The 54,832-nt window shown below is 64.1% G+C and carries 61 protein-coding genes and 1 pseudogene (2 of these 62 only partly in view); 46 read left to right on the top strand and 16 right to left on the bottom strand.

Annotated elements, in window-relative coordinates:
• From C1A13_RS09755 to C1A13_RS09745, 3 genes are all read left to right on the top strand, one after another.
• Positions 1-397, top strand: the 3' portion of a protein-coding gene (locus C1A13_RS09755; protein ID WP_101551510.1) for an HAD family hydrolase. It extends 275 nt beyond the left edge of the window; only the last 397 of its 672 coding nucleotides appear in the window; the start codon falls outside the window, past its left edge; it ends in the stop codon at positions 395-397.
• Positions 398-465: 68 nt separating this feature from the next.
• Positions 466-1,065: a GNAT family N-acetyltransferase gene (locus C1A13_RS09750; protein WP_101551508.1), complete on the top strand. Its 600-nt coding sequence runs from the start codon at positions 466-468 to the stop codon at positions 1,063-1,065.
• Between the two features lie 251 nt (positions 1,066-1,316).
• Complete coding sequence (locus tag C1A13_RS09745) at positions 1,317-3,179, top strand: putative bifunctional diguanylate cyclase/phosphodiesterase (protein ID WP_242970849.1); 1,863 nt, start codon at positions 1,317-1,319, stop codon at positions 3,177-3,179.
• 76 nt (positions 3,180-3,255) lie between these two features.
• Here C1A13_RS09745 and C1A13_RS14905 read toward each other — a convergent pair whose 3' ends face one another.
• Complete coding sequence (locus C1A13_RS14905) at positions 3,256-3,408, bottom strand: hypothetical protein (protein ID WP_172439239.1); 153 nt, start codon at positions 3,406-3,408, stop codon at positions 3,256-3,258.
• Between the two features lie 59 nt (positions 3,409-3,467).
• Positions 3,468-3,671 (bottom strand): hypothetical protein, encoded by a 204-nt coding sequence (locus tag C1A13_RS09740; RefSeq protein ID WP_101551506.1) that lies wholly within the window; start codon positions 3,669-3,671, stop codon positions 3,468-3,470.
• A gap of 64 nt (positions 3,672-3,735) precedes the next feature.
• Here C1A13_RS09740 and C1A13_RS09735 point away from each other — a divergent pair, with 64 nt between their 5' ends.
• Positions 3,736-3,948, top strand: coding sequence for a hypothetical protein (locus tag C1A13_RS09735; RefSeq protein WP_101551504.1), 213 nt, complete (start codon positions 3,736-3,738; stop codon positions 3,946-3,948).
• A gap of 34 nt (positions 3,949-3,982) precedes the next feature.
• Here the strand turns inward: C1A13_RS09735 and C1A13_RS09730 are convergent, their stop codons facing one another.
• The 3 genes from C1A13_RS09730 to C1A13_RS09720 form a co-directional block, all read right to left on the bottom strand.
• The gene (locus C1A13_RS09730; protein WP_101551502.1) at positions 3,983-4,165 is read right to left on the bottom strand and encodes a hypothetical protein; all 183 of its coding nucleotides are present in this window, start codon (positions 4,163-4,165) and stop codon (positions 3,983-3,985) included.
• A 17-nt stretch (positions 4,166-4,182) separates the two neighbouring features.
• Positions 4,183-4,566 carry a desulfoferrodoxin family protein gene (locus C1A13_RS09725; protein ID WP_101551500.1) on the bottom strand — a complete coding sequence of 128 codons (384 nt, stop codon included), beginning with the start codon at positions 4,564-4,566 and terminating at the stop codon, positions 4,183-4,185.
• A 104-nt stretch (positions 4,567-4,670) separates the two neighbouring features.
• Positions 4,671-5,579, bottom strand: a complete 909-nt coding sequence (locus C1A13_RS09720; protein ID WP_101551498.1) for an SDR family oxidoreductase — start codon at positions 5,577-5,579, stop codon at positions 4,671-4,673.
• Between the two features lie 160 nt (positions 5,580-5,739).
• Here C1A13_RS09720 and trxA point away from each other — a divergent pair.
• The 8 genes and pseudogenes from trxA to C1A13_RS09680 all read left to right on the top strand — a co-directional run.
• Positions 5,740-6,054, top strand: a pseudogene (gene trxA / locus C1A13_RS09715) (thioredoxin); the annotation flags it as partial.
• 20 nt (positions 6,055-6,074) lie between these two features.
• Positions 6,075-7,778, top strand: a complete 1,704-nt coding sequence (locus tag C1A13_RS09710) for an FAD-dependent oxidoreductase (protein ID WP_101551494.1) — start codon at positions 6,075-6,077, stop codon at positions 7,776-7,778.
• A gap of 136 nt (positions 7,779-7,914) precedes the next feature.
• Positions 7,915-8,592 (top strand): peroxiredoxin, encoded by a 678-nt coding sequence (locus C1A13_RS09705; protein ID WP_101551492.1) that lies wholly within the window; start codon positions 7,915-7,917, stop codon positions 8,590-8,592.
• 185 nt (positions 8,593-8,777) lie between these two features.
• Positions 8,778-9,461 (top strand): Crp/Fnr family transcriptional regulator, encoded by a 684-nt coding sequence (locus C1A13_RS09700; protein ID WP_242970848.1) that lies wholly within the window; start codon positions 8,778-8,780, stop codon positions 9,459-9,461.
• Positions 9,462-9,637: 176 nt separating this feature from the next.
• Positions 9,638-10,384, top strand: a complete 747-nt coding sequence (locus C1A13_RS09695; RefSeq protein ID WP_101551490.1) for an RICIN domain-containing protein — start codon at positions 9,638-9,640, stop codon at positions 10,382-10,384.
• 219 nt (positions 10,385-10,603) lie between these two features.
• A complete protein-coding gene (glf, locus tag C1A13_RS09690) occupies positions 10,604-11,776 on the top strand; it encodes a UDP-galactopyranose mutase (protein ID WP_101551489.1) in 1,173 nt (390 codons plus the stop codon).
• Complete coding sequence (locus C1A13_RS09685; protein ID WP_101551487.1) at positions 11,773-12,795, top strand: glycosyltransferase family 2 protein; 1,023 nt, start codon at positions 11,773-11,775, stop codon at positions 12,793-12,795. Before glf ends, C1A13_RS09685 begins: the two co-directional genes overlap by 4 nt.
• A gap of 40 nt (positions 12,796-12,835) precedes the next feature.
• Positions 12,836-13,522 (top strand): phosphatase PAP2 family protein, encoded by a 687-nt coding sequence (locus C1A13_RS09680; RefSeq protein ID WP_101551484.1) that lies wholly within the window; start codon positions 12,836-12,838, stop codon positions 13,520-13,522.
• A 145-nt stretch (positions 13,523-13,667) separates the two neighbouring features.
• On the opposite strand, the gene C1A13_RS09675 is transcribed toward C1A13_RS09680, so the two are convergent.
• Positions 13,668-13,964 carry a Dabb family protein gene (locus C1A13_RS09675; RefSeq protein WP_101551481.1) on the bottom strand — a complete coding sequence of 99 codons (297 nt, stop codon included), beginning with the start codon at positions 13,962-13,964 and terminating at the stop codon, positions 13,668-13,670.
• A gap of 233 nt (positions 13,965-14,197) precedes the next feature.
• Between C1A13_RS09675 and C1A13_RS09670 the strand changes: the two genes are divergently transcribed.
• The 18 genes from C1A13_RS09670 to C1A13_RS09585 all read left to right on the top strand — a co-directional run bounded on the left by C1A13_RS09670 (position 14,198) and on the right by C1A13_RS09585 (position 34,931).
• A complete protein-coding gene (locus C1A13_RS09670) occupies positions 14,198-15,280 on the top strand; it encodes a hypothetical protein (protein ID WP_101551479.1) in 1,083 nt (360 codons plus the stop codon).
• Positions 15,281-16,046: 766 nt separating this feature from the next.
• Positions 16,047-16,325 carry an acylphosphatase gene (locus tag C1A13_RS09665; protein ID WP_242970847.1) on the top strand — a complete coding sequence of 93 codons (279 nt, stop codon included), beginning with the start codon at positions 16,047-16,049 and terminating at the stop codon, positions 16,323-16,325.
• A gap of 11 nt (positions 16,326-16,336) precedes the next feature.
• Entirely contained in the window at positions 16,337-16,873 is a 537-nt protein-coding gene (locus C1A13_RS09660) for a M48 family metallopeptidase (protein ID WP_101551475.1), read from the top strand.
• Positions 16,874-17,052: 179 nt separating this feature from the next.
• Positions 17,053-17,304 (top strand): (2Fe-2S) ferredoxin domain-containing protein, encoded by a 252-nt coding sequence (locus C1A13_RS09655; protein WP_101551473.1) that lies wholly within the window; start codon positions 17,053-17,055, stop codon positions 17,302-17,304.
• On the top strand, positions 17,301-18,995 hold the full coding sequence (locus C1A13_RS09650) for a [Fe-Fe] hydrogenase large subunit C-terminal domain-containing protein (RefSeq protein WP_101551471.1): 1,695 nt from the start codon (positions 17,301-17,303) through the stop codon (positions 18,993-18,995). Before C1A13_RS09655 ends, C1A13_RS09650 begins: the two co-directional genes overlap by 4 nt.
• A gap of 2 nt (positions 18,996-18,997) precedes the next feature.
• Complete coding sequence (locus tag C1A13_RS09645) at positions 18,998-20,167, top strand: SpoIIE family protein phosphatase (protein ID WP_101551470.1); 1,170 nt, start codon at positions 18,998-19,000, stop codon at positions 20,165-20,167.
• 42 nt (positions 20,168-20,209) lie between these two features.
• Complete coding sequence (locus tag C1A13_RS09640; protein WP_101551467.1) at positions 20,210-21,655, top strand: 4Fe-4S dicluster domain-containing protein; 1,446 nt, start codon at positions 20,210-20,212, stop codon at positions 21,653-21,655.
• Positions 21,656-21,808: 153 nt separating this feature from the next.
• Positions 21,809-22,684, top strand: a complete 876-nt coding sequence (locus tag C1A13_RS09635; protein ID WP_101551465.1) for a MurR/RpiR family transcriptional regulator — start codon at positions 21,809-21,811, stop codon at positions 22,682-22,684.
• Entirely contained in the window at positions 22,677-23,912 is a 1,236-nt protein-coding gene (locus C1A13_RS09630; RefSeq protein WP_101551463.1) for an NAD(P)/FAD-dependent oxidoreductase, read from the top strand. Before C1A13_RS09635 ends, C1A13_RS09630 begins: the two co-directional genes overlap by 8 nt.
• Positions 23,913-23,926: 14 nt before the next feature.
• Positions 23,927-24,601 (top strand): (d)CMP kinase, encoded by a 675-nt coding sequence (gene cmk / locus C1A13_RS09625; RefSeq protein ID WP_101551461.1) that lies wholly within the window; start codon positions 23,927-23,929, stop codon positions 24,599-24,601.
• Entirely contained in the window at positions 24,591-25,193 is a 603-nt protein-coding gene (locus tag C1A13_RS09620) for a lysophospholipid acyltransferase family protein (protein ID WP_101551459.1), read from the top strand. The genes cmk and C1A13_RS09620 overlap by 11 nt, the downstream gene beginning before the upstream one ends.
• A complete protein-coding gene (locus C1A13_RS09615; RefSeq protein ID WP_101551457.1) occupies positions 25,190-27,217 on the top strand; it encodes a bifunctional 4-hydroxy-3-methylbut-2-enyl diphosphate reductase/30S ribosomal protein S1 in 2,028 nt (675 codons plus the stop codon). Before C1A13_RS09620 ends, C1A13_RS09615 begins: the two co-directional genes overlap by 4 nt.
• A gap of 274 nt (positions 27,218-27,491) precedes the next feature.
• Positions 27,492-29,546: a single-stranded-DNA-specific exonuclease RecJ gene (gene recJ / locus C1A13_RS09610; protein WP_172439238.1), complete on the top strand. Its 2,055-nt coding sequence runs from the start codon at positions 27,492-27,494 to the stop codon at positions 29,544-29,546.
• A 45-nt stretch (positions 29,547-29,591) separates the two neighbouring features.
• The gene (locus C1A13_RS09605; RefSeq protein ID WP_101551454.1) at positions 29,592-31,781 is read left to right on the top strand and encodes a RelA/SpoT family protein; all 2,190 of its coding nucleotides are present in this window, start codon (positions 29,592-29,594) and stop codon (positions 31,779-31,781) included.
• Positions 31,782-31,812: 31 nt separating this feature from the next.
• Positions 31,813-32,271: a D-aminoacyl-tRNA deacylase gene (dtd, locus tag C1A13_RS09600; RefSeq protein WP_101551452.1), complete on the top strand. Its 459-nt coding sequence runs from the start codon at positions 31,813-31,815 to the stop codon at positions 32,269-32,271.
• Positions 32,272-32,337: 66 nt separating this feature from the next.
• Complete coding sequence (locus tag C1A13_RS09595) at positions 32,338-32,979, top strand: MBL fold metallo-hydrolase (protein WP_101551450.1); 642 nt, start codon at positions 32,338-32,340, stop codon at positions 32,977-32,979.
• Positions 32,963-34,411 carry a coproporphyrinogen dehydrogenase HemZ gene (hemZ, locus tag C1A13_RS09590; RefSeq protein ID WP_101551448.1) on the top strand — a complete coding sequence of 483 codons (1,449 nt, stop codon included), beginning with the start codon at positions 32,963-32,965 and terminating at the stop codon, positions 34,409-34,411. Before C1A13_RS09595 ends, hemZ begins: the two co-directional genes overlap by 17 nt.
• Before the next feature lie 82 nt (positions 34,412-34,493).
• Complete coding sequence (locus C1A13_RS09585; RefSeq protein WP_101551446.1) at positions 34,494-34,931, top strand: hypothetical protein; 438 nt, start codon at positions 34,494-34,496, stop codon at positions 34,929-34,931.
• Positions 34,932-35,213: 282 nt separating this feature from the next.
• Here the strand turns inward: C1A13_RS09585 and C1A13_RS09580 are convergent, their stop codons facing one another.
• A complete protein-coding gene (locus C1A13_RS09580) occupies positions 35,214-35,450 on the bottom strand; it encodes a helix-turn-helix domain-containing protein (protein ID WP_101551444.1) in 237 nt (78 codons plus the stop codon).
• 120 nt (positions 35,451-35,570) lie between these two features.
• On the opposite strand from C1A13_RS09580, the gene C1A13_RS09575 reads away from it, so the two are divergent.
• Both C1A13_RS09575 and C1A13_RS09570 read left to right on the top strand, forming a co-directional pair.
• Complete coding sequence (locus tag C1A13_RS09575) at positions 35,571-35,750, top strand: hypothetical protein (RefSeq protein WP_101551441.1); 180 nt, start codon at positions 35,571-35,573, stop codon at positions 35,748-35,750.
• Positions 35,751-35,885: 135 nt separating this feature from the next.
• Complete coding sequence (locus tag C1A13_RS09570) at positions 35,886-37,250, top strand: MATE family efflux transporter (RefSeq protein WP_101551439.1); 1,365 nt, start codon at positions 35,886-35,888, stop codon at positions 37,248-37,250.
• A 186-nt stretch (positions 37,251-37,436) separates the two neighbouring features.
• On the opposite strand, the gene C1A13_RS09565 is transcribed toward C1A13_RS09570, so the two are convergent.
• Positions 37,437-38,114, bottom strand: coding sequence for a 5'-methylthioadenosine/adenosylhomocysteine nucleosidase (locus tag C1A13_RS09565; protein ID WP_101551437.1), 678 nt, complete (start codon positions 38,112-38,114; stop codon positions 37,437-37,439).
• 132 nt (positions 38,115-38,246) lie between these two features.
• On the opposite strand from C1A13_RS09565, the gene C1A13_RS09560 reads away from it, so the two are divergent.
• The 14 genes from C1A13_RS09560 (at position 38,247) to C1A13_RS09495 (ending at position 48,612) form a co-directional block, all read left to right on the top strand.
• Positions 38,247-39,989 (top strand): putative polysaccharide biosynthesis protein, encoded by a 1,743-nt coding sequence (locus C1A13_RS09560; protein ID WP_101551435.1) that lies wholly within the window; start codon positions 38,247-38,249, stop codon positions 39,987-39,989.
• 48 nt (positions 39,990-40,037) lie between these two features.
• On the top strand, positions 40,038-40,856 hold the full coding sequence (gene mazG / locus C1A13_RS09555; protein WP_172439237.1) for a nucleoside triphosphate pyrophosphohydrolase: 819 nt from the start codon (positions 40,038-40,040) through the stop codon (positions 40,854-40,856).
• Positions 40,857-40,922: 66 nt separating this feature from the next.
• Positions 40,923-41,201 (top strand): HU family DNA-binding protein, encoded by a 279-nt coding sequence (locus tag C1A13_RS09550; protein ID WP_101551433.1) that lies wholly within the window; start codon positions 40,923-40,925, stop codon positions 41,199-41,201.
• 66 nt (positions 41,202-41,267) lie between these two features.
• Positions 41,268-41,510 carry an RNA-binding S4 domain-containing protein gene (locus C1A13_RS09545; protein ID WP_101551431.1) on the top strand — a complete coding sequence of 81 codons (243 nt, stop codon included), beginning with the start codon at positions 41,268-41,270 and terminating at the stop codon, positions 41,508-41,510.
• A 106-nt stretch (positions 41,511-41,616) separates the two neighbouring features.
• Complete coding sequence (locus C1A13_RS09540; protein WP_101551428.1) at positions 41,617-41,898, top strand: YabP/YqfC family sporulation protein; 282 nt, start codon at positions 41,617-41,619, stop codon at positions 41,896-41,898.
• Positions 41,899-41,931: 33 nt separating this feature from the next.
• Positions 41,932-42,483 carry a spore cortex biosynthesis protein YabQ gene (gene yabQ / locus C1A13_RS09535; protein WP_101551426.1) on the top strand — a complete coding sequence of 184 codons (552 nt, stop codon included), beginning with the start codon at positions 41,932-41,934 and terminating at the stop codon, positions 42,481-42,483.
• Positions 42,480-42,770: a hypothetical protein gene (locus tag C1A13_RS09530; RefSeq protein ID WP_101551424.1), complete on the top strand. Its 291-nt coding sequence runs from the start codon at positions 42,480-42,482 to the stop codon at positions 42,768-42,770. Before yabQ ends, C1A13_RS09530 begins: the two co-directional genes overlap by 4 nt.
• Positions 42,771-42,848: 78 nt before the next feature.
• Complete coding sequence (locus tag C1A13_RS09525; protein WP_101551421.1) at positions 42,849-43,361, top strand: S1 RNA-binding domain-containing protein; 513 nt, start codon at positions 42,849-42,851, stop codon at positions 43,359-43,361.
• 65 nt (positions 43,362-43,426) lie between these two features.
• Positions 43,427-44,578 (top strand): amidohydrolase, encoded by a 1,152-nt coding sequence (locus C1A13_RS09520; protein WP_101551419.1) that lies wholly within the window; start codon positions 43,427-43,429, stop codon positions 44,576-44,578.
• Complete coding sequence (locus C1A13_RS09515; RefSeq protein WP_101551417.1) at positions 44,578-45,414, top strand: fumarate hydratase; 837 nt, start codon at positions 44,578-44,580, stop codon at positions 45,412-45,414. Before C1A13_RS09520 ends, C1A13_RS09515 begins: the two co-directional genes overlap by 1 nt.
• A 141-nt stretch (positions 45,415-45,555) precedes the next feature.
• Positions 45,556-46,092, top strand: coding sequence for a ribosome hibernation-promoting factor, HPF/YfiA family (hpf, locus tag C1A13_RS09510; RefSeq protein ID WP_101551415.1), 537 nt, complete (start codon positions 45,556-45,558; stop codon positions 46,090-46,092).
• 130 nt (positions 46,093-46,222) lie between these two features.
• Positions 46,223-46,933: a zinc-ribbon domain-containing protein gene (locus C1A13_RS09505; RefSeq protein WP_101551413.1), complete on the top strand. Its 711-nt coding sequence runs from the start codon at positions 46,223-46,225 to the stop codon at positions 46,931-46,933.
• Positions 46,934-47,125: 192 nt separating this feature from the next.
• A complete protein-coding gene (mnmA, locus tag C1A13_RS09500) occupies positions 47,126-48,184 on the top strand; it encodes a tRNA 2-thiouridine(34) synthase MnmA (protein ID WP_101551411.1) in 1,059 nt (352 codons plus the stop codon).
• Positions 48,185-48,189: 5 nt separating this feature from the next.
• Positions 48,190-48,612: an EamA family transporter gene (locus C1A13_RS09495; RefSeq protein ID WP_101551408.1), complete on the top strand. Its 423-nt coding sequence runs from the start codon at positions 48,190-48,192 to the stop codon at positions 48,610-48,612.
• A 755-nt stretch (positions 48,613-49,367) separates the two neighbouring features.
• Here the strand turns inward: C1A13_RS09495 and C1A13_RS09490 are convergent.
• From C1A13_RS09490 to C1A13_RS09455, 8 genes are all read right to left on the bottom strand, one after another.
• A complete protein-coding gene (locus C1A13_RS09490) occupies positions 49,368-49,892 on the bottom strand; it encodes a hypothetical protein (protein ID WP_101551406.1) in 525 nt (174 codons plus the stop codon).
• 50 nt (positions 49,893-49,942) lie between these two features.
• Entirely contained in the window at positions 49,943-50,479 is a 537-nt protein-coding gene (locus C1A13_RS09485) for a hypothetical protein (RefSeq protein ID WP_101551403.1), read from the bottom strand.
• 69 nt (positions 50,480-50,548) lie between these two features.
• Entirely contained in the window at positions 50,549-51,160 is a 612-nt protein-coding gene (locus tag C1A13_RS09480) for a J domain-containing protein (RefSeq protein WP_101551401.1), read from the bottom strand.
• Positions 51,157-52,032, bottom strand: coding sequence for a DUF5685 family protein (locus C1A13_RS09475; RefSeq protein ID WP_101551399.1), 876 nt, complete (start codon positions 52,030-52,032; stop codon positions 51,157-51,159). The genes C1A13_RS09480 and C1A13_RS09475 overlap by 4 nt, the downstream gene beginning before the upstream one ends.
• 447 nt (positions 52,033-52,479) lie before the next feature.
• Positions 52,480-53,013, bottom strand: coding sequence for a peptidoglycan-binding domain-containing protein (locus tag C1A13_RS09470; protein ID WP_101551397.1), 534 nt, complete (start codon positions 53,011-53,013; stop codon positions 52,480-52,482).
• Positions 53,013-54,239, bottom strand: coding sequence for a peptidoglycan-binding protein (locus C1A13_RS09465; protein ID WP_101551395.1), 1,227 nt, complete (start codon positions 54,237-54,239; stop codon positions 53,013-53,015). The genes C1A13_RS09470 and C1A13_RS09465 overlap by 1 nt, the downstream gene beginning before the upstream one ends.
• A 14-nt stretch (positions 54,240-54,253) precedes the next feature.
• Positions 54,254-54,646, bottom strand: a complete 393-nt coding sequence (locus tag C1A13_RS09460) for a spore cortex-lytic protein (RefSeq protein ID WP_101551393.1) — start codon at positions 54,644-54,646, stop codon at positions 54,254-54,256.
• 104 nt (positions 54,647-54,750) lie between these two features.
• A protein-coding gene (locus C1A13_RS09455) for an FAD-dependent oxidoreductase (protein ID WP_101551392.1) crosses the window boundary here: on the bottom strand, positions 54,751-54,832 show its 3' portion. It continues 1,361 nt past the right edge of the window; the window shows 82 of its 1,443 coding nt (coding positions 1,362-1,443); its start codon lies off the right edge, out of view — the gene reads right to left on this strand; its stop codon occupies positions 54,751-54,753.

The following is a 54,832-nucleotide window of genomic DNA, read 5'->3' as shown; positions in this document are numbered from 1 at the left end:
GGGCGCGGAGGAGCTTCTGGACGAGCTCCGCGAGCGCGGGATCCCCCGGACGATCGCGACCGCGTCCCGCAGGGGCAACGTGGATTTTTATATCGAGAGCTTCCGCCTGGAGCGGTGGTTCGACGTTGAAAAGCTCGTCTACGACGACGGCACCATTCTCGGGAAGCCGGCGCCGGACTTCTACCTGCGGGCCGCCGAGACGCTCGGGCTCGAGCCGAAGAACTGCATCGTCTTCGAGGACGCGGTCTCGGGGCTTCGCGCGGCAGCGGCGGCGGGCGCGGGGAAGGTGATCGCGGTCGCCCCGGAGGAGCGGCGGGAGGCGTTTGAGCGGATGCCGGAGGTGTATGAGGTCATCCCGAACTTCCACGAATTCGACCGTCTCCTGCTGCGGGAATAAAGAGACGTCCGTCCGCGCTGGACGGATGAGGCGCGGGCCGAGAAATTGAAAATCCGAGGTGATGTGGTTTGCGTACTGTAAACACCCCCGCGTTGGAGACAGAGCGACTGACCTTGAGAAGATTTGCGGAAGACGACTTGCCCGCTTTGTTTGCCATTTTCAGCGACGGGGAGGTAAACCGTTTTCTGCCGTGGTTTCCATTACGGTCCATGGATGAAGCACGGGCCTTCTGGCAGGAGCGGTACGCGGAACGCTACAGGCAGGAGCGGGCCTATCAATACGCCGTTTGTCTGAAAAGTGACAACATTCCGATCGGTTATGTGAACGTCAGCATGGAAGAACACCATGATTTGGGTTATGGGCTGCGCAAAGAGTTCTGGCACGGGGGTATTGTGACCGAGGCGTGCGGGGCTGTCATCGAGCGTGTAAAGGCGGACGGGCTTCCATACGTTACCGCTACGCACGACCGGAACAATCCGCGCAGCGGCGCGGTCATGGTCCGGTTGGGGATGCGCTATCAATATTCCTACGAGGAGCAGTGGCAGCCGAAAAATATTCCGGTGACATTCCGGATGTACCAGTTGAATTTTCATGGAAAACAAGATGAAGTCGTTTACCGAAAGTATTGGGATCATTCCGCCGTGCATTTTGTAGAAACGGCCGTATGACCGGGCTCACGGGATTAAAACAGCCGCCCGGACGGGCGGCTGTTTTATCGTATTGTTTGCGCGTGGGTGCCGTTTTCCCACAGGATCCATGATGTTGTCACAAAAAACTTGCTTATTCCCGTCGATTACAGTATAATGTTGCTTAACTGTAACAACGATAGCCGGATCGGCAGCGATCTGTTCTGGGCGGCCGGCGGAAGCGGTGGGGGATGAGCGTCGTGAGGCGATACGCAAAGGGCGGCCTTATTTCTTTGTTCATTTCTTTGCTGCTGCTGGGCGGCATAACGGTCCACGCGGTCACACAGGTGCAGTGCTACGGCAGGCTGATCAACTATGTGGGCATTGTGCGGGGCGCCACGCAGCGGCTGGTGAAGCTGGAGCTGATGGACCAACCAAGCGACGGCCTTGTGGAATATCTGGACGGCATCCTGGCGGACCTGTCCGGAGAGGGCGGGAAATACGGCCTGCCGTACCCCAAGGACGCGGCGTACCGGCGGGAGCTGGAGGAACTCAAGGGCATGTGGGTCCAGGTGAAGGACCACATCGACGCGTACCGGGCGGGAGCGGAGGACAGCGGGCCGCTGCTCACGCTGAGCGAACGCTATTTCGAGCAGGCCAACGACACGGTCTTTGCCGCCGAGGCCTATACCACCCGCCAGTCGAAAACCCTGCTGGCGGCGTGCGCCGTCATGCTGGGCATCATGCTGGCGACCTGGTTGTTCATCTTCTGGGCGGCCTCGAAAAAGCTGCTCCTGCTGGAGAGCACCAACCAGCGGCTGAGCGATCTGGCGCAGCGGGATCCGCTGACCGGGGCCTACCAGATCGACGCCTTCAAGGAGAAGGCCCAGACCCTGCTGGACCGGGCGGGGAATGAGCGGTACGCCGTGATCTGTACGGATTTCGTGGATTTCAAGTATATCAACGACATGTTCGGGTACGCCTACGGCGACGAGGTGCTGGCCCGGTATGGGGAGATCCTTCGCGCCGGGCTGCGGGAGCGGGAATTGTGCGGCCGGGTCTCGGCCGACAATTTCGTGCTGCTGCTGCGGTATGACCGGAAGGAGGAGGCGGCCGCGCGCCAGCGGGAGGCCGACCGGAAGATTACCGCGTATATGCGCAGCTCGCCCGGACGGCAGAGCCTGTCCACCTGTTGCGGAATCTGCTGCGTGGGGGACGTGGTCGAAAAGCTCGGCGTCGGGGGGCTCATGGACCGGGCGGGCTTTGCGCGCAAGATGGTCAAAACCAAAACCAGCCCCAACTATGTCTATTACGACGACAGCATCCGCCGCAAGCTGTGGGAGGAGAAGGACATCGAGAGCCGGATGGCTTCCGCCCTCGAGCGCCGGGAGTTCGTCGTCTATTACCAGCCGAAGGTGGACCTGCGCACGGGGAGGATCGCCTCCTCCGAGGCGCTGGTCCGCTGGAAGCTCAGCGGGGGGCGGGTCATCCCGCCCGATCAGTTCATCCCGGTCTTTGAGCGGAAGTTCATGATCGGGCAATTGGACCAGTACGTCATGGAGGAGGTCTGCCGCTGGCTGCGCGGCCGGCTGGACGCGGGAGAGTCCGCGCTGCCGGTATCCGTCAACGTGTCCCGGCTGCAGTTCTATGACGAGGGGTTCGTGGACCGCTATGTGGAGATCCGGGACAGGTTCCAAATCCCTCCGGAGCTGTTGGAGATCGAGTTCACCGAGTCCATCGTCCTCGACAACGCCGGCCTGCTCCTCCGGACGGTCAACGCGCTGAAGCAGGCGGGATTTGCCTGCTCGATCGACGATTTTGGCAAGGGCTACTCCTCCCTGAGCCTGCTGAAGGACCTGCCGGCGGACACGCTGAAGATCGACCGCTTTTTCTTCGAGGACGGGACGGACGAGGAGCGGGAGTGGGCCATCATCCAGGGCGTCGTCGATTTGGTGCACAGGTTTCACATCCACACGGTGGCGGAGGGGATCGAGACGCCGGAGCAGGTGCGGCGGCTGCGGGAAGTGGGCTGCGACTATGTCCAGGGCTTCGTCTTCTACCACCCCATGACACAGGAGGACTATGAACGGGAGCTGCGGCGCCAGGAGGAGGCCCCCGCGCCCTCCCGCTGCGGAAAAGAGCAAGCCCCGGGTTGACGGCACGCGTTATTCGGCGTGCCGGCCGGCCCGGAAAAAGCGAAGGCCCCCCGCTTCAGCGGGGGGCCTTCGGGCTTTATCCGTTGCTCTGCATCAGGTTTTCCGCGAACTTGCGGAGCTCGTCCTCGTTGGTAATCTTGGGCGCGCTCTGCTTGATCGTCTCCTGAACATAGACGGGCAGGGAGGAAAAATACTGCTGCATCTGCGGATTTTCAAAACATTCGGGCATGTTTGCCACCTCCGGTAATAGTATGGACGGGGGAAAGCCCCCTAAACTGGAAAGTTCTCCTAATAAAAGGAGGGCGGCTGCTCCACAAGGCTGCGGACGTAGGCCTGCATCTCCTTTTTGGAGCGGATCTGGTGGGTGTGCGCGATGACGGCCTGCTGCTGCTCGTGGCTCAGCGAGGCGAAATACTCCATGGCGGGCATGTTTTCGGCGAGCGCCATGCCGAACCCCATGGGGATCTCGGGACCGTTGGCATAGTTTTGCATGGTGGGAACTCCTTTCCGCCGCGCGGCATACAATGGGCTATCCCCCAAACGGGGAGGTGAAGCAATGGATTTGAGAAACGGGCGCATCACGATCGGCGAGATCCTCGCCAATCCGAACGCGCGCGCGATGATACAGCGCGCCTACCCAAAGGTGCTCGCCAGCCCGATGGCGGCGCGGTTCCGCGGCATGCAGCTGGGCACGGCGATGCAGTACGCGGGGCGCTTCGTCCCGCGGGCGCAGCTCGACCGGGTGGTCGCGCGGCTCAAAGAACTGTAGCTTTTTCGGCGGAGGGCGCACCCTCCGCCGTTTTTTATTTGTCGCCGGCCATGAGGTTTTCGGCGTAGCGGTGCAGCTCGTCGATGCTGTGGACGTTGCCGCAGCGCTGCTGGATCATCCCCTGCACGTAGTCGGGCAGGGACATGAAATAGGATTTGGCGGTATCGTCGCAGCTGAGCATTTCGTTCAGCCCGCCGGGATAGTTGGATCTGGGCATACTCTCACCTCGCAGATTTAATGGATGTCGGCCTTCCACAGGCCGTGCAGGTTGCACCAGGCGTAGGCCGCCTCGGGCGCGTCGCCTTCGGAGAGGGCGAACTTTGCGACCGGGTCGCGGTCGACGGGCAGCTTTTTGAGCTGCCAGCCCTCCTTCGTGACGAGGCAGACCCAGCCGATGCTGTGCTCCCTGCTCATCGGATGCGGCACGTCGCCGACGCAGACTTCAACGGTGCTTCCCTGCTTTTTGACGACGGGGACATGCTTTTCGGCGGCGCCGTCCGACGTGTTGGCGCGCAGCGCCTTCATCGGGTCGCCGCAGCAGGCGAGCGTCGGGCTGCCCTCGATGACGGTGGCGATTTTTTTACAGTCCTCACAGTAGAGGAAGGTTGGATGTTCCATAGCGTGACCTCCCGGATTTTTGATGGGATTATTGTTTGCGCGCGGCAGGAAAATATGCAAAAAAACGCCCGTTGTCAAACGGGCGTTTTCGATTTTGCGCGTCTTCAGGACCCGACGATCTTCCCGCCGTTGGGGTGCAGGACCTGGCCGCTCATATAGCTCGCGTCGTCCGACGCGAGGAAGACGTAGCTGGAGGCAACCTCGAACGGCTGTCCGGCGCGCAGCATGGGCACGCGGGAGGTATCGGTGCCGAAGGTCTGGACCTCCCGCGCGGAGTAGGAGGCGGGGATGAGCGGGGTCCAGATGGGGCCGGGGGCGACGGCGTTGACGCGCACGCCCTGTCCCTCGAGCGAGAGGGAGAGGGAACGGGTGAGCGCCATGACCGCGCCCTTGGTGGCGCTGTAATCGATGAGCAGCGGCTCGCCCGCGTAGGCGGTGACGGAGGTGGTGTTGATGATCGAGCTGCCGCGGCCGAGATGGGGGAGCGCGGCCTGGATGAGATAGAAATAGGAGAGGATATTCGTTTCAAAGGTGGCGAGAAGCTGCTCTCGGGTGATGTCCAGGATGCTCCGGCGGATGAATTGGACGGCGTGGTTGTTGACGAGAACGTTCAGCTTGCCGTAGCACCCCACCGTCCGCTCGACGGCGGCGCGGCAGCAGGCGGGGTCGCGCAGGTCGCCGGGCAGCAGCAGGCACCGCCGCCCGAGCTCCTCGACATGGGCTTTCGTCTCGGCGGCGTCCTGCTCCTCGCAGAGGTAGGCGACCGCCACGTCCGCGCCCTCCTTCGCGAAGGCGTAGGCGACGGCGCGCCCGATGCCGCTGTCGCCCCCGGTGATGAGCGCGACCCGGTCGCACAGGCGGCCGCCCCCGGCGGCGCAGGCGTTCTCCGAGATCGGCCGGGGCTGCATGACGGCCTCCATGCCCGGCTGGCGGTCCTGCTGCTGGGGCGGGAAGGCGACGGGCACCTCCTCGCATTTCGTTTCGGTTTTGAGATAGTCGTAGACGGGATACATCTTGCCACCCCTTGTGATAAAGTTGGGTACCATGCTGAATCATATGCCGCGGGCCCGCTTTCCATGCGCCCCCGGGGGAAGTGTGACCTAGTCACCGTAACAACACCAAAAAGGTATATAATAGAGCCATACCAAACAACCGCAAAACAAGGAGGCAGATGATATGTCAGTCAAAACTTTGACCAAGGATAATTTCACCACAGAGGTTTTACAGTCCGACCAGGCGGTGCTCCTGGACTTCTGGGCGCCCTGGTGCGGGCCCTGCCGCATGGTTTCCCCGATCGTGGACCAGGTGGCGGCGGAGGTCGACGGGCGCGCGAAGGTCGGCAAGGTGAACGTCGACGAGCAACCCGAGCTCGCGGCGCAGTTCGGCGTCATGAGCATCCCGACCCTCGTCGTGATGAAGCAGGGCAAGGCGGTCGCCACCCGCGTGGGCGTGCAGAGCAAACAGGCGATCCTGAACATGCTCGGCTGATCGGAAAGGAGGGGAGCGAAATGAAGGTACTGATCGTCGGCGGCGTCGCGGGCGGCGCGTCGGCCGCGGCGCGGCTGCGCCGGCTGGACGAAGAGGCGCAGATCGTCGTTTTTGAGCGCGGCGAGTATATCTCCTATGCGAACTGCGGGCTGCCCTATTATATCGGCGGCGAGATCACCGACAAGAAATCGCTGACTCTCCAGACCCCGCAGAACTTTAAGGAGCGCTTCAACATCGACGTGCGCACCGGCTGCGAGGTCGTCTCGATCGACCGCGCGAAGAGGACGGTGACCGTCCGCGTCGCCGCGACCGGCGAAAGCTACACCGAAGCCTACGACAAGCTCCTGCTCTCGCCGGGCGCGGAACCGCTGCGGCCCCCCATCCCCGGCATCGAACACGAGCGGATCTTCACCCTGCGCACCGTTCCCGACACCTACCGCATCCGCGCCTTCGTCGAGGAGGCGCGCCCCAGGACGGCGGTGGTGGTCGGCGGCGGGTACATCGGCGTCGAGATGGCGGAGAATCTCACGCGGGCGGGGCTTTCGGTCACCGTCGTCGAGCTGGCGGACCATGTGATCGGCCCGCTCGACTACGACATGGCCAGCTTCGTCGAGCGCTACCTCGCCTCCAAGGGGGTGCGCCTGCTGCTGCAAAACGGCGTGAAGGCCTTTTCCCCCGCGCCGGACGGCGGCGTGACCGTCTCCCTCGAGCGGGGCGTCCTGAACGCCGACCTCGTGCTGCTGTCGATCGGGGTGCGCCCCGACGGCCGTCTTGCGAAGGAGGCGGGGCTTACGGTCAACCCGCGCGGCGCGATTGTCGTCGATCCCCACATGCGCACCTCCGATCCCGACATTTACGCGGTGGGGGACGCGGTGGAGATCACCGACTTCGTGACGGGCGCGCCTGGCTACATCCCGCTCGCGGGCCCGGCGAACAAGCAGGGCCGCATCGCGGCCGACAACCTTGCGGGCATCCCCAGCGTATACCGCGGCACCCAGGGCTCGTCGGTGCTCAAGCTCTTCGACATGGCCGTCGCGACGACCGGCCTCAACGAGCGCGCGGCGAAGGCCGCGGGGCTCGACTGTGACAAGGTGCACATCCACGGGACCTCCCACGCGGCCTATTACCCCGGCGCGCGGAACCTCGAGATGAAGGTGGTCTTCGAGCGGGGGACGGGGAAGATCCTCGGCGCCCAGCTCGTGGGCTTCGACGGCGTCGACAAGCGCTGCGACGTGCTGGCGACCGCTATCCGCGCGGGCATGACCGCCGCCGACCTGGCGGAGCTCGAGCTCTGCTACGCTCCGCCCTTCTCCTCCGCGAAGGACCCCGTCAACATCGCGGGCTTCGTGATCGAAAATCTCCTTGCCGGCAGGGTGCGGCAGTTCCACTGGGACGAGGTCGCGGCCCTCCCGCGCGACGGAAGCGTCACCCTCGTCGACACCCGTTCGCCGGAGGAATACGCGCAGGGCCGCATCGACGGCTTCAAAAACGTGCCGATCGACGGGCTGCGCGATCATCTCGACGAGTTCCCGCGGGGCAAGCCGGTCTATCTCACCTGCGGCACCGCGCTGCGCAGCTACCTCGCCTGCCGCATCCTCATGCAGCACGGCTATGAGTGCCACAACCTCTCGGGGGGCTGGACGGTCTACGAATCGGTCATGGGCAAGGTGGGATACGACTTTTCGCCGGCCCATCCCTGCGGCGTTAAAATCAAAACGGAATAAAGTGACTTTGTCACGGAAAGGATGCCGCGGATGCGGTATTCTTTAGACACAAAAACGGTAATAATTACTGTTATCAATCACTTCACTACCACTGCCCGAACATCAACAATCCGACCCGAAAAAAGGAGAATGCAATATGGAAGAAAACAGAAGCTACACCATGCCCCTCATCGGAGACAAGGCCCCCTCCTTCTCCGCCGTCACCACCCAGGGTCCCATCAACTTCCCCGAGGACTACAAGGGCAAATGGGTGATCCTCTTCTCCCACCCGGCGGACTTCACCCCCGTCTGCACGACCGAGTTTATGACCTTCGCGACGATGGCGGACGAGTTCAAGGCGCTGAACACCGAGCTGATCGGCCTGTCGGTCGACTCCCTCTACGCCCACATCGCCTGGCTGCGCAAGATCCAGGACCTCGAGTGGAACGGCATGAAGGGCGTCGAGGTCAAGTTCCCGCTCATCGAGGACATCAAGATGGAGGTCGCCAACAAGTTCGGCATGATCCAGCCCTCCTCCTCGACCACCCAGGCGGTGCGCGCGGTCTTCGTCATCGACCCCGAGGCGGTCATCCGCACGATCCTCTACTACCCGGCCTCCACCGGGCGCAACTTTGACGAGATCAAACGGATCGTCGTCGCGCTCCAGAAGGCGGACGCCGAGCAGGTTGCGACCCCGGCCAACTGGCGCCCCGGACAGGACGTCATCATCCCGACCGCCGGCTCCTGCGGCGTGGCCAAGGAGCGGATGGAGTCGCAGGACGAGGAAAAATACTGCCTCGACTGGTTCCTCTGCTTCAGGCGCGAAAAAAAGTGACCCTCCAAACACGCTGACATCTTTTATTTCTTTTACCTCCCCTGGAGGCCGGCCCCGCGCACTGCGCGGGGCCGGCCCGTTTTTGCGGGGAAGGGGCGGAAGGCCTTTCCAAAACCATACGATTATGGTATTATATCGTCTATAGGATCATATCGTCAGAAGGAACCGGAAAGGGGGCGGCGGGATTGCTGCAGGCGGATTACGAGGCGTTCCTCGAGGGGGGACTGCCCTTTTGGAAGAAGCTGGACGACATCCAGCGCGCGCGGCTGCGGGAGACGGTGACGGCGCGCAGGTACGGGAAGGGCGAGACGATGCACGCGGGTTCGGAGGACTGCGCGGGGCTCTTCCTCGTGAAGGAGGGGCAGGTGCGGGTGTACATCCTCTCGGAGGGGGGCAAGGAGATCACCCTCTACCGGCTTTTCCCGTGGGATATCTGCATCTTTTCGGCCTCCTGCATGCTGCGCAACATCAGCTTCGACGTCTACGTCGAGGCGGAGAAGGAGACAGACGCGCTGCTGATCCCCACGACCGTCTACTCCACGCTGTCAAAGGAGTCTCTCGCGGTGTCCGACTACACCAACCAGCTCATGTCCTCGCGGTTCTCCGACGTGATGTGGGTGATGGAGCAGGTGCTCTTCATGAGCTTCGACAAGCGCCTCGCGCTTTTCCTGCTCGAGCAGGCGGAGATCGAGGGGACGGACCGGCTCTCCATGACCCAGGAGGTGATCGCCCGCAACCTCGGCTCGGCGCGGGAGGTCGTGACGCGGATGCTCAAGTATTTCCAGTCGGAGGGGCTGGTTTCCCTCTTCCGCGGCGGGGTGGAGATCACCGACCGGGAGGGGATGGAAGCCCTTTCCAAGCGGGTTTAGCGGAAAAATCAGTCCGACAATCGGTGAAATGGTTTGCACGGCGGGGATGGAAAAAATCTTTTTTATGCACAATCACTATTTTTGCTTCCAGAAAATTGACAATATGACGGTGCGTGCTATAATATCAGCAGGAAACGTGGATGAATGGCGAATGATATTGCGAAAGGGCGTTACAAATGGCGAAAAAGACTGCACAGCACACGAAAATTACGAGCGGCGTTTATTACCGCATCCTCTCCGCGCGCAGCGGCAAGGCGATGGAGGCGGACGCCAACAACCGCATCCAGATGTACGACGTCACCAACGCGGCCAACCAGTTCTGGGCGTTTGAGCCGGCTGACGGCGGCAGCTACCGCATCGTGAACCGCCAGTCGGGCGAGGTCGTGGACGTCATCCTGGCGGGCACCGAAAACGGCGCGCAGATCCACCAGTGGGAGGACGTCGGCGCGGAGAACCAGAAATGGCTCCTCGTCCCCGCCGCGAACGGCTGCTACAAGATCCAGTCGAAGCTCTCCGGCCGCTGCCTGGATATCGTCGGCCTCTCGGACGAGAACGGCGCGCCGATCCAGATCTGGGACGACATGGACGGGGACAACCAGCTCTGGAAGGTCGAGGACCCCAACGCGCCCAAGGAGGAGCCGGTGAAGAAGGCCGCCCCCAAGGCCCCCGCCAAAAAGCCTGCGGCAAAGAAACCGGCCGTCAAGAAGGAAACCAAGACCGCGCCGAAAGCGGAAGCCAAAGCCGCGCCGAAGGCGGAAACCAAGACCGCTCCGAAGGCGGAAACCAAGGCCGCGCCGAAGGCGGAAACCAAGGCCGCGCCGAAGGCGGAAACCAAGGCCGCCCCGAAGGCGGAGGCCAAGGCCGCGCCGAAGGCGAAGACCGCGGCAAAACCCGCCGCGAAGAAGGCCGCGGAGAAAAAATAAACTGGACAAAATCCCTCAAAATGCAACCCCGTCCATAGCGGGGTTGCATTTTTATGACAAGGTTCACAGGAAATTCACAGAAAACTGTCCCGGAATCCCTCCGGATATGGTATACTTTGTGGGGATTTTCAAAGGGTTTGGCTCTTTAGAGGAAACTTGGAGATTTCCGCGGTATACTCTCGTTATGTCAGCAGAAGACGAAACGCAAAGGAGCGGGCTATGGAACACAACTACGACGCGGTCATTGTCGGCAGCGGGTTTGCCGGGGCGGTCACGGCGCGACGGCTGGCCGAGGCGGGCAAGCGGGTGCTCGTGCTGGAAAAGCGGTCCCACATCGGCGGCAACGCCTACGACAGCCTCGACGGCGCGGGCGTCCTCGTCCACCGCTACGGGCCGCACATCTTCCATACGAACAGCGAGGCCGCCTGGCGGTTCCTCAGCCGGTTCACCGAGTGGCACCCCTACCGGCATGAGGTGGTCGGCAGCATCCGCGGGAAATTCGTGCCCATCCCCTTCAACCTCCATTCGGTCGACCTCTGCTTCGCGCCCGTCAAGGCGGCGCGCCTGCGGGAGCGGCTGATCGCCGGCTACGGGCCGGGCAGCCGGGTCCCGATCGCGGAGCTGCGCCGCCAGAGCGATCCCGAGCTCCGGGAGCTCGCGGAATACATCTTTGAAAACGTCTTCTGCCACTATACCGAAAAGCAGTGGGGCACCCCGCCCGACGCGGTGGATCCCTCGGTGCTGAAACGGGTGCCGGTGCTCGTCTCGGAGGACGACCGCTATTTCCAGGACACCTGGCAGGGCATCCCGGCAAAGGGCTATACCGCCCTCTTCGAGCGGATGCTCGATTATCCGGGCGTCGAGGTGCGGCTGGGGACCGAGGCGTCGGAGCGGCTGCGCGTGGGGGAGGACCGGGTCTATCTGGACGGGGAGCCGTTCGGCGGCGTGACCGTCTACACGGGCGCGCTCGACGAGCTCTGCGGCTGTTCGCTCGGGCGGCTGCCCTACCGCACCCTCGATTTCCAGTTCGAGACGCTGCCGGTCACCTGGTTTCAGCCGAAGGGCACCGTCAACTATACGGTCGACATGCCCTTTACGCGGATCACCGAGTTCAAATACTTTCTCGGGCAGGACCTGCCGGGCCGGACGACGATCGTCAGGGAGTTCGCGCGGGACTACGCCGGCAAGGCGGGGGAGATCCCCTACTACGCGGTGAAAAACCCCGGGAGCGACCGGCTCTACGCGGCCTATCTCGAAAAAATCTCCGCGGTGCCCCGGTTTTACCTGTTGGGGCGGCTCGCAGAGTACCAATACTACAATATGGACGCGATCGTCGCGCGGGCGCTCGAACGCGCCGACGAGATCCTCGCGGGATGGGAGGCGACGGCATGAAGCTGATGACCTATGTGGTGCCCTGCTACAATTCCGAGGCGTACATGCGCAACTGCATCTCGACGCTGCTGGCGAGCGGCGGGGAGGAGCTGGAGATCATTCTGGTGGACGACGGCTCGATGGACGGGACCGGCCGCATCGCGGACGAGTACGCGGCGCGGTATCCGGAGATCGTTCGCGCGGTCCATCAGGAGAACGGCGGCCACGGCGAGGGGGTCAACCAGGGCATCCGCAACGCGCGGGGACTCTATTTCAAGGTGGTCGATTCGGACGACTGGCTCGACGTGCCGAGCGCGAAGGAGCTGCTGGCGACCATCCGCCGCCATCTGGAAAACGGCAGCCCCGCCGACCTCTATATCTGCAACTACGTCTACGAGCACGAGACGCAGGGCAGCCGCGTGATGCGCTACCGCAGCACCCTGCCGGTGGGGCGCATCTTCGGCTGGAGCGAGATCAGATCCTTCAAGCCCTGGCAGTACCTGCTCATGCACTCGCTCGTCTACCGCACCGCCCTGCTGCGGGAATGCGGGCTCGAGCTGCCCAAGCACACCTTCTACGTCGACAACCTCTTCGCCTACATCCCGCTGCCCTATGTGAAGACCCTCTGCTATCTCGACCTCGACCTCTACCGCTACTACATCGGCCGGGAGGACCAGTCGGTGAACGAGGCGGTGATGATCCGGCGGATCGACCAGCAGCTCCGGGTGACCCGGCTCATGGCGCAGGCCTACCGGGGAGAGCGGCTCGCGGCGATGGACCGCAAGCTGGTGAAATACCTGCTCAACTATGTGACGATGATGATGACGATCTCCTCCGTCCTGCTGACGGTGGACGGAAGCCCCGAGGCGCTGGAAAAGCGCGCGGCGCTCTGGAGCTGGCTGAAGGCGGAGAACCCCGGATGGTATTCGGCCATCCGCTACCGGTCGATCGCGACGTTCGTCAACCTGCCCGGCGCGTTCGGGCGGCGGCTGAGCGTCCAGAACTACCGCCTCGCCCGGCGGATCTATAAATTCAACTAGGTCCGGCGCCCGGACCCCGTGAGGAAACAGGTGATCTGATATGATAAGGAACTGGAAGACAACCCTCTACAATTACCGGCATGCGGCGCTCCTGCTCTATTTTGTGCCCTATATGCTCTGGTTCGGCTGGCTGCAGGGCAACGCCCGCCCCGAACACTGGGCGGGTTCGTGGATCGACACGCTGATCCCCTTCCAGGAGATCTTCGTCATCCCCTACCTGCTGTGGTTTTTCTACGTCGCGGCGGCGGTGGGCTATTTCCTCGTTCGCTCCAAGCCCGACTATTTCCGGCTGTGCGCCTTCCTCTTCGGCGGCATGACCGTCTGCCTCGCGATCTATACGGTATTCCCCAACGGCCAGATCCTGCGGCCGCTCGTCTTCCCGCGCGACAACCTGCTCACCGACGCGGTGCGCACGATCTACCTGGCGGACCCGCCGATCAACGTCTGCCCGAGCATCCACTGCTTCAATTCGATCGGCGTGAACATCGCGATCCGCCGCAGCGAGCTCGGCCGGCGGCATAAGGCCGTCCGCTGGGGCTCGGAGGTCCTGATGGTGCTCATCTGCATGTCCACCGTCTTTATCAAGCAGCATTCGATCGCGGACGTCTTCGCGGCGATCCTGCTGGCGGTGCCCTTCTACTTCGTGGTCTACCGCGGCGCCGAGCTCGCGAGAGCCTTCCGTCCCGCGCCCATCCGGACCCGCAAGGTCAAATTTGAAAATCCGTGACGGCGCTGCCGCACACGCATCACCGCCCCGGCCCGCAGAAGCGGGCCGGGGCGGTTTTTCGCGCGGCGGGCCGGGATTTCGGCGTTGTCCGCCGGAGGCGGACAAAAAAACGGCCGCAGCGCGGCCGTTTTTGAAATCCCGGGGGTTATGCCTCGTAGTCCGCGACGACCCGCTCGGTGATGACCTTGCGGATGAATTCGCGCATTTTGAGGTGTTCAGGATGCTGGTCGTAGGCCTTGAGGGCCTCCTGCGAAACGAATTCGGAGTAGAGGACGAGATCGAAGCCCTTGGGGTTGATGTTTTTCCCCACCTCAAGGGTCAGGATGCCGTCGATGACGCCGTTCAGTGCTTCGAGCCCCTGCTTGATGAGCCGGGCGTTGTCCTCGCGGGTGTTGCCTTCTGCGACCTCTTCCAGTTTCCACATGACGATGTGCTTGACCATGATGTGTTGGACTCCTTTGTCCGGCGCGCGGCCGGTTTGTTGATGCCATTATCCTAGCATAAATGCGTTCCAGGTACAATCATTTTTATGCTTCTTTATACAATCTTAATATACTCCCGCGCGCCCCGCGGCTATGCGTGCCAAAAACTTCCGGGAGGGCGGCGCGCGGAATTTGGCATACTAAGGAAAACAAAAATTCTGCCGGCCGACAGAGGCCGCAAGGAGGAAGAAGTATGAAACGATTGACCGCATGGACGCTCTGCGCCCTGCTTTTGACAGGCCTGCTGGCGGGCTGCCGGGCGGCGGGACAGGACGGGGGCGAAAGCCGGGGCAGCCAGCCGTCCGCCTCGCTCGAGCCGAACACCGCCTCCCGGGAGAGCGCCCCGCAGGCGGACGTGCTGAAGACGGGGCTCGCGGTGATCACCTCGGCCGCCGACTCCACGTCCGCGGCCGGCGAAGAGGGGCTGGCGGACATCGGTTCGACGGCGGTCGCCCTGCTGGTGGACGGCGACGGACGGATTGCGGCCTGCGCGATCGACGCGGTGCAGAGCAGGATTCCCTTTACGGCGGACGGCGCGCTCGCGCTCAACGCGGGCACGGTGTTCCCCTCCAAGCGGGAGCTCGGGAAGGACTACGGGCTCGCGGAGGCGTCGGGCATCGGCAGGGAGTGGTATGAGCAGACGGCGGCGTTTGCCTCCTATGTCACCGGCAAGACGGTCGCGGAGGTAAAGGGCATGGCGCTTGACGAGCGTACCGCCCCCACGGAGGCGGAGCTCTCCTCCTCGGTGACGATCGCGGTGGGCGGCTTTATCGACGGCATCGAGAAGGCGGCGCGGAACGCGCAGGCGCTCGGCGCGCGCGAGGGGGATTCCCTCGGGCTCGGGATCGCCACCAACATGCGGAACTCCAAGGGCGCGGGGGAATCGGAGGGGACCGCGCAGGCGGATTCCACCTACGCGGCCGTTTCCTTCGCACCGGACGGCACGATCACGAGCTGCGTGCTCGACGGCTCGCAGGGCGCCGTGCGCTTTGACGGTTCGGGCGCCATCACCTCCGACCTGAACGGCCCCTTCCGCACAAAGAACGAGCTGGGCGACAGCTACGGCATGCGCGAGGCGTCGGGCATCGGCAAGGAGTGGTACGAGCAGGCCGCGGCCTACGCGCGGTACGCCGCGGGCCGCACGGTCGGCGAGCTGGAGGAGCTCTCCGTCACCGAGAAGGGCGCGCCGGCGGGCGGGGAACTGGCCTCGTCCGTCACGATCTCGGTCGGCCCCTTCAACGAGGCGCTGCGCAAGGCCGCCGCCTACGCGGAGTAGGAAGAGAAACGGAAAAAAGCGAAAGCCCGGCGCAAGCCGGGCTTTTGTTTTTGCGCTTCGCGCCTGTTCCGCGCTTTCTGAAGAAAGCGCCCAAAGACTTTAATCAGGCCCGCCGCCGTCCGGCCTGTCTTTTGCGGCCCATGCCCAAGGCGAACATCCGCTGAGGCCCCCCCGACACTGGGCCCGCGGGTCGCCGCAGTAATGCGCATGCGCCTCACGGCAGTCGCTCTGCACTCTCTGTTCCCGCCCGTTGGGAGCGCCCGCAACCTGAATTGAGCCCTCAGCTGGTGTACCCGTGGGGAGCGGCTGTAACCTGCGGGTCATGGCAAGGTGCTCCCGGGGGATACCGCTTAAAGTTCCGGCCCGCAGGGCCGGGTCCGCGTAGCGGACTCAAGCCGGGGTCGCGGGGCGGAGCGCCCGCGACTGCGGTCCGCAGACCGCGTTTCGGAGGCCAACCGCCGAAGGCGGCTCTTAGGCCGGAGATCGGCCGTCGCGCGTAGCGCGCTCCGGGCGCAGCCCGGGCAGGCCGCCCAAGGCGGAAGTCCCTTAGGCGGACTTTTGGTTCCTTTTCGTCCGTCCGAAAAGGAACCCGAGGCGCGCGGCGGAACGCGCTCGTGATTCTTGCCGCCCACGGGCGGCAATTCCCGTAAAGCGCCCGCCGCCCGCAGGGCAAAAAATCCAAAGCCGCCGGCGGCCGCCAGACTCTCGACAATATCGTCCGTTTGCGGTAAAATCGATGGAGATCACCGGAAAGGGGGAGACGCCCGTGGCGAAAAAGATGAGGCTTTACCTGCTGGCAGAGGGCTATGTGCAGGGGGTGGGCTTCCGCTACTATGTCAGCTATACGGCGCGGGGGCTGGGGCTCACCGGCTGGGTGCGCAACCGGGAGGACGGCGCGGTGGACATGGAGGTGCAGGGCGCGCCCGACGCGGTGGAGGCGTTTACGGCGGCGGTGCGGCGCGGCAGCCACTACAGCGAGGTGCAAAACCTGACGGTGCAAAAGCTCGATCCGATCGAGGAGTACGGCTTCCGCACGCTGAATTAGGAGGGGAAGGGATGACGCGGACGGCGGGCGGCGTGGAATACGAGCTGACCCGGAAGGCGGTCAAAAACCTCAATCTGCGGGTGCGCGCCGACGGGACGGTGCATGTTTCCGCGCCCCGGCGCACGCCGCTTTCCGAGGTGGACGGGTTTGTCGCGGGCCGCGCGGCGTGGATCGCGCGGGCGCGGGAACGCCTGGCGGCGCATGCGGGGGAGGCCGAGGCGGCGCGGGAGGCGTACACCGACGCGGAATGTCTCGAGGCGTTCACGGAGGTGAGCGACCGGATCTATCCGCTCTTCGCGCGCCTGCTGCCGGAAAAGCCCGAGCTGCGGGTGCGGTGGATGAAGAGCCGCTGGGGGGTGTGCTGCCCGGCGAAGAACCGCATCACCCTCAACAAGCAGCTGATGGGAAAGCCGCGTGCGGCGGTGGAATACGTGGTGCTGCACGAATACGTGCACTTTCTGCACCCCGACCACCAGGCGGGGTTCCACGCGGAGATGGCAAAATGGATGCCTGACTACAGGGAACGGCGTAAACTGCTGAAAACGTGAGGATTTGGATGAAATGACAAAAAGAGCGGAGGATTTTACATATTGTTAAAGAATTAACACATTGAAAAAGAAACCGAAATGTAGTATCCTTATAGAAAGAAAACGGATGGGGCCGTCGCGCGGGAAAAGGGGAACGAAACAGCGGCCCCTCCGGGAAAACAAGAACCGGAGGAAACGACATGGAAATTTACGTCTGCATCGGAAGCTCGTGCCATCTCAAAGGCTCTTACAACATCATCAACGCGTTCAAGGAGCTGATCGCGGAATACAAGCTGGAGGACCGGGTGAGCCTGAACGCGTCCTTCTGCCTCGGCCACTGCCAGCACGGCGTGACGATCAAGGTGAACGACGAAATCGTCACCGGGCTCAACACCGACAACGCCCGGGAAATTTTCATTGATAAGGTCGTGAAGGAGCTGCAGCCGCAATGACCGACGTACTGAGCCTCAAGAAGGCCAACTGTAAAAACTGCCACAAGTGCATCCGCTCCTGCCCGGTCAAATCGATCCGTTTCGCCGACAACCAGGCGAAGATCATCCCGGAGGAGTGCATCCTGTGCGGGCGGTGCGTCGTCGTCTGCCCGCAGAACGCGAAGCGCGTGCGCAGCGACCTGACCGAGGTGATCGGGGCGGTGGGCTCCGGCAAGCGGGTCATCGCGACGCTCGCCCCCTCGTTTATCAGCGAGTTCCCCGTCTCGGGGATCGGGGAGATGGAGGGATACCTCAAAAAGCTCGGGCTGTTCGCCGCGCGGGAGACCGCCGAGGGCGCCTATATCGTCAAGAGCGAATATGAAAACCTCATCCGCGATCACAAACAGGAGGTCATCATCTCCTCCTGCTGCCACACGGTCGTCACCCTCATCCAGAAGTATTTCCCGGCGGTCATCCCCTGTATCGCGCCGGTGATCTCCCCGATGATGGCCAGCGCGAAGCTCATCAAGGAGGAATACCCCGACGCCTACGTCGTCTTCATCGGCCCCTGCATCTCCAAAAAGGACGAGATGCAGAAGGTCCCCGGCTACATAGACTGCGTGCTCACCTTCGACGAGCTCGTGCAGTGGTTCCAGATGCGGCATATCGAGGTCGCGCCCGCCCCGGTGGCGGAGAGCGAGGGACGCGCCTCCCGCTTCTTCCCGCGCACGGGCGGCATCATCGAGTGCATGCACACGCGCGGCACCGGCTACAAGTACATCGCGGTCGACGGGGTGGAAAACTGCGTGCGCGCGATCGAGGCGATCGAGCGCGGCGGCCTCAAGGGGTACTTCGTCGAGATGAGCGCCTGCGAGGGCAGCTGCATCAACGGGCCCGCGGCGCGCGCCTACCAGGAGAACCTGCTCGGCAGCCGGGTGCGGGTGGACGAGTTCGCCCAGCCGGACGAGGACAAAAAGCCCGACTTCGACATCGCCTGCGGTTTCGGCCTCGCGCGCCACATCCCCAACGAGTTCGTGCACGAGCCCGACCCGCCCGCGGCGGCAATCACCGACATCCTCGCGCGCATGGGCAAAACCAAGCCGGAGGACGAGCTCAACTGCGGCTCCTGCGGCTACCCGACCTGCCGCGACAAGGCCAAGGCGGTCTACAACGGCAAGGCGGACATCACGATGTGCCTGCCCTACCTGCTGGAGAACGCGGAGAGCTTCTCGAACAACGTGTTCGCGGTGTCTCCCAACGCGATCCTGGTGCTCGACGACCGGCTGACCGTCCAGCGGATGAACATGTCCGCCTGCCACCTTTTCAACATCCCCAAGTCGAAGGACGCGATCGGCAGGGACGTGATCGACCTGATCGACCCGACCGATTTCCAGGATGTGCTTGAGACGGGCAACGATGTGATCGACAAGAAGATGTACCTGGCGGACCTCGACAAGCACGTCGAGCTGACGGTGGTACGCGACGCGGACCACCACTGCCTGTTCGGCATCTTCAAGGACATCACGGCGGAGCAGGCGCGCAGGGAGAAGTACATCGAGCGCCGCGCCCAGACGATCGACATCACCGACAAGGTGATCGAAAAGCAGATGCGCATCGTCCAGGACATCGCGTCGCTGCTGGGCGAAACGACCGCCGAGACGAAGATCGCGCTGACCAAGATCAAGAACACCGTGCTCTCGGAGGACGAGTAGCCATGGAAAAACTGTTTATGGAGAACGGCTACATCAGCCTCAACAAGTACGGCGAGCAGCTGTGCGGCGACCGCGTCGAGGTGAAGAACAACCCGAGCGGCGACTTCACGATGGTGCTGGCCGACGGGCTGGGCAGCGGCGTCAAGGCGAACATCCTCTCGACCCTCACCTCCAAGATCATCGCGACGATGATGGACAGCGACATGACCGTGGAGGACTGCGTGACGACGATCGCGCAGACGCTGCCCGTCTGCTCGGTGCGCCAGGTGGCCTACGCGACCTTCACGGTGATCAAGGTGCACGGGGACGAGGTCTCCCTCATCCAGTACGACAACCCCGACGTGATCATGCTGCGGGACGGCAGAAGCGTCGACTACGAGCGGACCGAGAAGACGATCGCGGGCAAGAAGATCTACGAATCCCGCTTCCCCGCGCGCCTGGGGGACGTGTTCGTCGCGATGAGCGACGGCGTCATCCACGCGGGGGTGGGCCAGTCGCTCAACTTCGGCTGGGAGCGGCCGAACGTCGTCGAATACCTCGAGGCCCACTACAACGCGGCCATGTCGGCCAAGGCGGTGGCGGGGCTCGTGAGCGACGCCTGCCGCGATCTCTACATGGGAAAGCCGGGCGACGACACGACGGTGGCCGCGCTGCGCATCCGCGAGCGCCAGCTCGTCAATCTGATGATCGGCCCGCCGGTCAACCCGGAGGACGACGAAAAGATCATGCGGCTCTTCTTCGGGCAGGGGGGCAAGACGATCGTCTGCGGGGGCACGACCTCCACGATCGTGGCCAAATACCTGCACACCTCCGTCAGGACCTGCCTCGACTACCTCGACCCCGAGATCCCGCCGATCGGCTTTATCGAGGGCGTGGACCTGTGCACCGAGGGGGTGCTCACGATGAAGCACGTCGTCGAGCTCGCGCGGCGGTATTCGTCGGGCACCGACACCTACAGCGAATGGATCGGCAAGAAGGACGGCGCCTCGCTGATCGCGCAGATGCTCTTTGAGAGCGCGACCGACGTGAACCTCTTCGTGGGGCGGGCGATGAACCCGGCCCACCAGAACCCGGATATGCCGATCGATCTTTCGATCAAGCTGCGGCTGATCGAAGACCTCGCCAAATACCTCGAGCTGATGGGCAAGACGGTAAGGGTGAGCTACTACTAGATGACCAAACCCGCGGCCAGCCGCGTCAATGGAGGGTAACAGATGCAAATTACCGAACGCAATTTCGACACCAACGTCCAGATGCTGAAATACAAGGTCCTCAAGGGGGTTGTCGAGCACTTCGACCAGGGGACGCTCGAGAGCGCCTACCGGGACATCCCGATGGACATCGCCCCCGGCCCCAAGCCGACGACGCGCTGCTGCGTCTACAAGGAGCGCGCGATCATCACCGAGCGGGTCCGCATGGCGATGGGCGGCGACAAGGAGAACGCCAACGTCATCGAGGTGCTGCGCATCGCCTGCGACGAGTGCACGGTCAACCGCTACCACGTGGGCTCGGCCTGCCGCGGGTGCATCGCGCACCGCTGCGAGCACGCCTGCCCGACGGGCGCGATCGAGGTGCGCGACGGCAAGGCGCGCATCAACCAGGAGAAGTGCATTGAGTGCGGCAAGTGCGCGACCGCCTGCCCCTACACCGCGATCATGAAGTACACCCGCCCGTGCGAGAACGCCTGCAAAATCGGCGCGATCAGCATGCACCGGGACAACTCCGCGAAGATCGACAACGACAAGTGCATCTCCTGCGGCGCCTGCGTCTACCAGTGTCCGTTCGGCGCGATCGTCGACAAGTCGTTTCTGCTCGACGCGCTGACGATCATGCGGGAGAGCGAGAACAACACGAAATACAAGGTCTACGCGGTCGTGGCGCCGTCGATCTCCTCCCAGTTCAGCTATGCCAAGACCGGGCAGGTCGTGACGGGGCTTCGGAAGATCGGCTTCCACAGCGTCATCGAGGCGGCGCTCGGCGCGGACATGGTGGCCTACGCGGAGGCCGCGGAGCTCGTTGAGAAGGGCTTTTTGACCAGCTCCTGCTGTCCGGCGTTCGTCGCCTACATCAAGAGCGCCTTCCCGGGGCTTGTGGACAAGATCTCCCACAACCCCTCCCCGATGGAGGCGGTCGCGCGGTTCATCAAGCGGACCGACCCCACCGCGAAGTGCGTCTTCGTCGGCCCCTGCACCGCCAAGAAGATGGAGTTCCAGCAGGAGCATATCACCGGCATCGACTGCGTCATCACCTTTGAGGAGCTCCAGGCCCTCTTCGACGCGCGCGAGGTGAACGTCGAGAACCTCGAGGAGAGCCTGCTCGACAACGCCTCCTACTACGGGCGCATCTTCGCGCGCAGCGGCGGCCTCTCCGACGCGGTGGCCGAGGCGCTCAAGGAGCACGGCATCCCGGAGGACCAGTTCAAGGCGAATCCGATCGCCTGCGACGGCATCGAGGAGTGCAGGATCGCGCTGCTCAAGGCGAACAAAAACCTGCTGCCCAACAACTTCATCGAGGGCATGGCCTGCGTGGGCGGCTGCATCGGCGGCGCGGCCTGCGTGACCCATGGCCCCAAGGACAAGACCGAGGTCAACAAGTACGGCCAGCTCGCCAAGGAAAAAACGATCCTCGACGCCATCGCCGTTACACAAATTGCCAAATAATCCGCCCCGAAATGCAGGACTTTGCAAAAAGTCCTGCATTTTTTCTGCCATTTTATCCGAACGCGCTTGATTTTCCGGCGGAATTCCGCTATGATAGAAAGCTGAAAGAGGATCACCTTGCGTTTTGCAGGATGCAGAAGGAAAGGATCGGATATGGGCCAGGATTTATTGGCGCTCATCGGCAAAATGACCCCGCAGTTTTCCAAGGGGCAGCGGCTGATCGCCAACTACATGATCAACCATTTTGACAAGGCGGCGTTCATGACCGCCAGCAAGCTGGGCAGCACGGTGGGGGTGAGCGAATCGACCGTCGTGCGCTTCGCGTCGGAGGTGGGCTTCGCGGGCTACCCCGAGCTGCAGAGGGCGCTCCAGGAGCTCATCCGCAACAAGCTGACCACCGTGCAGCGGATGGACGTGACGAGCGACCAGCTCGAAAACGCCGACGTGCTCGCCAAGGTGCTCGGCAAGGACATCGAAAAGATCCGCCGCACCCTCGAGGAGACGAGCCGCGCCGATTTCGAGTCGGCGGTCGGCTGCATCTGCGCGGCGAAGAGCATCTATATCATCGGCGTGCGCTCCTCGTCGGCGCTCGCGCAGTTTTTGAGCTTCTACTTCAACCACATCTTCCCGAACGTCCGCCTCATCAACACCACCTCCCGCAGCGAGATGTTCGAGCAGATCATGCGCATCGGGCCGGAGGACGTGTTCATCGGCATCAGCTTCCCGCGCTACTCCAAACGGACGGTGCAGGCCTCCCACTTCGCCGCCCGGAGCGGCGCGAAGGTCATCGCGCTCACCGACTCGAACCAGTCTCCGCTGGCAGAGAACGCCGACTATGTGCTGATGGCGCGCAGCGACATGGTCTCCTTCATCGACTCGCTCGTCGCGCCCCTCTCCCTCATCAACGCCCTGATCGTGGCGGTGGGCATGAAAAAGCACGACGAGATCGCCCGCACCTACGACCGCCTCGAACAGATCTGGGACGAATACGAGGTCTACGAAAAGCGCGGGGAGGAAGCCGGTGTCTGACCTTGTCGTGATCGGCGGGGGAGCCGCCGGGCTGTTCGCGGCGGGCTTCGCCGCGAAGGGCGGCGCGTCGGTCACGGTGCTCGAGCGGGGGGCGCGCCCCGCCCGCAAGCTGCTGATCACCGGCAAGGGCCGCTGCAACGTCACCAACAACTGCTCGCCCGAGGACTTTTTGCGGAATGTGCGCACCAATCCGCGCTTCCTCTACGGCGCGGCCAGCGCCTTTTCCCCGGCGGACGCGATGGCGTTCTTCGAGTCGCTCGGCGTGCCGCTCAAGACCGAGCGGGGAGGCCGGGTGTTCCCGGTGTCCGACCGGGCGGCCGACGTGGCGGACGCGCTCGTCCGCTTTGCGAAGGCGTCCGGCGCGCGGCTGGTAACATCCGCGCGCGTGACTGACATCCTGGCGGAGGACGGAGGCGTACGGGGCGTGCGGCTGGAGGACGGCCGCGAGCTTTCCGCGGACGCGGTGCTCGTCGCCACCGGCGGGTGCAGCTATCCCGCGACCGGCTCGACGGGGGACGGCTGGCGGCTGGCAAAGGCGCTCGGCCATACGGTCGTCCCGGCGCGGGCCTCCCTCGTGCCGGTGCGCGCGAAGGAGCCGTGGTGCGCCGAGCTGATGGGGCTTTCCCTCAAAAACGTGACCCTCACCCTGCGGGACGCGCGGGGAAAGGCGGTCTTCTCCGAGCTGGGGGAGATGCTCTTCACCCATTTCGGCGTGTCGGGGCCGCTGGTCCTCTCCGCCTCCTCCTACCTGGCGGGGGACCCGGGGGGCTTCCGGATGGAGATCGACCTCAAGCCGGGGCTCGACGACCGGCAGCTCGACGCGCGGCTGCTGCGGGACTTTTCCGCGGCGAAAAACCGCGACTTTGCAAACGCCCTCGACCAGCTCCTGCCCAAAAAGCTCATCCCGGTCGCGGTGCGCCTGAGCGGGATTCCGCCCGACCGCAAGGTGAACGCGGTCACGCGGGAGGAGCGGCGGGCGTTCGCCGCGCTTTTAAAGGCGCTGCCGGTCACGCCGGCGGGGCTGCTGCCCGTCGAGGCGGGGGTGGTCACGGCGGGCGGCGTGGCGGTCCGGGAGATCGACCCGCGCACGATGGAGTCCAAGCTCGTGAAGGGGCTCTATTTCGCGGGGGAAGTGATCGACGTGGACGCGCTGACTGGGGGCTACAACCTCCAGATTGCCTGGTCGACGGCCCTCCTGGCCGCGAAGGGCGTCAATCGGAACGGATAAAAGGAGAGAAACGGATGATTTCGATAGCGATAGACGGACCCGCGGGCGCGGGCAAGAGCACGATCGCCCGCGCGATCGCGAAGGAGCTCGGCTATATCTATGTGGACACGGGCGCGCTCTACCGCGCGATCGGCCTCTACGCCAACGCCAACGGTGTGGCGACGGACGACCCGGCGGGGGTCGAGCGGCTGCTCGGCGGCATCAAGGTGGAGCTGCGCTATAAGAACGGGGAGCAGCGGGTGTTCCTCAACGGCTACGACGTGTCGGAGGAGATCCGCCGCCCGGAGGTCTCGATGGCCGCGAGCAATGTGAGCGCCATCCCGGCGGTGCGGCAGTTCCTCTTCGCGCTCCAGCAGAATATGGCGGTCGAGCACGACGTGGTCATGGACGGCCGCGACATCGGCACGATCGTGCTGCCCGGCGCGCAGGTGAAGATCTTCCTGACGGCGTCGCCCGAGGAGCGGGCGCGCCGCCGGTACGACGAATTGAAGGCCAAGGGGCACGACGTCGACTATGACGCGTTGCTCGAGGAGGTCAGGCAGCGCGACTACAACGACTCGCACCGGGCGATCGCGCAGCTTAAGCAGGCGGACGACGCCCTGCTCGTCGACACGACGGGCAACACCCTCGAGCAGTCGGTCCAGGTGCTCACCAAGCTGGTGAAGGAGAGGCTGCGCGATGTTTTATAAGGTCGTAAGGGCGCTGTGCGCCGTCTTCCTGCGGCTGGCCTTCCGGTTCCGGGTGGTCGGCCTCGAAAACGTCCCCGACGGCGGGGGATTCATCCTCGCGGCCAACCACCGCTCCAACTGGGACCCGGTGCTGGCGGGGATCCCGGTCAAGCGCCACAAGGTCTGCTACATGGCCAAGGCGGAGCTCTTCCAGAAGAACGCGCTCTTCGCCAGGATCATCACCGCGCTGGGTGCCTTCCCGATCGAGCGCGGCAAGGGGGACACCGGCGCGATCGACTGGGCGGACCGCATCATCACCGGGGGCGGCGTGCTGGGGATGTTCCCCGAGGGCACCCGCTCGAAGACGGGAACGCCCGGCCGCCCCAAGTCGGGGGTCGCGATGATCGCGCAGCAGACGGGGGCGGACGTGGTGCCCTGCGCCGTCTGTTTCGGGGAGCGGATCGGCTTCCGGTCGCCGGTGACCGTCCGCTACGGAAAGCCGATCGAAAACGCGCGGTTCGGGTTCGGCGCGGAGATCGCGCCGCACGAGCTCAAGGAGGCCAGCCGCCTTGTGATGGACGAGATCGTCAGGCTGCTGGAGGACGGGATTTGAAACGGATCACGGTGGCGAAGACGGCGGGCTTCTGCTTCGGGGTCCGGCGGGCGGTGGACGCCGCCTTCGCGGAGGCCCGTTCGGGGACGCCCGCCTGCACGCTCGGGGAGCTCATCCACAACCCCCGGATCGTGGAGGAGCTCGCGCGCGCGGGCGTGCGGGTGATCGAAAGCCCCGCGGAGAACACGGACGGCCGGACGGTGATCATCCGGTCGCACGGGGTGCCGCCGCAGGTCTACGAGGAGCTGGCGGCGTCGGGCGCGCGGGTGGTCGACGCGACCTGCCCCTATGTCGAGAAGCTCCACCGGCTTGCGGCGGAGCACTCGGGGGAGAGCGTCACGCTCATCGCGGGGGACCCCTCCCATCCGGAGGTGGTGGGGATCGCGGGCTTCTGCGAGGGGGAGACGCACATCTTCCGTTCGGCGGAAGAGCTTGACAAAATCATTCCGATTTTGGATAATGGTGGAAACCGGCCCGTCACCCTGCTTGCACAGACGACTTTTTCGGTGCCGGAATGGGAAAAATGTGTAGAAAAACTTAAAAAAGTGTGTACAAAGCTCCGAATATTTGATACAATATGTATTGCTACTGAAAAACGACAGTCTGAGGCGCGGGAGCTGGCGGCCCAAAGCGATGCGATGATCGTGATCGGCGGCCGGAAAAGCTCCAACACCGCCAAGCTGGCGCAGCTCTGCGGGGCGTATTGCGACACCTTTCTGATCGAGTCTGCGGCGGAGCTGCATGATCTCGATCTGGGCGGTTATACTAGGATTGGCGTTACAGCGGGCGCGTCGACGCCGGCTTGCATAATTAAGGAGGTACATAAAACCATGAGTGAGATTCTTAAAGATCAGGACGAGCTTTCTTTTGAAGAGATGTTGAATGAATCCTTCAAAACAATAGATAACAGGGAGAAGGTCACAGCGACCGTCACGGGGATCGCGCCGAACGAGATTTCCGTCGACATCGGCACCAAGCACGCGGGCTACGTCCCGCTGTCCGAACTGACCGACGACCCCAACGCGAAGCCTGAGGAGCTCGTCAAGGTTGGCGACCAGATGGACCTGCTGGTCGTGCGCGTCAATGACGTCGAGGGCACCGTGATGCTCTCCAAGAAGCGCCTCGATGCAATTGCCGGTTTCGAGAAGGTCATGAACGCGGTGGACACCGAGGAGATCCTCGAGGGCACCGTCGTGGAGGTCATCAAGGGCGGCGTGCTGGCGCTGACCAACGGCGTCAAGGTCTTTATCCCCGCCTCCCAGGCCACCCTTTCCCGCAACGACAGCCTGGAGGACCTGCTCAAGAAGAAGGTCCAGTTCAAGATTCTGGAAGTCAACCGCCAGCGCAAACGCGCGGTCGGTTCGATCCGTGCGGTCCTGCGCGAGCAGCGCCGCGAGCTCGAGGAGAAGTTCTGGCAGGAGGTCGAGGTCGGCAAGCATTACACCGGCGTCGTCAAATCCCTCACCAGCTACGGCGCGTTCGTCAACCTGGGCGGCGTGGACGGCATGGTGCACATCTCCGAGCTGAGCTGGAACCGCATCAAGCATCCCTCCGAGATCGTCAGCGTGGGCGACACGGTCGAGGTCTACATCAAGGACATCGACGCGGAGAACAAGAAGATCTCCCTTGGCTACAAGAAGGCGGAGGACAATCCGTGGGTCATCATGCAGCGTGACTACGCGGTCGGCACCGTCTGCACCGTCAAGGTCGTCTCGATGACCCCGTTCGGCGCGTTCGCCCAGATCATCCCGGGCGTGGACGGGCTCATCCACATCAGCCAGATCTCCAACGAGCGGATCAACAAGCCCTCCGACGTGCTTGCGATCGGCCAGGAGGTCGAGGTGAAGATCACCGAGCTCGACAGCGAGAAGAAGCGCGTCAGCCTCTCGATCCGCGCGCTGCTCGCCGACAAGGCGCCCGCGCCGGCCGAGGAGGAAGCTCCCGCCGCCGAGGAGTCCGCCGTTGTCTACGAGGCCGGCCCGGACGGCGCGCAGGGCGAGATCCCCGAGGATTCCGCGGAATAAACAGAACCGTTTTACCGGCAGGGCGCTTCGCGTCCTGCCGGTTTTCATTTGGGAGCGGCGTTTTGGGACGGGGCCTGCCGAAGAAACCGCTTTGGAGCCGTATATTGTGTTTTTGGCAAAAAAGTGGTACAATATCTCTTACTGTATGAATGGCAAGCATCGATGACTTTTACGGTTTTCCCGCCGCGCGGGGCCTTCCGGCCTCCGCGCCCGGTTTCCTGCGGATTTTCCGCGGGGACGGCGGGAGGTATCTGCGGAAAACGGAGGAATCTACGTGCCGATAAAACGCTGGAACGTCCGGCGCCCCGACGAGGCGGCGGCCAAGCGGCTCGCGAGCGAGCTGGGCCTGCCGCTGATTGCTGTGCGGGTGCTGGCCGGCAGAGGGTATGACACCCGGGAAAAGATCGAACGCTTCCTGTCTCCGGACGGGACGCTGACCGACCCGCTGGCGATCCGCGACATGGATAAGGCCGTGGCGCGCATCCGGCGGGCGCTTTCCGATGGGGAGCGGATCGCCGTCTACGGCGACTACGACTGCGACGGCATCATGTCGACGGTCGTGCTCTACAGCTATCTCGAGTCCGCGGGCGCGGACGTCTGCTATTACATCCCCCAGCGCGACCGGGAGGGCTACGGCCTCAACCGGGAGGCGCTGAAGCTCATCCACGACGACGGGGTGCGCCTCGTCATCACGGTGGACAACGGCATCACGGCGATCGGTGAGGTGGAGTACGCCTCCTCGCTCGGGCTCGACGTGGTGATCACCGACCACCACAAGCCGCGCGAGGTGCTGCCCGCGGCGGCCGCGGTGGTCGACCCGCACCGCCTCGACGACGAGAGCGGGTGCGAATATCTCGCGGGCGTGGGGGTGGCCTTCAAGCTCATCTGCGCGCTCGAGGGGGACGACGGAGAGCTGATGCTCGACCAGTACGGCGACCTCGTCGCCGTGGCGACGGTGGCGGACATCGTGCCGCTCACCGGCGAAAACCGCACGATCGTGCGGCGGGGGCTCGAGAGCCTCCAGAACACCGACAACGAGGGCCTGGCCGCGCTCATCCGGGTGTGCGGCATGGCGGATAAGCAGCTCTCCTGCGAGAACATCGCTTACGGCATCGTGCCGCGCATCAATTCGGCGGGCCGGTTCGACTGCGTCGACAACGCGATCGAGCTTTTCGTGGGAGGCGGCGACGAGCCTGAGGAGCTGGCCGGGGGGATCAACTCCCTCAACGAGAAGCGCCGCGCGATCGAGGACCAGATCGTCCGGCAGATCATGCAGCAGCTTGAATCGGACGCCGAGGCGCTCGGCCGCCGGGTGATCGTCATCTACGGCGAGGGCTGGCACCACGGCATCGTGGGCATCGTGGCCTCACGCATGGTCGAGCGGTTCGGCAAGCCCTGCATCGTGCTGTCGGTCGAGGGGGAGAACGCGCGCGGCTCGGGCCGCAGCGTCGAGGGCTTCTCGATCATCGACGCGATCGACTCCTGCTCCGAGCTGCTCGTGCGCTACGGCGGGCACAACCAGGCTGCCGGGCTGACGGTCCCGATGGAAAAGCTGCCCGCCTTCATCGAAAAAATCAACCTCTGGGCGGCGGAGCACTACCCCGAGATGCCCCAGCAGACGATCAACATCGACTGCGCCCTCTCGCCGCGCCAGCTCAACGTCCACTCGATCCAGCCGCTCGCACTGCTCGAGCCGTTCGGCTCGGGCAACGAGCTGCCCGTCTTCCAAATTCCCGGCTGCACCCTCCAGGGGGTCTACCCCATCGGGGAGGGCAAGCACCTGCGGCTGCGGTTCGCGGGGGAGGACACGGTCTTTTACGCGGTCTATTTCGGCGTGTCGCAGGAAAACTTTCCCTATGCGGTCGGCGAGGTGGTCGATCTGGCCGCGACGGTCGACGTGGGGGAGTGGAACGGCGAGCTGCGCGTCTCGGTCAAGGTGAAGGACATCCACCTGACGGGGATCGATTACGATAAGATCCACCACTCGGAGCAGGTCTACCAGCGGCTGCGCCGCAGCGAGCCGGTGGAGGAGCCGGCGAGGGCGCAGGTGGTGCCCAGCCGGGACGACATCGCGGTGGTCTACCGCTACCTGCGCTCGAAGGGCAACCTTTCGGCGCCCGACGAGGTGATCTACGCGAAGCTGCGGGGGAACATCTCCTGCCTGTGCAAGCTGAAGCTCGCGATCGACGTGCTCGACGAGATGCACCTCGTTACCCGCGGCCCGGGCGGCAGGCATGTGGCGGTGGTGCCCAATCCGCAGAAGGTGGATATCTCCCAGTCGAAAATCCTGCGGGAGCTGCAATCCCGAAGCCTGCCGGCCGGCGTATGAACCGGCAACCTGGTTGCGGGCAATCGCCCGTGATGGAGGAAGCGAATGAAATACTATGTAATTGAAGATCTGCTGCAGGCGATCGAAAAGAGCGGCCGTCCCTACGACCGCGAAAAGATCCTTGCGGCCTACGAGGTGGCCAGAGAGGCCCACAAGGGCCAGTGCCGCGTATCGGGGGAGCCGTATATCTCCCACCCGATCGCCGTCTCGATCATCCTGGTCGACCTCGGCATGGACAGCGAATGCGTCGAGGCCGCGCTGCTGCACGACGTGGTGGAGGACACCGACGTCACGGCCGAACAGGTCCAGAAGCAGTTCGGCGCGGACGTGGCGCTGCTCGTGGAGGGCGTGACCAAGCTGGGCAAGATCAGCTTCACCTCCCGCGAGGAGCAGCAGGCGGAGAACGTGCGCAAGATGCTGCTCGCCATGGCGCAGGATGTGCGCGTGATCATCATCAAGCTGGCCGACCGGCTGCACAACATGCGCACGATCGAGGTCATGCCCGAGCAGAAGCGCCGCGACAAGGCGCTTGAAACGATGGAGGTCTATGCACCGCTGGCGCACAGGCTTGGTATCCGCGCGGTCAAGGAGGAGCTCGAGGACATCTCCCTGCGCTACCTCGACCCGGTGGCCTACCACGAGATCGAAAAGATGCTCGAGCTCAAAAAGGCCGACCGCCAAAGCTTCCTGGAAAAGATCAAGGCGAAGATCCGCGAGCGGCTCGCGTCGGAATACAGCGAGGTCTACATCGACGGGCGGGTCAAGAGCGTCTACGGCATCTACCGCAAGGTCTACATCCAGGGCCGCGCCTTCGAGGAGATCTTCGACATCTACGCGGTGCGCATCATCGTCGACTCGGTCAACGAGTGCTACAACATCCTCGGCATCATTCACGACCTCTTCCGGCCGCTGCCCAACCGCTTCAAGGACTACATCTCCACCCCCAAGCCGAACATGTACCAGTCGCTCCACACGACGGTCATCGACAAGGAGGGCATCCCCTTCGAGGTGCAGATCCGCACCTGGGATATGCACCACACGGCGGAATACGGCATCGCGGCCCATTGGAAATACAAGGCGGGCATCACCGGGCACGACAAGCTCGAGGAGCGCCTCGCGTGGATCCGCCAGCTCATCGAGAACCAGAAGGAGGCGGACGACGTCGAAGACATCGTCCGCTCGATCAAGAGCGACCTCTCGCCCGAGGAGGTCTACGTCTTCACGCCCAAGGGGGACGTGATCGCCCTGCCGGTGGACTCGACGGTTATCGACTTCGCCTACGCCATCCACACCGAGGTGGGCAACCGGATGGTGGGGGCAAAGATCGACGGGCGGATGGTCGCGCTCGACACGCCGGTGCGCACCGGCCAGATCATCGAGGTCGTCACGACCAACGCGAAGGACCACGCGCCGAGCCGCGACTGGCTCAAGATCGTCAAGACGACCGAGGCGCGCAACAAGATCCGCAACTGGTACAAGAAGGAGCGCCGCGAGGAGAACATCGAGCAGGGCCGCGCCGAGCTGGAACGGGAGTTCCGCCGCAACATGATCACCCTGCCGGAGGGCAAGGCGAAGGAGTTCCTGCTCGCGATCGCCAAGCGCCAGCACTTCGAGGTGGTGGACGACTTTTTGGCGGCGGTCGGCTACGGTGGCGTGCTGCTCTCCAAGATCATGCCGCGCGTCAAAGAGGACTACGTCAAGATGTACCGCACCGTCGAGCCGGAGGACCCGACCGAGCGGGTGCCAATCAAGCCGCACCGCGTGAAGGGCGCCTCGAGCGGCGTGATCGTCGAGGGGCTGGACAGTTGCCTGGTCAAGTTCGCGCGCTGCTGCAACCCGCTGCCGGGGGACGAGATCATCGGCTTCGTGACGCGGGGCTTCGGCGTGTCGATCCATAAAAAGGACTGCGCGAACGTCATAAACTCCATCAACGACCCGAACAACGCCGAACGCTGGGTGCGGGCCGAATGGGCGATGGAGAGCGCCAAGAAGGAGCACTTCAAGAGCACGATCGAGATCGTCACCGACGACCGCATCGGCGCGCTGGCGGACATCTCGGTGGCGCTTTCCACGATGCGCATCTCGATCAGCACCCTGATGGCCCGCGAGGTCAAGACGGGGGAGAACATCGTGACGGTGACCTTCACGGTCAGCGACATCGATCAGCTCAACTTTATCATCGGAAACCTCAGAAAGATCCCGGGCGTGACGAGCGTCACAAGGTCTGTGCAGTAGCGGCCCGGAATAAACTGGTAGGGGGATCGCCATGAAAGCGGTATTGCAGCGGGTCTCGTCCGCGAAGGTCACGTCCGGCGGGCGGGTGCTCGGGGAGATCGGGCAGGGGCTCGCGGTCCTGCTCGGCGTCGTGACGGGCGACGGGGTGGACGAGGCGGATTTCCTCGCGGAAAAGGCCGCCGGCCTGCGCGTCTTCGAGGACGAAAACGGCAAGATGAACAAATCCCTGTTGGAGGTGGGCGGCGGGATGCTCGTCGTCTCCAACTTCACCCTCTGCGCCGACGCGCGGCGGGGGAGGCGGCCCTCCTTTACGGGCGCGGCCGCGCCGGAGGAGGCCAACGCCCTCTACCTGCGGTTCGTCGCCGCGGCGAAGGACGCGGGCGTCTCCCCCGTCGAGACGGGGGTTTTCGGCGCGGACATGCGCGTGTCGATCGAGAACGACGGCCCGGTGACCATCCTGCTCGACACGGACGAAATCATGAAGAAATAACCCGCGCCCGGTCCCGGCGGCGTTTCCGCCGGGGACTGCGCGGGAATTGCTGCCAGAGGTGAAAAGATGAAAGTATACACGATGCCGGTCGGCACGATGGGCACCAACTGCTACATCGTCGCGGACGGGGAGGCGAGCGTGGTCATCGACCCGGGCTTCCAGGCGGAAAAGCTCGAGGCGTTCCTGCGGGAAAAGGGCCTGCACCCCGAATACATCCTGCTGACCCACGGGCACTACGACCACATCGGCGCGGTGCGGGCGCTGCGGGAGGCGTTCGGCTGCAAGCTGGCGGTCGGGCGGCGGGATCTCGAGATGCTCGCCGACCGCCGCAAGAGCCTCGCGATCATGCGCGGCATGACCGACGAGGACTACCTGCTCACCCCCGACCTGCTGCTCGGGGAGGGGGACGCGGTCACGGCGGGGCCGATGCGCTTCGAGGTGATCGACACCCCCGGACACACGGCGGGCGGGGTCAGCTACAAATGCGGCGACCTGCTCTTCACGGGGGACACCCTCTTCGCGGGGGACATCGGGCGGATCGACCTCTACGGCGGGGACTACCCGTCGATGCTCGCCTCGCTCAAAAAGCTCGCGGCGCTGCCGGGAGATTACCGGGTGCTGCCCGGCCACGGCCCCGAGAGCACCCTCGAGCGGGAACGCAGGCACAACCCCTACATGAGCGGAGCGGCGCATGACGGTCTTTATTGACGGGCACGCCTGCGGCTACGAGCTCCAGCGGCTCACACAGATGTTTTTCCCCGGCGAGAAGGTCGCCGTGGAGCAGGGCGCGCCCCCGGAGGATTTCGCGGGCAATTTTCTGCACGCCCGGTACCGGGAGGGGCTTCTCGAGGCGGTTTCGCGCCTGGGGGACGGCTCCCCCCGCGCCCTGCGGGCCGAGGCGCCCGCCGGAGGAACCTCCGGGCTGGAGCACCGCTTCGGCGTGCTGGCCTATACGCTTTTGTCCGAGGGGACGGGCGTCCGCCCGCCCTGGGGGGTGCTCACCGGCATCCGTCCGGTCAAGCTCTTCGCGGCGCGGATGGAGGAAGGGATGGACGAGGCGGCCCTGCGCTGCCATTTTATGGACGAGCGGCTGGTGAGCGGGGAGAAGTTCTCCCTCGCCGTGGAGACGGCCGCCGTGGAGCGGGAGCTGCTTTCCCGGTCGACGCCCGACAGCTTTTCCCTCTATGTCTCGGTGCCCTTCTGCCCGACCCGGTGCGCCTACTGCTCGTTCGTCTCCCACTCGGTCGAGCAGGCCGCGAAGCTGATCCCCGACTATGTGGACAGGCTGTGCGGCGAGCTGGCCGCCACCGGAGAGATCGCGCGGGAGCTGGGGCTTCGGCTGCGCACCGTCTATTTCGGCGGCGGCACCCCCACCACCCTCACGGCGGACCAGCTCTCCCGCGTGATGGACGCGGTCGCGGCGCATTTCGACGTGGCCTCGGCGTGGGAATACACCGTCGAGGCGGGCCGCCCCGACACGGTCACGGAGGACAAGCTGCGCGCCATCAAGGCGGGCGGCGGGCGGCGGGTGAGCATCAACCCGCAGACCCTCTCGGACGGGGTGCTCGCGGAGATCGGCCGCCGCCACACGTCGGCGCGGTTCTTCGAGGCGTTCGAACTCGCGCGGAAGGTGGGCTTCGACTGCATCAACGCCGACCTGATCGCGGGGCTCCCGACCGACACGCCCGAGGGCTTTCGCGCGAGTGTCGACGGGGTGCTCGCCCTCGCGCCCGAGAACGTCACGGTGCACACGCTGACGGTCAAGCGGGCCTCCCGGCTCTCCTTCGGCGAGGCGCGCGCCGAGCTCGCGCTCGTGGACGGGATGGTCGGCTACGCGCGCCGCGCGGCGGCCGCCGCGGGCCAGCGGCCCTACTACCTCTACCGGCAGAACGGCACCCTCGCGAACCTCGAAAACGTCGGCTATTCGCTGCCCGGCCGGGAGGGACTCTACAACGTCTACATCATGGACGAGACGCACACCATCCTCGCGGTGGGGGCGGGCGCGTCCACCAAGCTGCGCCACCCGGTCACCGGGGAGATCGAGCGGGTCTATAACTACAAGTACCCCTACGAGTACCTTTCCCGGTTCGACGAGGTCCTGCGGCGCAAAAAACGGGTGCGGGAATTTTACCTGGAATAGGAAATCCGCGGCGGGCGCTTGTAAAAGCCCCGGCCAGCGTGTATAATATCCCTAGAATCTAACGGACGGAGGTCATGCTGATATGGGAACCATTGATAACCTGATCATCAAGGCGAAGGATTTGGCGAGCGCGGCCGGGAGCAAGGCGCAGGAGGTCGCGGAGCAGACGAAGGTCCGCGTGCAGGCCGCGCAGCTCAAAAACGACATCGACGCGAACTACCTGAAGCTCGGGGAGATCATCTACGAGCTAAGGAAATCGGGCGCGGAAAACGAGGAGCTCATCAACATGTGCGTCGAGGAGATCTCCTCCCAGCTCGCGGAGCTCGACGAGCTCAACGGCCGGCTCGACGAGATGAAGCGGGTGCTGCGCTGCCCCGAGTGCATGAAGGAGAACCCGCTCGACGCGCTCTACTGCCAGCGGTGCGGCGCTTCCCTCAAGGAGCAGTCGCCCATCGAGCCGGAGGCGGCCGAGGCCCCGGAAGCGCCGGAGGCGCCCGCCGGGGATACCCCCGCGGAATAACAACACGACGGAAAAAGGGCGGAGATTCGTTTGGAATCTCCGCCCTTTTTGATTGCGCTTGCAGGTCTTCCTCCCGGAGGCAGGGAGGGCATGCCGGGTCCCGCCCCGGCGGGCGGCCCTATTTCTTGCCCACCCAAGAAATAGGGGAAAGAAGGGTGCTCAAGGGGGCTCGCTTGAAGAAGATGGGGGCGCAAAGCTCGCCCCCTTGAGAATCCCCCACCGCGCGAAACCAGCCGGCCTCGCGAAGAAGGCCCGTGCCGGCGCGGCCGGGAAAGCCCGCCGCTAGTCGTCCTCGAAGTCGAGGAACTTATACGCGGGCACGCCCAATGTCTTCGCGATATCGAACAGCAAATCCAAAGAAATGGCTTGTGCGATATTCGGTGCCTCAACCTGGCCGATATACGATGGATTCTTTCCGATCCTCTCAGCCAACTGTTCTTGAGACAAACCGCGCAGCCGCCGATAGTAGGAAACTTTTAAACCCAGCTTTATATACTCATCCCGATATTCAAACTTCATATTGGATTCCCCCCATATAAAGTTTACCAAGACCTCTTGAAAATTATTATCAAGTGATATATAATGCACATTAGGTATTAACTAATAAAAATTATATTTCAGACAATAAAGGAGAAAAGGATGGACGTTTACAAGGAAATGTATCTGAGGCTGTTCAACGAGATGACGGACATCAAAGACCTTGCGTCGGGCATGGCGACGCAGGCGTCGGAGATCGGTTACCGCGTCAAGGCGGCGCAGGCCGCGGTGGAAGAGATGTTTTTGGCGGCCGGGGAAAAAAAGGAAGCGGGCACGGATTAGTGCCCGCTTCCTTTTTTCCGTCACAGCTTCTTTCATTTCGGGGTTGATGTATCGTCCGGGATATGCTATACTATCTATTTATCTAATAGACACGAATGTGGACGAAAAAGAGAGAAAAGAAAAAGGAAGGGTCCAATGGAAGAGAGAAAAGAAAACCGCATGGGCACCATGCCGGTGGGCAAGCTGCTGGTGACGATGTCCCTGCCGATCATGATCTCGATGCTGATCCAGGCGCTTTACAACATCGTGGACAGCATCTTCGTGGCGCAGATCGGGGAGAATGCGCTCACGGCGGTGTCGCTGGCCTTCCCGGTGCAGAACCTCATCATCGCGGTGGGCATCGGCACCGGCATCGGCATCAACTCGCTGCTCTCCCGCAGGCTCGGGGAGCGCCGCTTCGACGACGCGAACGCGGCGGCGGAAAACGGCATCCTGCTCTCCCTCTGCAACTGGCTGGTCTTCGCCATCTTCGGGGGGCTGTTTTCGGAGGCGTTTTTCCGCGCCTTCACCGAGAACCCCGAGATCATCTCGATGGGCACCGACTACCTGACGGTCTGCACCGTCTTTTCGTTCGGCTGCTTCATGCAGTTCGCCTGCGAGCGGATCTTGCAGGCCACGGGCATCACGATCTACAACATGATCACCCAGGCGACCGGCGCGATCATCAACATCATCCTCGACCCGATCATGATCTTCGGCCTCTTCGGGTTCCCGAGGCTGGGAGTCAAGGGCGCGGCGATCGCCACCGTCATCGGGCAGATCGTGGCGATGCTGATGGGGCTGTGGTTCAATGCGAAGAAAAATAAGGAAGTCCACATGGATTTCCGGCATTTCCGTCCGAACGGCCGCATCATCGGGGAAATTTACAAGGTGGGCGTGCCGTCAATCGTCATGCAGTCGATCGGCACGGTCATGACCATCGGCATGAATAAGATCCTCATCGCCTTTTCGGAGACGGCGGTCGCCGTGTTCGGGGTCTACTTCAAGCTCCAGAGCTTCGTCTTCATGCCGATCTTCGGGCTCACCAACGGCCTCGTGCCGATCGTGGCCTACAACTACGGCGCGCGCAAGCGCACCCGGATCACCGCTTCGATCCGCCTGGCGCTCGTCTACGCGCTGAGCATCATGGCGCTCGGCCTGTTGATCTTCCAGCTCTTTCCGGTGCCCCTGCTCCGCCTTTTCAAGGCGTCCGACGCACTGCTTTCCATCGGCGTGCCCGCCCTGCGGATCATCAGCATCAGCTTTTTGGGCGCGGGGGTCGGCATCGTGCTCTCCTCGGTCTTCCAGGCGATGGGCAACGGCGTGCTCAGCCTGACCATGTCGGTCGCGCGCCAGCTCGCGGTGCTGCTGCCGGTGGCCTGGCTGATGGCGCGGTTCGTCGGCCTCGACGCCGTGTGGGCCGCGTTCCCCGTCTCGGAGTACGTGTCGGTGACGATCGCGCTTTTCATGTACCGCTATGTCTACCACAACCACATCGCGACCCTCGCGGACGAGGCGTAGCCGCCCCGCTCCCGCGTACCCGTTTTCGCAAACGGAAAAGCCGCCTCGTCAGAGGCGGCTTTTTTTCACGCGGTGCGGGGGGCGCGCCCGGCGGCGGAACGCCCGGCCCGCGGCCGGGCGGACGCGTTCTGCGAACGCGTCCCCGCGCGGATGCGCGGGTTCCGCCGCCCGCGTCTCCCGCCGCGCTCAGATGCGGTCGATGAGGCCGAGGGTGATTTTGGCGCAGCGCCGGGCGGCGTGCCCGACGAAGGTGTCGTAGTCCATGCCGCCGCTGTCGTCGGCGCCGTCCGAGATGCACCGCACGACGGCGAAGGGCACCCCGCTCAGGTAGCAGGCGTGGCCGACCGCCGCGCCCTCCATCTCGATGGCGTCGGCGCGGGTTTCGCGGGCGATCCGCTCCTTGACGGCGGAATCGGTGACAAACTGCTCGCCCGAGACGATCTCTCCGGGCACGCAGCGGACCCCCTGTCCGGCGGCGAGCTCCTCCACGAGGGAGACGAGCCGCTCGTCGGCGGGAAAGCGGGAGCAGTGGGGGAAATACTTTTGCAGCAGGCGTTCCTCGAGGTCGTGGTAAAAGACGGTGCGCGCCGCGACGAGGTCGAGGATGCGCAGCCTGTCCGAGAGCGCGCCGGCGACGCCGCTGTTGATCACATAGTCCGCGCCGAAGCGGGAGATGAGCATCTGCGCGCAGACGGCGGCGTTGACCTTGCCGACGCCGCAGGTGGCGGCGACGACCCGTTTGCCCGCGCGCTCGGCCGAAAGGAATTCACAGCGGCCCGCGGTTTGGATTTCCCCGTGGGAGAGGGCCTCGCGGATGAGGTCGAATTCGCTGTCCATCGCGCAGATGACGCCGATCGTAACCATAAAAATCAAGTCCTCCAAACGGTTCAGATGCTCCCATTCTACCCGAAAGGGCGGGGGAATGCAACCGCGGTATAGTAATAAACGGCCCGCTGTGGTAATATAGGTGTATTAATTCGAGACGGGGGTGTGGGAATGGAGCAGCGCCACAGGCACGGCTATCTGTATGGGACGATGGTGCTGGCGGCCGGGACGGTGGTCGTCAAACTGATCGGCGCGCTTTTCAAGATCCCGCTCACCAACATCCTCGGCGGCGTGGGCATGAGCTACTTCAACGTCGCCTACGAGCTCTACTATCCGCTCTACGCCCTTTTTGTGTCGGGCGTGCCGGTGGCGGTCTCCAAGCTCGTCAGCGAGAGCATGGCCTGCGGGCGCGCGCGCGACGCGCGCAAGCTCCTGCGGGTGGCGGGGGCGGCCTTCCTCGCGGTCGGCGCGGCGGGAAGCCTGCTCATGTTTTTCGGCGCGGGGTGGTTTTCCGCCCGGGTGCAGAACCCGGGCTCGGTGTGGGCGGTGCGGATGCTCTCCCCGGCGCTTTTCTTCGGCTGCCTGATGGCGGCGCTGCGCGGTTACTGGCAGGGGATGCAGGACATGGCCCCCACCGCCGTCTCGCAGATCGTCGAGGCGGTCGCGAAGCTCGCGTTTGGGCTGGCGCTCTCCTACGGCGTGACGGTGGCGGGCCTGCGGCAGTTCTCCCTGGAGGGGACGGTGTTCGGCGCGCCCTGCGCCTCGGCGCAGGAGGCGCAGATTGCGGTGCTGCCCTACGCGGCGGCGGGCGCGATCCTCGGCGTGACGGTCAGCACCCTCTGCGGCGCGGTCTACATGGCCGCGCGCCACAGGCTCGGGCGCGGCGCGATCACCCCCGAGCAGTGGAAGGCGTCGCCGCCCGCGGCCCCGTCCCGCGCGCTGCTCAAACGGCTGGTCGCGATCGCGGTGCCGGTGTGCGTCGCCTCGCTCATCACCAACCTCACCTCCTTCATCGACCTCATCTCGGTGATGAACCGCCTGGGCCACGCGATCACCCGGCATCCGGGCGTGATCGAGGGCATCTACGAGGGGCTCATCCCGGGCGGGGTGGGCCGGGAGATGCTCGCCTCCTATCTCTACGGCTGTTATTCGGGGCTGGCGGTGCCGGTCTATAACCTGGTGCCCTCGCTCACCACGACGATCGGCGTGAGCCTGCTGCCCGCCGTGTCGGCGGCGTGGGCGGTGCGCGACCGGAGGGCGCTGGAGCGCAACGTCGCGTCCGCGCTGCGGCTGGCCTCCCTCATCGCGATGCCGGCGGGGCTGGGCATCTGCGCGATGGCCGGCCCGGTGTTGCGGCTGCTCTTCTTCTCCAAGCCGATGGAGTCGGCGGTCATCTCCCCGGCGCTCCACCTGATGGGGCTGAGCGCGATCTTTGTGGCGCTCTCGCTGCCGGTCAACGCGATTTTGCAGGCGGTCGGGCGCGCCGACCTGCCGGTCAAGCTGCTGCTGGCAGGCGGCGGGCTCAAGCTCGTGCTCAACTTCCTGCTCGTGGCGGTGCCCCGGCTCAACATCCAGGCTGCGCCCGTCGGAACGCTCGTCTGCTACGCGTTCGTGCTTTTCGTGAGCTTCGGGGTGCTGGTAAATTCTACCGGGGTGCGCATCCCGGTGGGGCCGGTCTTCGGGAAGCCGTTTTTCGCGGCGGTCTGCTGCGCGGTCGGGGCATGGGCCGCAAACGGCCTGCTGGAGCGGGTTTGCGGCAGTCAGCTCGCGGCGGTGGGCGGCGTGTCGATCGGCGTCGTAATTTATGCTTTTGTCGTCTTATTGACTAAAACCGTCACCAAAGAGGACATATTAATGGTGCCGGGCGGCGAAAAGTTTGCAAAGCTACTTGAAAAGCGCTCCCTTTTAGGGTAGAATACTAAAAGCAGCCCCAAATGGGCCTGTAAAGGGGGCGCGGCGGGCATGCCGGTGCAGTTTGAGCGCAAGCAGAAATACGACGTGGGGGACCTGATTACGATCATGTCCCTGCTCCGCGGAGAGGGCGGTTGCCCGTGGGACCGCGAGCAGGACCACCACTCGATCCGCAGGAACTTCATCGAGGAGACCTATGAGGTCTGCGAGGCGATCGACAACGACGACCCGGTGCTCCTTCAGGAGGAGCTGGGGGACGTGCTTCTCCAGGTGGCGTTCCACGCGCGCATGGAGGAGGAGGCGGGCCGCTTCGATTTCGGCGACGTGTGCGACGGCATCTGCAAAAAGCTGATCGTCCGCCATCCCCATGTGTTCGGCGAGACGAAGGTCGCGGACAGCGGCGAGGTGCTCGTCAACTGGGACCGCATCAAGGAGCGGACCAAGGGCCAGAAGACGGGGACCGAGACGCTCAGGAGCGTGAGCGCGGCGCTTCCGGCGCTCATGCGCAGCGAAAAGGTGCAGCACCGCGCGGCGAAGGTCGGGTTCGACTACCCGGATACCGGCGGGGCGCTGCGGGACCTTGAAAGCGAGGTCGCGGAACTGCGGGAAGCCATTTCCGAAGGGGACGCGGCGCACATCGACGAGGAATTGGGGGACGTGCTCTTCGCGGCGGTCAACGTGTCCCGGTTCACCCATGTGGACGCGGAGCAGAGCCTCGGGCAGGCGTGCGAAAAGTTCATCGACCGGTTCGAGCAGGTGGAGGCGCTTGCGCGGGAGCGGGGCGTGGACATGAAGACGGCCGGCATCGAAAAGCTGGACGAGCTGTGGAAGCAGGCCAAGAAACGGAACGCCGCCAAGCCAACCGACTGATTATCCCAGGCAGTTGCTGTCTGAAGATATAACAATGTTTAATTTTATTTACGGAGGGCATTCAAAATGACAAAAGCAGAGCTCATCACCGCGGTTGCGGAGAAATCTGGACTTTCCAAGAAGGACAGCGAGAAGGCCGTCGGCGCGGTTGTCGACGCGATCACCGACGCGCTGAAGGCCGGCGAGAAGGTTGCTCTGGTCGGTTTTGGAACCTTTGAGACCAAGACCCGCAACGAGCGCAAGGGCATCAATCCGATCACCAAAGAGGAGATCACGATCGCCGCGGCGACGGTTCCCTCCTTCAAGGCCGGCAAGGCGCTCAAGGACGCTGTCTCCGGCAAGTAAGACCGTTTCACCAAAAGGCCTGCCGCGTCGCAAGATGCGGCAGGTTTTTGCATCTGGAGGAAGCATATGCGACTGGATAAATACCTCAAAATCACCCGGCTCATCAAGCGGCGCACCGTGGCCAACGAGGCATGCGACGCGGGGCGGGTGACGGTCAACGGCAAGGTGGCGCGCGCCTCCTACGACGTGAAGGAGGGGGACGTCGTCGAGCTGAACCTCGGCCAGAAGCCCCTGCGGGTGCAGGTGCTCAAGGTGAGCGAATACGCCACCAAGGACACCGCCGCCGAGGGCTACAAGGTCATCGACTGAGGATCGGCGCACGGGCCGCTGGAGGATTCCCTCCGGCGGCCCGTTCATATTTTGGCGCGCCCCCTCATAGGTATTAGAGATCAATTGACGGGGGAGGCGGACGCGGGTGGTCGAGGAAAAGAGGAATCTGGGGCCGCACAACATCATCATGGAGGACCGCAGGAGGCTGACGGTGACGGGAGTGACCGACGTGGACAGCTTCGACGAGCAGACGGTGGTCGTCTACTGCGAGACGGGGGAGCTGGCGATCCGCGGCGAGGGGCTGCACATCAGCCGGATCGATGTGGAGACGGGGGATCTGAACCTCGAGGCCGCGCGGATCGACGGGCTGTCCTATGCGGATAACCACCCGGCGCGGGGCGGTTTTTTCGGCAAATTATTCCGCTGACGGAAGGTAGAATGGAAGGACGGGGGGAAGCCGATGGAGATCACGGTCGCGGGGCAGACGTGGCTCTTTTTACTGTCCGTCGCGCTGGGCGCGGCGCTCGGGGTGTGCTACGACGTCTTCCGGATTCTGCGCATCGCCTTCCGGCATCCCTCCCTGGCCGTCCTGCTGGAGGACATCCTTTTTTCGCTTGCCGCGGCGGGCGCGACGTTCGCTTTCCTGCTCACAACGGGCAACGGGCAGCTGCGCGCCTTTTTCCTGATCGGGGAGCTGGTGGGGTTTTCCCTCTACCACTGCACCCTCGGCGCGCTGCTCATCGGCGCGGCCAAGGGGATCATCGCGGCCATCCGGTGGCTTTTTGGGCTGATTTATCGGGTCTTTGTGGCGCCGGTCCTGCGCCTGTTAGAAAAGATTCGGGGCTTTTTGGCGAAAATCATGAAGCAATCGGCAAAATGTATAAAAAATAAAGCGAAAAATTCGAGGATACCCTTGAAAAAGCACAGTCATTTATTGTATAATTTAAAAAAGCGACTTCAGTGGGACGGACAGAAGAAAAACGTGAAGGAACAGGAGCAACCCGGTTCATGAAAAGTGTACGTGGAAAAAAGAAGAGCCTGTTTATCCGGTTTTGTATCTTCGCCTTCGCCGCTTACGTCGTGGTAAGCCTGATCACGCTGCAGATGGAGATCTCCTCCAAACGCAGCCTGCTTACTAGCGTAAACGCGCAGCTGGAAGACCAGGTCGTTGCAAACAAGGAGGTCGAGCGGCAGATCGCCTTGGGGGACGACCGGGATTTTATGGCCCGTATCGCGCGCGACAAGCTCGATATGGGTGTGGCGGACGAGCGCGTATTCCGTGACACAGCGGGCACGTAAGCCCGCCTTTTGGCGTGTCTGGAGCCGGAAGGGCTTCTCGATAAAACACAAGATCGTTAAGGAGGCAGCGTAACATTTATGCAGCTTGAGGTAGGGAGTATTCTGGAGGGCAAGGTCACCGGCATCACAAAGTTCGGCGCGTTCATCGAACTGCCGGGCGGCAAGACCGGAATGGTACATATTTCGGAAGTGGCGTCCTCCTATGTCAAGGAAATTTCCGATTACCTGTCGATGGGCCAGATGGTCAAGGTCAAGGTCATCGGGATCACCCCCGAGGGTAAGGTCAGCCTGTCGATCAAACAGGTGGCGCCCGCCCCGGCTGCGGCTGAGCGTCCCAACACGCCGCGCCCCTTCCGCCAGGGAGGCCCCGGCGCGCCCGGCGACCGTCCGGCGCGCCCGCCCTATCAGCGCAGGCCGCCCCGCGAGGTCTCCTACGGGTTCGACCGGCGGCAGGACATCACGAGCGAGAACATGTCCTTCGAGGACATGATGAGCAAGTTCAAGCAGAAGAGCGAGGACAAGATGTCTGACCTCAAGAAATATACCGACATGAAGCGCGGGACGGCGCGGAGCAGAAATTCACCCAAATGATTCCAAAAGGGCGCCGCGGCGCCCTTTTCCTTTTGAAAAGAGAAGCGGAAAACAGGAGGACGGGCATGGTAATCGTCAACGCGGACGTCCGCACGATGGCGGGCGAAAGATTTGAACACGGATACATCCACATGGACGGCGGAAAGATCGTCTCGGTCGGCCCGATGGAGCGCGCGCCGCGGGACGCGGAGCGGTTCGACGCGGCGGGCGCGGTCGCGCTGCCCGGGCTGGTCGACGCCCACTGCCACATCGGCATGTGGGAGGACGGGCTCGGCTTCGAGGGGGACGACGGCAACGAGGACACCGACCCGGTCACGCCGCAGCTGCGCGGCCTGGACGGGGTGAACCCGCTCGACCGGGCGTTCACCGAGGCGCTCGACTGGGGGGTCACGACCGTCGTGACCGGTCCCGGCAGCGCCAACCCGATCGCGGGGCAGATGTGCGCGATGAAGACCTGCGGCCGCCGGGTGGACGATATGCTCCTCGCCGCGCCGCTGGCGGTCAAGATGGCGATGGGGGAGAACCCCAAGACGAGCTACCACGAGAAGCAGCAGGGCCCCGCCACCCGCATGGGGATCGCGGCGGCCATCCGCGAGCAGCTCGCGAAGGCGAAGAAGTACGGCGAGCAGCTCGAGCGGGCGGCCGCGGACGACGACTTCGACGAGCCCGAGTACGACGCGAAGTGCGAGGCGCTGCTGCCGCTCCTGCGCGGGGAGATCAAGGCGCATATCCACGCCCACCGCGCCGACGACATCTTCACCGCCATCCGCATCGCGAAGGAGTTCGGCTTTCCCTACGTGATCGTCCACGGCACCGAGGGGCACCTCGTGGCCGACCTGCTGGCCCGGGAGGGCGCGGCGGTCATCGCCGGGCCGCTGCTCGGCGCGCGCTCCAAGCCGGAGCTCAAAAACGCCGACGACGGCGGCGCGGGCGCGCTCGACCGCGCGGGGGTGAAGGTCGCGGTCGCGACCGACCACCCCGAGCTGCCCTGCCGCTTCCTGCTTTTAAGCGCGCAGGTCGCGGCCCAGAACGGCATGGACCCCGGCGCCGCGCTGCGGGCGGTCACCTCCGCGGCGGCGGAGATCTGCGGGCTGGAGGGCCGCGTGGGCGCGCTCGCGCCGGGACGGGACGCGGACGTTCTGCTCTATGAGGAGGAGCCGCTGGAGACCCACCGAAAGCCGTTCGCGGTCTTCGTCGACGGAAGGAGGGTGCGCTGATGCGGGAGATTCCACGGGAGGCCGTCGTCGAGGCGGTGAAGGCGCTCTGCATCGAGGCCAACCGGATGCTTCCGGCCGACCTCAAGGAGCGGCTGTGCGGGGCCTGCCGGGCGGAGGAGTCGCCGCTCGGGCGGGAGGTGCTCTCCGACATCGTGCGCAACTATGAGACGGCCGAGGCGCTCTCGATTCCCGTCTGCCAGGACACCGGCATGGCGGTCGTCTTCGCCGAACTCGGGGAGGACGCGCATGTGCCGGGCCTGGAGGAGGCCGTCAACGAGGGGGTGCGCCGGGGCTACACCGAGGGGCTGCTGCGCTGCTCGGTGGTCGGAGACCCGCTGCGCCGGCAAAACACCGGCGACAACACCCCCGCCGTGCTGCACCTGCGGCTGGTGCCGGGGGACAGGCTCACCCTCACCGTCGCGCCCAAGGGGGCGGGCAGCGAGAACATGAGCTCCATCCGCATGATGACCCCGGCGGCCTCCGAACAGGACCTGATCGACGCGGTCGTGCGGGCGGTGGAGGCGGCGGGGAGCAATCCCTGCCCGCCGGTCGTGGTCGGCGTCGGCGTCGGCGGCAACTTCGAGGGGTGCGCGCTGCTCGCGAAACGCGCCCTCTGCCGGGATACGGCCGTGCGCAATCCCGATCCGCTCTACGCCTCGCTCGAGGAACGGATGCTCGAGGGGATCAACCGCACGGGCATCGGGCCGCAGGGCTTCGGGGGCCGGGTGACGGCGCTGGCGGTCAACATCGAGGCGGGGGCGACCCACATTGCGAGCCTGCCGCTGGCGGTGAACATGGGCTGCCATGTGACGCGGCACGCCTGCCGGACGATTTGAGTCCTGTTTGTTAATTTTCCACGAACCCTCCGATACCCCTTGTAAATTCGCCCAATGTCCTGTATAATAAAGGTAGGATAATTGGGTAAAATGTTAAAAGCAGGCTTGCCTGTTTTGCTATAAAACAAAGGGGTTGAATTTATGAACATCACCATCACAGCACGGAAAACCTCTGTTCGCGACTCTTTCAAGGAAAGGATCGACCGGAAACTCGCCAAGCTGGACCGGTTCTTTGACGACAGCGCAAATGCGATCGTCACGGTGACCAACGAGGGCGACCGCGAGACCGTCGAGGTCACCATCCAGTCGCGGGGTATGTTCTATCGCGCGGAGAAAACCACCTCCGACCGCTTTGACTCCCTGGAGGCCGTGGTGGACTCCCTCTTCCGCCAGATCGTGAAGAACAAGAACAAGCTCGGCAAGCGCCTGCGGGACACCGCGTTCGACGCGGCGAACGTCGAGGTGGGCGAGGAGCAGGAGTCGGAGGCCCCGGAGTACGCCGTCAAGCGCGTCAAACGGTTCGCGCTGCGCCCGATGGACGTGGAGGAAGCGATCCTCCAGATGAACATGGTCGGGCACGAGTTCTTCGTCTTCCTCAACGCGGAGACGAACGAGATCAACGTGGTCTACAAACGCCACAATGGAACTTACGGGATTCTCGAGCCGACGGTCGGCTGACGATACAGCACTCCCACAGGCCGGTCCCCCACGCTCCCCGCGTGGGGGACCGGCTTTTCGGCGGGAATTTCTTGTAACCGCCGGGCATTTGTGATAGGATAAAGGTAATTTCACGGGCGGAGGTGCGCGGATGCTCTGCAAAAAATGCGGAAACAACGTCAAAAGCGATTTCAAATACTGCCCCTACTGCGGCGAACGGATCGTCAGCGACTTCCACGACCACTATGAGGAGCTGACCCCGCCCTTCCTCGTCCGGGAACCGGACGAGCCGGACGCTGCGGCGGACTGGTACGCCGCAGCGCCGGGGGAGCGGGCGCCCGACTTCGCCCTCCCGCCCACGGCCGCGCCGGAGGAGCCTCCCCTCGCGCCCGGGGCCTTTCCGCAGGAGGACCTGGAGGACGACCTCGCGCCGCCCCATTTCCGGGTTTCCCTGCCGGAGGAGCCGGCCCCCGGCGGGTACGGCGGCCCCCTCTTCGGCGCGGACGGCCCCCCGGCAAGCGGGAGGTACGCCGCGCCCGCGGGCTTCGAGCCGGTGGACGACCCGGCCGGGCCGTCGGAGGCGCCCTATTTCGTCTACCGTCCGGAGCCGGCCGCGCGTTTCCCCGGAACCGACCCCGCCGGGGAAACGCCCTCCGCGCCCCCCGCGCGGGAGATTCCCCGCAGGGGCGCGGACAAGCCGAAGGCGGGCCCGGGCATCGTGGTCAAGCTGCTGATCATCGTGGGGGTGCTGATCGCCGCGGGAGCGGCGTCCTGGTTCGGATACCGCCTGCTGGGCGGCGGACCCGCGCCCTTCCGGAATACAGACTTTTCAGCGATGTTTGCGCGGGTTTACGGTCTGTAAACATTTAAAAACCCCCTTGCGCATTGGCAATACAGCGTGTATAATATAGACATGCCACATATGAAAAGATCTGGAGATTCGGAGGGGGGCCCCTGGGGGGCATACCGAAAGAACGGACTCATATGTGCGGTAAACAGGCGGAGCCGCGCGAAGCGAGGCTTCGCCTGTTGCGTTGAAGGGAGGCGCGTAAAAATGGAAAAGGTGCTGGTCGCCATGAGCGGCGGCGTGGACAGCTCGGTGGCGGCGCTGCTCCTGAAGGAGCGGGGCTATGAGGTGGGCGGCGCAACGTTCGAGCTCTTCGACGGCTGCCCCGAGCAAAACGTCTCCGACGCGAAGGCGGTCTGCGAGAAGCTCGGCATCCCGCATTACGTCTTCGATTACCGCGCCCTCTTTTCCGAGCGGGTGCTCGACTGCTTCGCGGACGGCTACCTGCGCGGCGAGACGCCAAACCCCTGCATCGCCTGCAACCGGAGCGTCAAGTTCGGCGCGTTCGCGCGGGACGCCGAGCGCCTCGGGTACGGCCGCATCTCGACGGGGCACTATGCGGCGGTGCGGTTCGACGAGGCGTCGGGCCGCTATCAGCTGTGGCGCAGCGCCCAGCCCCGCAAGGACCAGTCCTACGTGCTCTACCACCTGAACCAGCGCCAGCTTTCGATGCTGCTGCTGCCGCTCGACCGTTACGACAAGAGCGAGGTGCGCGCGCTGGCCGCGAAAGCGGGACTGCCGGTGCAGTCCAAATCGGACAGCCAGGACATCTGCTTCGTGCCGGACGGCGACTATGTCTCCTTCATCGCCCGGCACACCGGAAAGACCCCCGAGGAGGGGGATTACCTCGACGACGCGGGCAACGTGATCGGACGGCACCGGGGGGTGCTGCACTATACGATCGGGCAGCGCAAGGGGCTTGGGGTCGCCTTCGGGACCCACCGTTATGTGAGCCGCCTTGATCCGGAGCATAACACCGTCACCCTGTCGGACGAGTCGGCGGTCTTCCGCGACACGCTGTTCGCGGACGGGCTGCGGCTCATTTCGGGCGGCGCGCTCGGCGGGCCGCTTTCGGTGCGGGCCAAAATCCGCTACGCGCACACCCCCGCCCCGGCCACCGTCTATCCCCTCGGGGAGGGGGAGGTGCGGGTGCGGTTCGATTCCCCGCAGCGCGCGATCACGCCGGGACAGGCCGTGGTCTTTTACGACGGGGAACGCGTGGTGGGCGGCGCGACCATCCGCGCGGCAGGACAGGATAAGGAGTGACATCGATGAACCTACTCGTCCCGATCGTCATGATCGTGGCCTCCAACGTGCTCTACAACCTCTTCACCAAGACGATGCCGGCGGGTGCGAACCCGTTCGCCGCGCTCGTGATCACCTACCTGACCGCGGGCGCGGTCTCCTTCGGGATGCTGCTCGTGACCGCGCAGGGGGATTCGGCGGCCGCCTTCCGCTCGATCAACTGGACGAGCGCCGCGCTCGGCGCGTCGATCGTCGGGCTGGAGCTCGGCTATATCTACGCCTACCGCGCGGGCTGGAACATCAGCGTCTGTTCCCTCGTCGCCAACATTGCGCTCGCCGTCATCCTGCTCTTTGTGGGACTGCTCTTTTTCAGCGAGAAGCTCTCCCACAACCAGCTGATCGGTATTGTGCTCTGCGTAGCCGGGCTGTTCTTCCTCAACCGCCGATAGGTGTAGTTGCCGGGTCCCGCCCCGGCGGGCGGCCCCATTTCTTGTACGGACAAGAAATGGGGGAAAGAAGCCGCAGGGGGCTTGAAGCGGCCTGCCCGGGCTGCGCCCGGAGCGCGCTATGCGCGACGGCCGCTCGCGGGCGCTCCGCCCCGCGACCCCGGCTTGAGTCCGCTGCGCGGACCCGGCCCTGCGGGCCGGATTCTCTATAAGGTTGGCCTACGGCCAAATCCTTGACCCCCAGGCCGCGACAAATGGGCCTTTGGCCCAGAAAGTCGCGTCCCCGTATGACGGATCGAAGCACCAGTCTACAGCAGCCCGTCAGCCGCCGCGCCCGCAGGCGCAACGCCTCTTCCCGAGAGCCTCAAGAACGCTCTTACAGGTGCACCCGGGGAGATACGGCGGTTGGGAGCGTCCGCAACCTGAATTGAGCCCTCAGCTAGTGTACCTGTGGGGAGTGACGGTAACCGGCGGGTACTGGCAAGGCGTCTCCAGGGGATTCCTAAGGGGGCGGTGGAGCCCCCTTAGGCGGACTTTTGGTTCCTTTTCGTCCGTCCGAAAAGGAACCCGTGGCGCGCGGCGGAACGCGCTCGTAATTCTTGCCGCTTGAAAAGCGGCAATTCCCGAAAAAGCCCCGCCGGGCGCAGCGCGGCAAGCTCCGCCGCTTCCCGAGCGACAAATCTAAGGAAAGCCCCCGCCGCCCAGGGGGGCGGAATATCCAAAAAGGAACCGGCCCTGCGGCCGGTTCCTTTTATTTCTCACTTCACTTTGATGAGGATGGGATTTTCGAGCACCCCGACGACGTCGAGCGTCTTGGGGTCGACCGCGCTGAGATAGACGGTGCCCTCGTGCTCGCCCGGGGCGAGCGGCTCACGGAGGTCGACCTTGGATATGTACTGGTTGGGGGCGATGTACTGGGAGCGGTAGAGGACGCTCTCGTCCCCGTCCGCGGTCAGCTCGACGACCATAAGGTATTCGTTGAACGCGGGGTTCTGCACGTTGAGTCCGCCGCCCGTGCCGTCCGACTGGAAGGTGACGGTGGAGCTGACGCGGTAGCCGAAGAGGTTTTCACCGGGGGATTTCTCATTCCAGGGCGCGCCGGGCGGGGTGCCCGTCTGGGCGGCGGGGTCGAGCCCCTCCACCCGGAAGGCGCTTTTGACTTCGCCGGAAGAGCCGTTCAGGTTGCGCAGGAAGAGGAAAAGCCCCAGCGCGATGAGGATGGCGCAGAGGATGGAGAGCACCAGCACAAGCGCGGTATGGGGACGGGAACGCTGTCGCAGCATAAGCAATCACCTCGAAAAAATCCCCGCCGCGCGGGGAAGAATCAAGCCCGTCAGGTGATCTTGCGCAGGATCTTTGGGCGGAACCAGCCGCGGTAGATGCGCAGCACCTGGGAGAGCAGAAAATCGTACATAAAGAGGGTGAAGTTGACCAAGGCGAGGGCGACGACGATGGTATACTTCCCGAAGTCGCCCCAGCCCTCGAGCATGTCGGGGATGCCGAAGACGTAGAGCATCACATAGTAGAAGGCGACGATGACGCCGTTGAAGAGCAGGAATTTGAGCAGATAGGCGATGGGGCGCGGCGCCCGCTCGATGCGGGACTTGAGCATGGGGTAATAGCCGAGCAGCATGACGAAGAGGACCTTGGCCTCCTGGTCGGGGACGATGAACATGGCGAGCACCGAGACGGCAACGTAGACAAGCATGGCGGTCTTGGTGCCGTTCTCCTCCTCGACGGCGATGAGGACGATGCCGGCCATCGCGGGGAAGACGTAGGAGGAAAAGGGGATCAGGCCGGTCATGAACATCATCAGCAGGCAGAGGGCGGCGGAGAGGCCGCCAATCGCCACCTGGGTACTTTTTTTCATAGACGGACGCCTCCGATGGTTCTGATGCGGGCCTGCGGCGCCCGGAAAGCGCGAGGGACGGCGGGCGGCTCAGAAGCAGCTGTTGCCGCAGCAGTCCATGCAGCAGTTGGCGCAGTACATGGCGGCGCAGATGTCGCAGCAGCTGCACCCGCCGACGGAGCCGGTCTGGTAGGAGCCGCCGCCGTACTGGGGACGGCCGTTCTGCCGCTGCCAGAGCAGCTGGTTGTAGGCGGCGGAATACTCGCTGTTCTGGGGGTTCATCTGGCAGGCCTTCTGGAAGCTCTGGAGCGCGTCGTCGAGCCATCCGCGCGAATAGTAGATGCTGCCCTTGAGGAAGTACCACTCCGCGTCGCGGCTGGCGGCGGCCACGCCGTCAAGGAGCTCCTGCGCCTCGGCCAGCCGTCCGGAATTGATCATGCGGCGGATGTCCGCGAACTGGGAAGCGCCCTGCGCATAGGCGCCGCCCGAATAACCGCCGGACTGTCCGCCCGCCCGGCGCTGCGCGACGATCGCGTCGTATGCCTGGTTGATCTCCTGCATCTTCTCCTCGGCCAGGTCGGACAGGGGGTTGTTCGCATAGTTGTCCGGGTGATACTTTTTGGCAAGCTCCCGGTATGCGGCCTTCACCTGTTCGTCGGTGGCGTTGGGGGAGATCCCTAAGACCTTATACGGATCTGTCATCGGTTTTCAGTCTCCTTTGGCAGCAAGATTCGTTCGACGGTATCACGCAGGCCGAGGTGGATGACGTTGTCCAGGATCGGCTTATAGTCGTGCAGGCCGATCAGCTCGTACGCCTTGATGATCTCCCCGATCGTCAAAAAGAGGGAGCCCTTGGCGTTTTCACGGATGGCGGCGAGCTGTTCGGGCGTGGGGGAAGGCGTCTTCTCCCGCAGCAGAAAGGGGTTGTAGCTGTGGCGGCGGGCGTCCTCCTCGAGGTCGTCGAGCGCGTCGGCCAGATAGACGTACCGCCCGAGCAGGTAGCCGAACCGTTCGAGCACCCGCTTCTGAGTGCTGTCGTTGGTGAGCAGGCCGCAGATGCCCGAGAGGGCGAGCGCGGAGGGCTCGCAGGCGCGGTCGACGCTGTCACACTGTTCGTCCTCGAGCGCGCTCTGCTTGCTGATCGTCTCATAGATGATCTGCGCCACGCCGGGGAAGCGGTCAGCCGCCTTTTTGTAGGCGTGCCGCGCGAAGGGCGTGGCAAGCGCCGCGCCCAGCCGGGAGCCGAAGCCGCCGTCGCGGTAGTTGTCGAGCACCTTGTAATAGAGCATGATCATCGCGACGCCCGAGGAAAAGTCGAGCTGCCCGCAGCTGGGGCAGCAGGGGATTTTTCTGAGCGGGTTGAGCATGCAGCGCCCGGGGGCGAAGGCGAGGTGTTCTCCCGAGAGGGACAGGTCGAGCAGCGCGAGGAAGGTGAAGTCGTAGCTGAGGGTCAGCCGGGCGAAGGGGCCGTACTCCCGGCCGAGCTGTTTGCAGAGTCCGCAGTAGACCGCCTTATAGGTTTCGTACTCGCAGACCCGCAGCATGCCTTTGAAGGGCTTGATGTAACCAAACATTAGTGTCTCCCGATCGGGTGAAGATTTTCCGCGGAACGGCAGGTTTTTTCACCCTGTCCGCGATGGGCAAACCGGGGAATCCTTGTAAAAAAACGTGCGATCCGCGCCCGGGGCGCGGATTTTCCGGCAATTTTCACAGAACTTTCTGAACTCTCTTATTTTACACGAAAAGGCCGTGAATTTGTTTAATAAACTATGAATTCCACGAAATAACGTTATGGATTTGTGATTCAAAAAGGCCTTGTTTGCGTAAACCGTGCCCGGGCTCCGCTTTTGCGCCGGCAAAGCGTGGGCTCGAACGCATCCGCGCGGAGGACTGTCCGCACCGGGCGGACCGGTTTTCCGCCCGGAGGCGCCGGGTCAGACGAAAAAGAGCGGCGCGGGCATGCGCCCGTGCCGCTCTTTTTCCTGTGATGGCCTGAGTTGTCCGCGGAAAGAACGCCGCGGTCATTCGACGCTCAGGTTCCGGGTGATGAAGATCGCGTAAAGCCGGGTGAGCAGTTCCCAGGAGAGGTTGTCGAAGACCCCGGACTCCTCCAGGTTTCCCCTGCCTTGCAGCCAGAGGGTGTTGGCCGCGGTGCCGTCGGCGTGCCGGCCGTCGACCTCCGCGTCCTGCACCTCATCCAAAACGTGGGAGAGGGATTTGAACATCGACTGGACGACCAGCAGATGCAGCGTCTCCCCGCCCGGCTCCACCCGGAAGGAGGGGGAGGGGTAGACGTCCGCGCCCCGCGGCAGGCGCGTGCGCGCGACGACGCCGCGGTAGACGGACGCGATGGCGTCCCAGGTGTCGTTGTCGACCGTGCCGGTGGGCGGCAGGCCGAAGTTCTGCTGGAAAAGGACGACCGCCAGCTCCGTCCGCTCCTCGAAGATGCCGTCGGGAACGAGCCGGGGCAGGAAGGGGTAGGACAGCGAGATGGCGCGCAGCATGGTTTGGAGGCTCCGGACGGGACGCCCGAGCAGAAAACGTTCCGGAAGCATCAGGCGGCGCCTCCTTTCCGGTCCCGGCTGCCCAGGGAGAGCGGGTATCCGGGGAACTGGGTCAGGCGGGTCGAGAGGGCGTAGGTCTCGAACTCCTCCCGCGCGGCGCTGTCGGAGAGCTCCGCGGGGAAGCGGACCCCGTCGCTGAGGATGGCGGAGGCCGCCCCCGCGTAGGCCTCATAGATCGCGTCCCAGGTCGTTTCATCGGCGACGCCCGTCTGCGGCAGGCCGGCCATCTGCTGGAACGCCGTGACCGCCTGCCTGGTTCTCGGGCCGAAGACGCCGTCCACCGGGAGGAAGGGGAGGTTGTCGTAAAACTCGGACAGGACGGCGAGCATGAACTGAAGGGCGACGACGCCGTCGCCGGAGGACCGCTCCCGCGACTCGCCGGGATACTGGAAGGAGACGTTATAGAAGGTCTGCCCCTCGCTCACGAGCTCGGCGAGGTCCTTTACGCCGACGTAGAGGAGCACCAGCTTATACCAGGTGGCCCTGCCCACCACCCCGTCGGCGGCCAGGTTGAAGATGCTCTGGAACCGCTTCACGGCGTTTTCCGTGGCGGGGCCGAAAATTCCGTCCACCGGCCAGATCTTGGGGATGGCGGGGTAGTCCTGGGAGATGCGGTTGAGGGAGGTCTGGACGACCACCACGGCCTCGCCGGCGGAGCCCTGCCGCAGGGGGGAGCCGGGGTAGGAGGCGCGCACGCCCTGCACGGGGGCGTCGGGCACCAGCTCGATGCCGTCGCCGTAATAGGTTCGCAGGATTTGCATGGAGTCGTAACCGTCCTGCGCCAGGTATTGGCTGCCCCACTGGGAAAGCCCGTCGCAGGTGGTGGTTGTGCCGTTGCAGAATTTCGCGGCCAGCGGCTCCACGTAGCCGATCCGCCGGATGTATGTATTGAAGATGTCGTCGACGATCTGCTCGATGTTGTCGAAGATGTTCCGGCCGTAGATGAATTTCTGGTCGGTGGCGGTGCTGTTCGTGATGTGGAACGAGTAGCCCCGGCTGGGATAGTATTCCGTGTAGACCCGGTTGAGCGCGAAGGAGATCTGCGCCAGGATGTTCGCGCGCAGGGCGGCGGGCTCCCAGGTGGGATAGATCTCGCTGGAAGCCACGTTCTTGATGTAGTCGGGGAAGGAGACGGTGACGTTCTCCGCGCCGGAGCCGGGGGTCCCGAGATGGACGGTGATATACTCCGGGATATAGGGAAGGACGGTGATTGGCATGGGGAAAGCCTCCTTTACAGGTCTTGGGGGGTGACGCGCACTTCTCCCGCCGCGTCCCGGGGCGCCGTATTCTCCGGAAGCGGGATCAGCTTCATCTCCTGGAGCGTCTCGATCCCCGCGAAAATCTGGACGTCCTCCACCGTCAAAAGCTCGTAGAGCGGATGCTCCGCCCATACGTCGCAGACGGAAAAGGGCGCTTCCGCGGCGCCCGGCGAGGTGCTGTCCGCCGCGGCGGGGGCGGGGATGGCGACCGGGTCGATCTCCCCGCTTTCCCCCGTGACGCGGACGGCGACCAGGCGGTGCCTGCCGTCCGGGGATTTTTGGGTGACCGCCACCGTGGCGTCCTCCAGCGGAATCTGTGCCCGGCCCGTAAAAACACGGACGCGGATTGTGCCGTTTTCATCCAATGGGACCCCTCCTTGCTGGATAGTTCTTACCAACAGCTTATGCGGGAGAGGGGCGCGCCTTGTCAGGAAAGGGCGCGAAAGAAGCAAAAAAAGCCGGAGGGGGATCATTCCCCCTCCAGCCCCTCCTGCGCCGGGTTGTCGATGAGGCGGCCGCGGAAGTCGAACCGGGAGCCGTGGCAGGGGCAG

The sequence above is a fragment of the Anaerotruncus massiliensis (ex Togo et al. 2026) genome, from assembly GCF_900199635.1.
Classification (GTDB): domain Bacteria; phylum Bacillota; class Clostridia; order Oscillospirales; family Ruminococcaceae; genus Anaerotruncus; species Anaerotruncus massiliensis.
This window is presented reverse-complemented; position numbering and strand designations above follow the sequence as displayed.

What these genes read in the sequence shown, in the direction of transcription:
- C1A13_RS09655 (WP_101551473.1), top strand. Translation starts at nt 17,053, where the DNA reads ATGGAAATTTACGTCTGCATCGGAAGCTCGTGCCATCTCAAAGGCTCT.
- C1A13_RS09730 (WP_101551502.1), bottom strand. Translation starts at nt 4,165, where the DNA reads ATGCCCAGATCCAACTATCCCGGCGGGCTGAACGAAATGCTCAGCTGC.
- C1A13_RS09640 (WP_101551467.1), top strand. Translation starts at nt 20,210, where the DNA reads ATGCAAATTACCGAACGCAATTTCGACACCAACGTCCAGATGCTGAAA.
- C1A13_RS09565 (WP_101551437.1), bottom strand. Translation starts at nt 38,114, where the DNA reads ATGGTTACGATCGGCGTCATCTGCGCGATGGACAGCGAATTCGACCTC.
- C1A13_RS09670 (WP_101551479.1), top strand. Translation starts at nt 14,198, where the DNA reads ATGAAACGATTGACCGCATGGACGCTCTGCGCCCTGCTTTTGACAGGC.
- C1A13_RS09720 (WP_101551498.1), bottom strand. Translation starts at nt 5,579, where the DNA reads ATGTATCCCGTCTACGACTATCTCAAAACCGAAACGAAATGCGAGGAG.
- glf (WP_101551489.1), top strand. Translation starts at nt 10,604, where the DNA reads ATGGAACACAACTACGACGCGGTCATTGTCGGCAGCGGGTTTGCCGGG.
- C1A13_RS09570 (WP_101551439.1), top strand. Translation starts at nt 35,886, where the DNA reads ATGGAAGAGAGAAAAGAAAACCGCATGGGCACCATGCCGGTGGGCAAG.
- dtd (WP_101551452.1), top strand. Translation starts at nt 31,813, where the DNA reads ATGAAAGCGGTATTGCAGCGGGTCTCGTCCGCGAAGGTCACGTCCGGC.
- C1A13_RS09680 (WP_101551484.1), top strand. Translation starts at nt 12,836, where the DNA reads ATGATAAGGAACTGGAAGACAACCCTCTACAATTACCGGCATGCGGCG.
- C1A13_RS09595 (WP_101551450.1), top strand. Translation starts at nt 32,338, where the DNA reads ATGAAAGTATACACGATGCCGGTCGGCACGATGGGCACCAACTGCTAC.
- C1A13_RS09495 (WP_101551408.1), top strand. Translation starts at nt 48,190, where the DNA reads ATGAACCTACTCGTCCCGATCGTCATGATCGTGGCCTCCAACGTGCTC.
- C1A13_RS09660 (WP_101551475.1), top strand. Translation starts at nt 16,337, where the DNA reads ATGACGCGGACGGCGGGCGGCGTGGAATACGAGCTGACCCGGAAGGCG.
- C1A13_RS09465 (WP_101551395.1), bottom strand. Translation starts at nt 54,239, where the DNA reads ATGCCAATCACCGTCCTTCCCTATATCCCGGAGTATATCACCGTCCAT.
- C1A13_RS09470 (WP_101551397.1), bottom strand. Translation starts at nt 53,013, where the DNA reads ATGCTTCCGGAACGTTTTCTGCTCGGGCGTCCCGTCCGGAGCCTCCAA.
- C1A13_RS09675 (WP_101551481.1), bottom strand. Translation starts at nt 13,964, where the DNA reads ATGGTCAAGCACATCGTCATGTGGAAACTGGAAGAGGTCGCAGAAGGC.
- C1A13_RS09735 (WP_101551504.1), top strand. Translation starts at nt 3,736, where the DNA reads ATGGATTTGAGAAACGGGCGCATCACGATCGGCGAGATCCTCGCCAAT.
- C1A13_RS09515 (WP_101551417.1), top strand. Translation starts at nt 44,578, where the DNA reads ATGCGGGAGATTCCACGGGAGGCCGTCGTCGAGGCGGTGAAGGCGCTC.
- C1A13_RS09580 (WP_101551444.1), bottom strand. Translation starts at nt 35,450, where the DNA reads ATGAAGTTTGAATATCGGGATGAGTATATAAAGCTGGGTTTAAAAGTT.
- C1A13_RS09705 (WP_101551492.1), top strand. Translation starts at nt 7,915, where the DNA reads ATGGAAGAAAACAGAAGCTACACCATGCCCCTCATCGGAGACAAGGCC.
- hemZ (WP_101551448.1), top strand. Translation starts at nt 32,963, where the DNA reads ATGACGGTCTTTATTGACGGGCACGCCTGCGGCTACGAGCTCCAGCGG.
- C1A13_RS09530 (WP_101551424.1), top strand. Translation starts at nt 42,480, where the DNA reads ATGAAAAGTGTACGTGGAAAAAAGAAGAGCCTGTTTATCCGGTTTTGT.
- C1A13_RS09635 (WP_101551465.1), top strand. Translation starts at nt 21,809, where the DNA reads ATGGGCCAGGATTTATTGGCGCTCATCGGCAAAATGACCCCGCAGTTT.
- C1A13_RS09550 (WP_101551433.1), top strand. Translation starts at nt 40,923, where the DNA reads ATGACAAAAGCAGAGCTCATCACCGCGGTTGCGGAGAAATCTGGACTT.
- cmk (WP_101551461.1), top strand. Translation starts at nt 23,927, where the DNA reads ATGATTTCGATAGCGATAGACGGACCCGCGGGCGCGGGCAAGAGCACG.
- C1A13_RS09490 (WP_101551406.1), bottom strand. Translation starts at nt 49,892, where the DNA reads ATGCTGCGACAGCGTTCCCGTCCCCATACCGCGCTTGTGCTGGTGCTC.
- C1A13_RS09585 (WP_101551446.1), top strand. Translation starts at nt 34,494, where the DNA reads ATGGGAACCATTGATAACCTGATCATCAAGGCGAAGGATTTGGCGAGC.
- C1A13_RS09520 (WP_101551419.1), top strand. Translation starts at nt 43,427, where the DNA reads ATGGTAATCGTCAACGCGGACGTCCGCACGATGGCGGGCGAAAGATTT.
- C1A13_RS09620 (WP_101551459.1), top strand. Translation starts at nt 24,591, where the DNA reads ATGTTTTATAAGGTCGTAAGGGCGCTGTGCGCCGTCTTCCTGCGGCTG.
- C1A13_RS09560 (WP_101551435.1), top strand. Translation starts at nt 38,247, where the DNA reads ATGGAGCAGCGCCACAGGCACGGCTATCTGTATGGGACGATGGTGCTG.
- C1A13_RS09645 (WP_101551470.1), top strand. Translation starts at nt 18,998, where the DNA reads ATGGAAAAACTGTTTATGGAGAACGGCTACATCAGCCTCAACAAGTAC.
- C1A13_RS14905 (WP_172439239.1), bottom strand. Translation starts at nt 3,408, where the DNA reads ATGCCCGAATGTTTTGAAAATCCGCAGATGCAGCAGTATTTTTCCTCC.
- C1A13_RS09725 (WP_101551500.1), bottom strand. Translation starts at nt 4,566, where the DNA reads ATGGAACATCCAACCTTCCTCTACTGTGAGGACTGTAAAAAAATCGCC.
- C1A13_RS09710 (WP_101551494.1), top strand. Translation starts at nt 6,075, where the DNA reads ATGAAGGTACTGATCGTCGGCGGCGTCGCGGGCGGCGCGTCGGCCGCG.
- C1A13_RS09695 (WP_101551490.1), top strand. Translation starts at nt 9,638, where the DNA reads ATGGCGAAAAAGACTGCACAGCACACGAAAATTACGAGCGGCGTTTAT.
- C1A13_RS09475 (WP_101551399.1), bottom strand. Translation starts at nt 52,032, where the DNA reads ATGTTTGGTTACATCAAGCCCTTCAAAGGCATGCTGCGGGTCTGCGAG.
- C1A13_RS09505 (WP_101551413.1), top strand. Translation starts at nt 46,223, where the DNA reads ATGCTCTGCAAAAAATGCGGAAACAACGTCAAAAGCGATTTCAAATAC.
- C1A13_RS09545 (WP_101551431.1), top strand. Translation starts at nt 41,268, where the DNA reads ATGCGACTGGATAAATACCTCAAAATCACCCGGCTCATCAAGCGGCGC.
- C1A13_RS09485 (WP_101551403.1), bottom strand. Translation starts at nt 50,479, where the DNA reads ATGAAAAAAAGTACCCAGGTGGCGATTGGCGGCCTCTCCGCCGCCCTC.
- C1A13_RS09525 (WP_101551421.1), top strand. Translation starts at nt 42,849, where the DNA reads ATGCAGCTTGAGGTAGGGAGTATTCTGGAGGGCAAGGTCACCGGCATC.
- yabQ (WP_101551426.1), top strand. Translation starts at nt 41,932, where the DNA reads ATGGAGATCACGGTCGCGGGGCAGACGTGGCTCTTTTTACTGTCCGTC.
- C1A13_RS09575 (WP_101551441.1), top strand. Translation starts at nt 35,571, where the DNA reads ATGGACGTTTACAAGGAAATGTATCTGAGGCTGTTCAACGAGATGACG.
- hpf (WP_101551415.1), top strand. Translation starts at nt 45,556, where the DNA reads ATGAACATCACCATCACAGCACGGAAAACCTCTGTTCGCGACTCTTTC.
- mnmA (WP_101551411.1), top strand. Translation starts at nt 47,126, where the DNA reads ATGGAAAAGGTGCTGGTCGCCATGAGCGGCGGCGTGGACAGCTCGGTG.
- C1A13_RS09605 (WP_101551454.1), top strand. Translation starts at nt 29,592, where the DNA reads ATGAAATACTATGTAATTGAAGATCTGCTGCAGGCGATCGAAAAGAGC.
- C1A13_RS09740 (WP_101551506.1), bottom strand. Translation starts at nt 3,671, where the DNA reads ATGCAAAACTATGCCAACGGTCCCGAGATCCCCATGGGGTTCGGCATG.
- C1A13_RS09685 (WP_101551487.1), top strand. Translation starts at nt 11,773, where the DNA reads ATGAAGCTGATGACCTATGTGGTGCCCTGCTACAATTCCGAGGCGTAC.
- C1A13_RS09480 (WP_101551401.1), bottom strand. Translation starts at nt 51,160, where the DNA reads ATGACAGATCCGTATAAGGTCTTAGGGATCTCCCCCAACGCCACCGAC.
- mazG (WP_172439237.1), top strand. Translation starts at nt 40,038, where the DNA reads ATGCCGGTGCAGTTTGAGCGCAAGCAGAAATACGACGTGGGGGACCTG.
- C1A13_RS09650 (WP_101551471.1), top strand. Translation starts at nt 17,301, where the DNA reads ATGACCGACGTACTGAGCCTCAAGAAGGCCAACTGTAAAAACTGCCAC.